This window comes from Flavobacterium amylolyticum (genome assembly GCF_048284335.1).
GTDB lineage: Bacteria > Bacteroidota > Bacteroidia > Flavobacteriales > Flavobacteriaceae > Flavobacterium.
On the sequence record NZ_JBLVPG010000004.1, the window covers coordinates 57,672 to 115,342 of the forward strand.

Here is a 57,671-nt window from a genome sequence, read left to right on the forward strand (position 1 = left end):
AAATTGAAAATACTTTTGGTTCACCAACAGGCAATTGCTCCATCATTTTAATTGGAAAATTATCAAAGTAATGATCAGGGGTCTTGAATCCTGTTTCAATTTTACGTTCTTTTTCTAGTTTAAATGTTTTCATATTGTATTTAGACAGCGTTAGGACTAAAAGGTTTAATTTGTCGAAACAAAAGCTTCAATTTTTTTTACTGCTATATGATAGGATGCTTTTAGACCTCCAACCGAAGTACCTAAAATTTCTGAAATTTCTTCGTACTTGAGTTCTTCAAAATATTTCATTTTAAAAATCAATTGCTGTTTTTCAGGTAATAATGCAATCGCTTTTTGTAATTTTATTTGAATATCATTGCCATCAAAAAACACATCGGCTTCTAAATTATCTATCACTTTGTTCTGTAAGATTTCAGATGAAATACCGCTTATTCTTGATTTTTGTTTTAAAAATGTTAAGGCTTCATTTGTAGCAATGCGATACATCCATGAAAAGAGTTTACTTTCCCCTTTAAAATTTTTTAAATGTTGAAATATTTTAATAAAAGTATTTTGCAGTACATCGTCAGTATCATCATGATTTAAAACGATATTACGAATGTGATTGTAAAGAGGCCTTTGATACTCTAATATCAACTTTTGAAACGCTTGGTTTTGCGTTTTTGGATTTAATAATTGGGTTATAAATTCCTGTTCTTCTTGCAAAATTATTATTTAGGAGTTAGAATGGAATGTATTAAAAAGGTTTAATCAGATAAACAATTTTTAAAACTCAGATTGCTCATCTTCTTTATTGATAATAGGTTCAGCTGTTTTTATCGTTTCAACTTTTTTGATAACAGCCGGAGCATATACTTTTACGGGGATTACTTTTGGTAGTATAGGAAAATAAATTTCAGTCACCCATTTTGAAGGATTCTTGATTTCAGCTCTGCTAATAGTGAAACTTTCCAAATGTAAAAAAGCTGGATCTAAAACAATTTTATTAGCGGTAATGTAGTTGGATGTTTTATCCAATGCCTTTTTAATATGCGAATAATCTCCCCTCAAAGTTGTTTTTACAGCATCAAACGGTTCCAGCTTACCAGGTAAGATATCACTTCCTGAACTGGTTGAAATTTGATTTTTTATTGGTACACAAAACGACAATCTTGCCAATCCGTTTACAAAATCATACGTATGGTATAATAAAAATGGTTTCCCATTTAATTCAATATTATTTTCATTACAGAAAGTAATAATCTTATAAAATACAATTTTAGAATTTTTAGTGACGTTAGAAATTTTACTGGTAAAAGTTTGTTTAAGATAAAAGGTACCCGTTTTTTTTGCCAGTCCATCCACTTTTACGGTATAGGTATTGATCTCAAAATCTAGCGTTTTATCTAAATTAGTCAAGCTTTTTTCATACATTTTTCCAATTATTTTATCAATACCTCCATTGAATGCAGTGTATACTTTCATAGAAAAACTCATTTTTCCTATGGTTTTCCAAGTAACTTTTGTCCCTCCTATTGTGTCTTTGAAACTCCAAAAAACGGAAGATTCAGTGCCATTATAATTCATTATTTGAGAAATACTATCGTTTTCTTTTACAAATAGGGTTTTCATATCACCCGTTCCGTCTTTACCCTCCCAAGAATACGAAGCTCCAGGTCCAATTGTTTTTTTGGGATAACTAATTTTCATTTCTGGATCTTCAACAATCCAAGAACCAAAGTCTTCCCAATTCCTGTAATCATTCACAAAATTAAATACATGCGATTTTGGAGAATTTATAATTTGACTCCGCTCTACAATAAAAGCACCTTTTTGAGTGGCTACAAAAATCGATAATGCGACAACGCTTAGCAGAAGTAAAAGAAATAAATATTTTAAAATCCTCATAATATACAAGTTTATTAATTTCTGTAAAGTTAAAGATTTAATTTACAAGTCATAGAAAGTGTAAAAAAATATGGTTCTATTTTTTATTTACGAAAAACTTAAAATTTATATTAGAATACTTTATAATTTAGGGCAATTCCATTTTAAACTTGTCTAGAATCAATTTTATAAATTGAATTAATTGTTAGAACTATCTTTATTTATAACAAATTAATTAATAGCGTTTTACATTTTCAATCCTAAAATAATAAAAACAAAAAAGTCCACGTAATAAGTGGACATTATTTCTTCAATTACAGAAAGCTAGCGCTTAAAAAATATTTTTATTAAAAATAAGATTCCAATAAAAACTCCAAACCCTATCAAAATTTTATAATTTCCTTTATAAAACATTCTGTGTAACGCTAAATCCTTTCGGTAAGCGTATATCATTGCTATTACAAACGCAATAAAAAAAAGGCCCGCAAACACTAATTGTCCTTGACTAAACATAATTAAAATATTTTTTGACAAATTTAGTTATTTGTTTAATAATAGTTTCCTAAATTGTATTTTCATTTGACAAATAAAAAAAGATGCAAAAACAAATAAACGCAGTAAAAGATTTTCACATTACTTTCAAAATTGATTACAATGAAAAGCCTATTGCTAATTTAGGGACCCAAAAACATGAACTTCGTTATAATTTAATGAAAGAAGAAAACGAAGAATACTTAGAAGCAGTCAAAAATAATGATTTAACCGAAATTGCAGACGCCTTGGGAGATATGATGTATATCCTTTGCGGAACCATTATTGAGCATGGTTTACAGGATAAAATGGAAGCCGTTTTTGATGAAATTCAGCGCAGTAATATGAGTAAATTGGATCAAGATGGAAATCCTATTTATCGTGAAGACGGAAAAGTGATGAAGGGTCCAAATTATTCCAGACCTGATATTTCTAAAATTCTTGAATAATAATTATACTCCCTTAAACAAAATCTACAAAAGCATTATTTAAATAAAAAAGCGATTTTCATGTCGAAAATCGCTTTTTATAATTAAACTTTGATAACTTATACTTTAACTGTCCATCCAAATGTATCTTCAGAGAGTTTATGTTGCATGCTTGTCAATTGCTCTTTTAGGTCTAATGCCATTGAATCTTCTATTTTTGGTAATTCATAGTAAAGATCTTGGTAAGAAAATCCAATAATAGGATTAACTACCGCCGCTGTCCCTGCACCAAAAATTTCTTTCAAGGTTCCATTTTTAGAAGCTTCAACCAATTCTGACACTAAAACAGGACGCACCTGAACATCGATCCCTCCTTTTTTAGCCATATCAATAAGACTCTTTCTAGTAATCCCGTCAAGAATTCTTTCGCTAACTGGAGCAGTTAATAACGTATCGTTTATTCTAAAGAACACGTTCATAGTTCCAGCTTCTTCTAGTTTTGTATGGGTAGCATCATCCGTCCAAATAACTTGCTGGAAACCTTCTTTGTTTGCTAAGCTAGTAGGATAAAACTGTGCAGCATAGTTTCCGGCAGCTTTAGCAGCTCCAATCCCTCCATTTGCTGCTCTACTAAAATGTTCTGCTATAAGTACTTTTACTTCCCCTGAATAGTAAGACTTTGCAGGAGACAGAATAATCATAAATTTATAATCATTAGATGGATTTGCAATAACTCCTAAACCCGTTGCAATCATAAATGGTCTAATGTATAACGTATTCCCTTTTCCTTTTTTTATCCAAGCTTCATCTAATTGTAATAATTGATTCAAACCTTCCATAAAAACTTCCTCTGGAACTTCCGGCATCGCCATTCTTATCGCAGAACTGTTGAACCTTTTATAATTTTCATCAGGTCTAAAAAGCCAAACGTCATCATCTTCATCCTTATAGGCTTTCATTCCTTCAAAAATAGCTTGACCGTAATGAAAAACTCTTGCGGAAGGATCTAATAAAAAAGGCGCATACGGTTTGATAATCGGTTTTTGCCATTCTCCATTTGTGTAATCACATTCTAATAAATGATCGGTAAAAACGGAACCAAAGTTTAAGTTTTCAAAATCAACTTCATTTATTTTTGAAGCTGCTGCTTTTATTATTTCAATTTTGTTAGTTTGAGTTGTACTCATAGTATGTATTATTTTTATTTTATAAGTGATAAGCGAATGCATAAAAAAAACTGAATTCAATGAATTGCTGTTTAATATTTGCAAAAATAAAAAAAAATCAACAAATTTCTTATGAAAACAACATTAAATATAGCTATTGACTACGATTTATTTACGTTTTAGAAAATCAAAAAAAAATAGCCTTTATGCTATGGATTATATAATAAATAGCATTTTTCAGTACCAAAAGGATTAGTTTTGATTAAATTTGACAATTGTATATTTTTGAAAATCAGTTTAACTTTAGCATAAAATTTTGAAAAGAGAAATAATCCAGACACTTGATGGTTCTACAACCATCCAAATAACGGAATGGGATGAATGTTATCATTCTAAGCATGGGGCAATTCAGGAAGCGCAACATGTTTTTATCAAAAATGGACTTTCGCTATTTCAAAACCAAAAAATTTCTATCTTAGAAATAGGATTTGGAACGGGTTTGAATACTTTTATTACCGTTCTGGAAGCAAAGAAAATGCATCAAATCATCGATTATGTTGGCGTTGAAGCCTACCCGATCTCAATAGATGAAGTATTACAAATGAATTATGTTGCCGAATTAAATGCGACATTAGAAAGCGGAATTTTTGATACAATACATGAAAGTAAATGGGAAGAAAAAATTGTTTTAAATAATGATTTTACACTTACTAAAAGGAAACAGTTTTTTCAAGAAATTGATGACGAAAACAAATTTGATCTAATTTATTTTGATGCTTTCGGGTATAGGGTACAACCTGAATTGTGGAGTACCGAAATTTTTGAAAAAATGTATAAAGCGCTTAAAACAAATGGAATATTAGTTACCTATGCCGCAAGAGGAGTCGTAAAAAGAAGTATGATTGAAGTAGGCTTTACTGTTGAAAAACTAGAAGGACCACCTGGAAAAAGAGAAATGTTTCGTGCTAAAAAGCAATAAAATTAAGTATTGCTTCCTATTAGAAAAACCGTTAATTCTAATAAAATAAAAAACCAAAAACTTCGTTAAATAATTACATTCTACCTTCAAAAAATGTATTTTTACATCACTTTAGAATTAGAATCTAACCAAAATCTTCATTTATTATGTCGAAAATTATGTACGATTATACAAAATCAGTTTTAGAAAGAGTAAGTTTTGATCCAATGCTTTTTTGCAAGGAGCTAGAAAAGGCAATCAAAATGCTATTACCTTACGAAATGGAACAGTTGCGTGAATGGTTAGTAAACTTTACGATAGGAAAACCAGAGTTAAAGCAATATTTATTAATTGTGAATTCATAAAAAAAAGGAACCGTAAAACGGTTCCTTTTTTTATTTCTTATGTACTGAACTAATAATTTGTACGTTTTGAAAAACAATTGCTCCTTTTATTACTCCCGCAATTGTACTTCTAAGAGCTTCGATTATTTGAATTTTCAATTCACTTTTCGGAAAAATTAAGCTCACTTCTCTTGCAGGTTTGGGCTCTTTAAAATGGCGTAATTTCAATTTATCCTTGTCTTTTAAATCTAAAGTATGCAAATAAGGTAGTAAAGTAGTACCTAAGCCCTCATCGGCTAGTTTTATTAAGGTTTCAAAACTGCCACTTTCAATTTGAAAATGTCCAATTTCACTTTTACTGTGGTTTTTACATAAATTTAAAATTCCGTCTCGAAAACAATGACCATCCTGCAAAAGTAAAATTTCATCTAAATTTAGGTCTGAAATTTCTATTTCTTTTTTTTGAAAATTCTGATGACTTTCTGGAATGTAAGCCACAAAAGGTTCAAAATACAATACAAATTCCTTGATGTTTTCGTCCATCAAAGGAGTTGCTGCAATCGCTGCATCAAGATGTCCATTTTTGAGTTTTATAATGATTTCCTCCGTATTTAACTCTTCAATTATGAGTTTTACTTTTGGATACTTTTTAATAAAATTATTCAAAAACATTGGCAATAAGGTAGGCATAATCGTGGGTATAATACCGAGTCTGAATTCACCACCTATAAAACCTTTTTGTTGCTCTACGATATCTTGAATACGATCTGCTTCATTGACGATATTTTTGGCTTGAGTAACTATTTTTTGACCAATATCAGTAAGTTGAATTGGTTTTTTAGTACGATCAAATATCTGAATACTTAATTCCTCTTCTATTTTTTGAATTTGCATACTCAATGTAGGCTGAGTTACAAAACATTTTTCGGCAGCAAGAGTGAAATTTTTATGCTCCGCTACAGCAAGAACATATTTTAGTTGAGTTATTGTCATAATAATAATAATAATATCTAATGCAAATTTAATGAAACAATAACTTTTTATTATAGTGTTTTCTATTTATCTTGCACTAAATTTACATTTGAATGAAATTATATAATAAAAAATAGTAAACATGAAAACAAATATTTTAGGATTACCCGTTAAAGAATCCGAATTAATCGTGAATGAATTGAATATCTTATTATCAAACTTTCAAGTATATTATCAAAATTTAAGAGGAATTCATTGGAACATCAGGGGGAAACGTTTTTTTGATTTACATGTAAAGTTTGAAGAGCTTTATACGGACGCTCAAATAAAAATTGATTTAATTGCCGAAAGAGTACTTACCGTGGGTGGAACTCCTCTTCATACATTTGAGGATTATATTAAAAATAATCAGTTGATAGTAGGTAAGAATATTTCAAATGATGAAAAAGCCGTTCATTTGATTGTGACTTCATTGTCTCATTTACTAAAAATTGAAAGAGAGATTCTCAACAAATCAGGAGAGATTAATGATGAAGGAACTAATTCTATGATGAGCGATTTTATTTCAGAGCAAGAAAAAACGATATGGATGATGCAAGCTTGGCTAGAAGAAAGCTTGTAGTTTTTTAATAAAAAAAGCAATAAAACGAAATTTTAAATTTCGTTTTATTGCTTTTTTTTGAATGTTAATTTTTTTTTAAATTTTAGAATAACTACTGTTTTTTTAATAAACTTAATTCTATTTTTGCGACAATGAAAATGATCTCTAAAATATTCTTAATTATATTTATTACATTTCTTGTCACACCTACAATAGTTACTGTGATTGAGAAAAGTGCTGACATTTCTATTTTCTACAGTATGTCTGAAGAGGAACATGTACACAAAGAGATTAAAACTTTTTTTTATTTAGAGTATACTCCTGATCTCATAAATCCAATAAAATTGTCGTCTAATGTTATTTTATCCGAGAATTTATCAAAACATGACAATATTACGTCCTCTATTTTTATTCCTCCTCCCAACGAAGTTTAATATATTTCTGATTTTAATATTTTTTTTTAAAATCTATTCTCTCAATTATTCAAGAGAAAAATCATTTATATTCCATTTTAGTTAGGTATTATGACAAAAAAAAATAGTCTTTTTGCTAACCTCAAATCCGATTTCGCTTCTGGTTTGGTGGTTTTTTTGGTAGCGCTACCCTTGTGTTTAGGTATTGCGATGGCTTCAGGTGCGCCATTGTTTTCAGGAATTATCTCTGGTGTTGTTGGAGGTATTATAGTTGGTTATTTAAGTACATCCAATATTAGTGTTTCTGGACCAGCTGCTGGCCTAACTGCTATTGTACTTACCGCTATAACAGATTTAGGTGCATTTGATGTTTTTTTAACTGCAGTTTTCATTGCAGGTCTATTACAACTAATATTAGGATTTTTAAAGGCTGGAAGTATTTCTAATTATTTTCCAACAAATGTTATTGAGGGGATGTTAGCAGGAATTGGAATCATTATAATTCTGAAACAACTACCACATGCTTTTGGCTATGACAATGACTTCGAAGGAGACCAATCGTTTTCACAAATGGATGGGAGTAATACGTTTTCTTCGCTGTTTAGTATTTTTGATTATATTCAGATAGGTTCAATTACTGTCACATTAGTATCGATGCTAATTTTGATTTCATGGGATAAAGTCCCTTTTTTGAAAAAATTAAAATTAGTTCCTGGAGCCTTAATTGCAGTTGCAATTGGAGTTATTTTAAATGAGATTTTTAAAAGTACTGGCAGTGTACTAGTTATTGAAAAAGAACATTTAGTCTCTTTACCGGTACCCTCTTCCTTTGAAGAATTTAAATCAATAATCGTCACACCCAACATCTCTGGAGTTATGAATCCTAAAGTTTGGATAATTGCCTTTACAATCGCAATTGTGGCCTCGATTGAAACCCTTCTAAGTATTGAGGCATCAGATAGAATGGATGTTCAAAAAAGATATACAAACACAGATATGGAATTAAAAGCACAAGGAATAGGTAATATGATAAGTTCTCTTTTAGGAGGTTTACCATTAACCTCTGTAATTGTGCGTTCTTCCGCAAACAGTAATTCGGGAGCCAAATCTAAAATGTCAACGATTATTCATGGCGTTTTATTATTGGTGAGTGTACTTTCAATTCCAGTTATCCTCAATAAGATCCCTTTAGCTACTTTAGCCGCTATATTAATTCTAATAGGATATAAATTAGCTAAACCAGCAACATTCAAACATTTTTGGGAAAAAGGAAAATATCAATTTGTGCCTTTTATTGCAACATTATTAGCCGTTGTCTTTTTAGATTTATTAAAAGGAGTAGCATTAGGTATTGTTATTAGTATTATTTTTGTTTTAAAAGGAAATCTGAAAAGAGCGTATAGCTTCAGAAAAGAAGAATACGCGGATGGAGATGTGATTCATATTGATTTGGCACAAGAGGTTTCTTTCTTAAATAAAGCAGCAATAAAATCTACTTTGAATGATATTCCAGAAAATTCAAAAGTAATCATTGATGCTAAAGATACCGTCTATATAGCACATGATATTTTAGATTTAATACATGAGTTTAAAACAACAAGAGCCGTAGATAATAACATTAAAGTCAAACTTAAAGGCTTTAAAAAAGCATATCAATTAGAGAATAGTGAGGGAACTCAAAACCATGTTACGATAGAGCATTATTATGATGCTGCCAAAAGAGTTATGGTCAAAAAAGAAACAATTAAAGAAGAGTTTCTTAACTTATAAGAAACTACAATACAATAGAAAATAAAGTAAAAAAAAGAAGTCCCATAGGATTTTATAAATAGGAAACGAAGCATTTTTATAAATAAAATAATTACTACACGATTATGAGCGATTTTTATGAAAAAATATTAGAAAATAATAAAAAATGGGTTGAAACATCATTAGCAAGCGACCCTAATTATTTTGAAGATCTAGCCAAAGGGCAAACTCCACCATTATTATGGATCGGTTGTTCTGACAGTAGGGTACCTGCAAATGAAATAGTAGGAGCAAAACCCGGTGAAGTTTTTGTACACAGGAACATTGCCAATATGGTGGTCCATTCCGATATGAATATGTTAAGTGTTTTGGATTATGCTGTAAATGTTCTAAAAGTAAAGCACGTATTGGTTTGTGGCCACTACGGATGCGGAGGAGTGAAAGCTGCAATGGGAAATGACTCTATTGGGATTATAGATAACTGGATTCGACATATAAAAGATGTATATCGCTTGCACAGTACCTATTTAGATTCTATTGAGGATGAAACAGAGCGTTTTAATACTTTTGTAGAATTAAATGTAAAAGAACAAGTTTTCGATTTAGCCAAAACATCAATTGTACAAGCGGCTTGGAAAAACGGTCAGGACTTAACCTTACATGGTTGGGCTTATGGGCTCAATTCCGGTTTTGTCACGGATTTAGATGTGAATATCAGCTCCGAAAAAGATTTAGACGAAGTATATCAATTGAAGTTCTAAAAAAAAAAAATCCGCTCTAGCGGATTTTTTTATTCTTTGTCTAAATTTTCATTAAAAGCAGACGGCAAAAGTGTTGGAATAAACTTTATTAAAATAGGCAATAATAAACTACCGCCGGGAAGTAAAAATATCGCCAAAGAGGGGATGGTTTTACAAATTTCTAACAATTGCTTTTTAACCTTTCTTTTTTCTTTTTCGTCTAAATCTCTACGAGTAGAATACGCTAGTAATACCATCAACTCTTTACTTTGAACAATTTCCTTTATCAATCGATTTTTATTCCGAGTAATTAGTGTAACCACGCTTTGAGTCGTTTGATCATAAAAATGTTTAACGGGATTTGAATAATTGAAATAAGGTATTTCCTTTTTATACTTTGATATGAATTCATGAGTACTAAATATGCTTTGGTTAACAAAATCATCCGGAACAGAAAGAATTTCAGCTAATGAATGCAAAAAATACATTTCGTCATTTTCTATTTCTCCATCGCTCCACAAGGCCATACCTGCAATGTCTATCAAATAATATTTTTCTAATTCGCTAGTGTAATAATCCAGTTGTAATGTTTCTAAACTATGAACATAAATTTTAGAAAATTTGCTGTACCGTATAGAAGCTTCAAAAAGTTTGATCAACAAGTCATCGTATTGTGTTTTCTTAGACTTAATTTTTAACGCAAGTGTTACAATATTAACAATGGTTTCTTCTATTTTTTTTAAGTATTTATCTGGGATTGCTCCATGTATTAAATATTGTCGAAAAGCAAGTACATCAATAAACAGCAAAGCATTGGTCACAAGATGAGAAAAATTCTTACTAATTATACTATCATTAGTTTGAACACGTTCATCAATAATTTTTTCTAAAGTTAAAGCTGGAGTATTTTTTGGTAATATTTTTTTAAATAAATTAAATCCCTGAGGATGCATTTGATTATAAAAAGTTAGGACTTTATTAATGAAATTCTCAGAACTTATATCGGCATTTGTTAAACAAAAAACATCATATAATATGTTTAAAAGAGCAACTTTAGAAATCTCATCTTTGAACCAATCTTTGGTATCAATTCTTGCTACAGTATCAAAGGTGATGATATGACCGTAAATAAAACCTGTATTTCTAACTTTCTGATAAAATAGATCAGTCGTTTTAGAAACAGTTTCTTGAGAAAATTTTTGTTCAATAAAAAATTTGTCTATCCAACCAGATGCCGAAGGGTTAATCATTGTATTAATTTAAAGTTACAAAGCTATACTTTTTTGCGATAGTTTTTGCTTGTACTTTTTAGTTTAACACAGATATTATATTTAATAATTGATTCTTTTCAAAATGGTAACAAGACTATACATTTACTGTAATAGTTAAAAAAACGGATGGAGTAACAAAATTTAATTTAAAGATAAAACCCTGATTAATAAATAGTAATCAGGGCTTCATATGAGTTTTTTTATTACGAAATAAATAATTTTTCTGCGGTATCCCAATTAACCACATTCCAGAAAGAAGCTACATATTCAGCTCTTCGGTTTTGATTTTTTAAATAATAAGCATGTTCCCATACATCCAATGCTAAAACGGGTTTGCCCTTAAGCCCTTTGCCGCGTAATCGCATCAAAGGATTATCTTGGTTTGCGGTAGAACCAATTACTAATTTTCCGTCTTGGACTACTAACCAAGCCCAACCAGAACCAAAACGCTTCATAGATGCATCGCTAAATTGTTTTTTGAATTCATCAAAAGAACCGAATGTACTAGTTATGGCCAAGGCTAATTTGCCTTTTGGAAGACCACCGCCATTAGGTTTCATTAAATCCCAAAACAAACTATGATTATAATGCCCACCCGCGTTGTTTCTGATGGCTTCTGGAAACTTAGACATTTTTTCGAAGATATTTTCCAGAGATTTTGAATGATCTAGGAGGTTTTTATCTACTATTTCGATGGCCTTATTCAAGTTTGTCACATAGGCCTGATGATGTTTGCTATGATGAATTTGCATCGTAGTTTTGTCAATATGAGGTTCTAAAGCGTCATATGTGTAATCTAATTTAGGAAGAGTATACAATCCCTGAACATCTAGAGTATCTAATCCCAAAGTTGGATTTTCAATAGTTAAAGTAGTCTCTGAAGCAAAAGCAGAATTAAATAAACTGGTACCAATAATTGTTCCTGTAGAAAGTATGGCTGTTTGTTTTAAAAAATTTCTTCGTGTATTATTATTTTCCATAGTTAAAAATTTATCCTAAAAAAGATATTAAATAGTATATAAATTTAAACATTTACAGATAAGAATGGGTTAATAAAGACTTAAAATTTGATTTCTCCATTATCAATATAAATATTTAAACGTTATTTTCAAGGAATTATATAAATTTCATTTCCAATTGCTAAACAATATCTTTGTAATTTTGATAGGGAATAGTAACTATATAAAGTATAATGTAAACAGCATTATAGGGTAACAAGAAGCCAATCTCGTTTCCATTATCTCTAAAGTAATTTAAAAACATGAAACATAAACAAATAGCTATTATAAGTTGGGATTTATTAAAAAAAACATACCAAGAATTTGATGATGATAATGCCATAAAACTAAGTGCATCATTATCATATTACACCATTTTTTCACTTCCACCATTGTTAATTATTATTTTATCTATTTTTAGTTTTTTCTTTGGAAGAGAAGCAGTTACCGGTCGTTTTTTTGGTCAAATAAATGGAATGGTTGGTAATGAGGCTGCGATTCAAATTCAGGAAACCATTAAAAATATTGAATTGTCAGAGAGCAATACTTTTGCCGCACTATTTGGTGGAATTATGTTGCTCATAGGGGCTTCAGGTGTATTTGCTGAAATACAAAGCTCAATAAATTTTATTTGGGGTTTAAAAGCAAAACCAAATAAAGGCATTGTGAAGTTCCTTAAAAACAGACTGATGTCGTTTTCAATGATTGCTTCAGTTGGTTTTTTGCTAATGGTTAGTTTGATGGTTAATACAGTTATGGATGTTATAAATGAACGGTTATTGGTATATTTTCCTGATGGAACTGTTTACCTATTTTATATTTTTAATATTTTGATCTTATTTGCAACTACTACGGTATTGTTTTCAATCATTTTTAAGACTTTGCCAGATGGAAACATTGATTGGAAAGATGCTTTTATTGGTTCCAGTTTCACTTCATTTTTCTTTATGTTTGGTAAGTTTGCAATTGGTTTTTACTTAGGAAGCTCAACTGTAGCTACTGTTTATGGAGCTGCGGGTTCAATTATTATTATATTAATCTGGGTGTATTATTCCGCAATAATCTTATATTTTGGAGCGGAATTCACAAAAGTTTATGCGAATGCTCATGGTAATAAAATTATTCCAAATGCATATGCAGTAGGAATAAAAATAGAAGTTACTGAAGTGAAAAAAAAGTAAACATTGCATCAGAATGTTTAAGTTGAAGAGATTTTACCTATTTGCTCTTTTAATAAACATTAATGAAACTTCATAATTGGCAATGTTTTTGTTTTGGATTAGCCTAGAAATTAAAAGCCTAATGAAAAAAATAATTATATCCTTGACCACTTTATGTTTGGTATTGTTGTCTTGTACTACTGAAAAAAAAGCAACTTATCAAACAATCAAATTAGAAGGATCATGGGAATTAAATTACATTTCAGGATCCAAAATAGATTTCGATAAATTAGATCCAAATAAAAAGCCAATTATTACTTTTGACTCAAAGGATAGCATATTCTCGGGTAATGCAGGTTGTAATAATTACAATGGAAAACTAAGCGTTTGGGAAAATAAAATTAGTTTCAAAAAACCTATTGCAGTAACAAGAATGATGTGTTCTGATGTTTCGTCAGAAAATATTTATCTGAGTACGTTAGAAAAAATTGATTCTTTTTCAATTTCAAAAGATGGAAAAACATTGAATTTAATTTCTGGAGAAATCAAAAGAATGCGTTTAGTTAAAAAATAAATTAAGAAGTTAATATTCTTGAATCTTAGTATTTTACAATGTTTTTTGCTATGAGATTACACTACTAATATTATTAAAATTATAGGTTATGAAAATAAAAAAAATGTTTATTCTACTTTTTCTTTCATCGACAACAGTTTCAACGGTTGCTCAAGTAAAAAGTAGGGTAGAATTAAGAGAAGAACGTAAATTAGCGAATCAGCAACAAATTGATGTATTGGTTAATTCAAAAATGTTCGTTTTCGTAGCAAGAATGGCTTTACCCCAAGGGTTTAGAAATATGGATTTAACTTCGAATCCAAATTATATTCAATTTCATCCTCAAACAATCAAAAGTGAAATGCCTTTTTTTGGCAGAGCATTTAGTGCAATAGGTTATGGTTTGGACGGAGGATTAAATTTTGAGGGAACCCCTGAAGAATTTACTATCGAAAAGGCAAAAAAATCGTATTTGATTAAAGCAGTTGTAAAGGGCGAAAAAGATACCTACAGAATGAATCTTTCGGTTTTCCGAAACGGAAGTGCGACACTTTCTATTAGTTCTAATAATCGGAGTACCATTTCTTACAATGGCGAAATTAAGCCATTAGAGGCAAAAGAAAGTAAATTATAATAACAGCCAATAACAGTTTGCTGAAATTATTTTAAAATTTTGAATGAAGTAGAGATACCAAAAACATACTTCTTAATTGTACGTATTTTATATAATTAAAAAACAAGTCGTCATTTTTACAATTACATAATTTCAACAATTGAAAACATTTTTCAAATAATTGCCAAAGACTACTTCTATTCCAATAAACCTATAATTAAAACCCAACTAACCCCTTAATCTGTATTATTCCCTTTTAATCATCCTATTAACACTTACGGTTAGTTTATTTTTTGTTTAATTAATTGTTAAAAAAGATAAACAATTAATTATTATGTGTATATTTGATTAATAACTTTTTTTAAACTTAAAACATTAACTATGAAATTAGTAAAAACAATTAGCGCATTTGTATTAGTAGGAGTAATTACAACTTCTTGTGGAGAAAAAAAACAAGCTGAATCAACAGACATGGCTGACTCTACTGCGGTCGTAATGGACACTACAATAGTAGTTGAAACACCAAATATAGTAGGTGTGGCTTCTGGAAATGCAGATTTCACAACCCTTGTTACTGCAGTTAAAGCAGCAGGACTAGTTGAAACGTTAAGTGGAGATGGTCCATTTACTGTATTTGCACCAACAAACGAAGCATTTGCAAAACTTCCAGCAGGGACAGTAGATAATTTATTGAAACCCGAAAGTTTAGATAAACTTAAATCCGTATTAACTTATCATGTTGTTTCTGGAAAATTTGAGGCCGCTGCAGTAATTGAAGCAATAAACAAAAATAATGGAAAATTTACTGTAAAGACAGTTCAAGGTGGTAGCATTGTTTTGAGCTTAAAAGACGGAAAAGTAATGTTGACAGATGCTAATGGTGCTACTTCAACAGTAGTTTTGGCTGATGTTGCCGCATCAAACGGTGTGATACATGCAATTGATACAGTGGTTATGCCTAAATAAGGTTTTAAAAAACATCTTTCAAAAACCGTTGCAAAAATGCAACGGTTTTTTTTTGACAATTGATTACCTTTAAAATAATTTTTTGTTAATCCCTTGTTTTATTCAATTATAAATTGATTCGTGAATTGTTAGATATTAAAAATAAGGTAGCCTAAACATTAACCAAATATTAGTCTGAAATACAGCTTAGACCATTATACAAATTTTGATCTATATTATAAGAATCTATCCTTATAAATAGCTTTATTGTGAAGTGATTTTTGGTGGCATTGATAGGTATTAAAAATGCACAAAGAAAAAGGAAAAAACTTAGATGAAATTTCAGAAATATTAGGGGTCATCCAACCTAATTATTAAATCAAAAAAACAGACTCGTTTAAAATAATGATTTTAGAAAATGTATAATCGGTTTTATTCAGAATTAGAAACTTATTCTTTGAATGAAAAATATTCTCCCTAAAACAAAACCTACAATCTATTTTTGTGAATTTTTAATTAAATTTAGAATTTAAATTCAATAACAACCATTTATTACCATCTAAAAAGTATTATTATGAAATGGAAATTATCCTTTTATCTTTTTTTAAGTGTTGTCACATTAACATACAGCCAGCAAACTACTGAATCAACAAGTATCAAAAAATTATTGGAAAAAGAATCCGCAACATGGAGAGCGGGAGATGGTAAAGGACATGCTGATTGCTGGTATATTCAGCCCTACAGTAGGATTTTAATTTCGACTCCTGAAGGTGTAACAATGGATATCCCTCCCATTGCGATGACCAATACTAACCCCTTATCTATGGGCAATGGCGGTTTTTCAGTAAATACAAATTATAAGATGAGTATCAATCAAAACACCGCCTGGGTAAGCCATGATGAAGAATCAACCACAAAAGATGGTAAAAAAAATTATTCTCATGAAATAAGAATGTTAGAAAAAATTGAAGGTCAATGGAAATTAGTGGGCCAATCTATTCATATCTATAAATCAGAACAGTAGCTATAAATCGATAGTGTCACAGATAAATTTTATTTTATTTTAACGAATATTTATCTCTGCTACAGCGTAATTTTATGTAATTATGCATAATGTTTAAATTGACACAAAATAGTTTATTAATTCGATTTTTTTGGGGTTTCATGTCCTTGTATCTTCTGAACTGTTTTGTTGATTCTCCTGATTTACAACCTAATTATTTCCCTGAAGATCTAACTTATAATGATCCGGAAAGTATTATTGAAATAGTGGTAGAAAAGGTATTAGGGTTTGAAAATGCAATCGCTGAATATGATGATAATGACAGTAACCAAAACTTCTTTGGCAAAAACACTTTTTCTTTGGATTTATTTGTCTTACCAATAATAGCCATTCCCATAAACCATGAATATTTGCTTTTAAAAAACCAAAATTTAGAGGTGCAAAATTCAGCCCTCTTACTCCCTTATTTTGAAATACACACCCCACCGCCAGAAGTTTAATTTTTATTTATAGCGTTACTCCCTTTATTTTAAATACAAAATAATGACTTCACTTAAAAAAAATTAAAAATGACTACCCAATATTTCAAGACTAAGGTATGTGCCTTCCTATTAACTGTAATTTCAGTTACGAATTCTCTAGCACAAATAGAGAATGATCAAAAAAAAAGTATTAAAGACAGTCTGTACATTCAAGAAGTTGAAGGCAAAAAAGAAAGACCGAAAGTACTCCATGCAGAACCTCTATATATTGACTTAATTAGAGATCTTGGTGCTCGAAAAGGAGAAAGGGAATGGAATTTAGGGCTTGGATTAACCGACAATACTACTCATGATGAATATACTGCACTCATAGAATATGAATGGGCACCAATTGATAGATTAGGGCTTGAAGTTGAACTACCCTTTTCTATATATTATCCTACTAACGGGAATGGAAGCACCCCTGGAAGCAGTCTTAACAGTATAAAATTAGCGGCTCAATATACCTTTTTTGTATCTGAAAAAAGGAAGACCTCAATGGCTGTGGGCTATATTCAAGAATTCCAATTAACTGATTTTAAAAATTATCGCAATGATACTTTTTTTACAGGAAATGTATACAATCCTTTCTTAGTAATGGCAAAACGATGGGGGCAGAATTTCCATACTCTTTTATACACTGGCCCTCAATTTTCAACTCGTTTTTTAGATAATGCAAAACAAACGGATTGGCAAATAAATTCCAATTTTCATTACATGATTCCGGGAACCAGAAATTTTATTGGAATTGAATTTAATAAAGAAATCAAAAAAAACGATTTTGATATGACTATTCGGCCACAAATGCGAGTTGAAGTGACCAAAAGTTTACTTATAGGAATCGTAACCGGTATTCCAATAAAAAGAGAAAACCAACGATTTAGTACCTTTTTACGCCTCATCTATGAACCTTCACATTAACGAAAAAATTTTTTTTTCTTTAAGTTACGATTTACAGACAAAAAAACCTCGCCAAAATATTTTTGAGCGAGGTTTTTAAAATCTATAAAATTGTATGATATTGGCAATAAATCCCTCTCTACAAATTTGATCCCTGGGAGATAATATACAGCCTCAAAAACATTGTGAATTAATTTTTCTTTAACAAAAGTCTTTTTACCCGAACTGACAATTCATTGGGACTAAATGGCTTTGTTATAAAATCATCTGCTCCAAGTTCAAATGCTTCGAGAACTGTTTTTTCTAATCCCACTGCCGACAGTATAATGATTGGTATGTTTAGTTTCAACTCAATTTTTACTTTACTTACAATGTCCAATCCTGTTACAAAAGGCATCATAATATCTGAAATTATTAAATCCGGATTTTCTGAAACTATTTTTTCTAATGCTATCTGACCGTTTGGACATAATATCACTTGATACCCTTCTTTTTTTAATTTAAATTCCATGGTCTTCAACATCATTTCATCATCCTCAGCAATTAAAATCTTCTTCATACAAATTGGTTATATAGGTCTTAAAAAACGGGATTATTAATCATTTATACTTTAATAGTAAATACGTTAAAATTACTTTTCAAAGTATAAATTTTTTTTTTGATTCAAAATAATCTTTACTAAAATTTAATATTCTTCAATCGACTGCAATTCAATGATCGCCTGTTGACAAATTGCACTCAAATAAACTACTTCCTCTTTCCTTTTTTGACTATAAGGATTTTCTTCTATTTCCTTTTCAATAATAGCAACACTATCCGAAGCTTTGACTATCCCTAATAAACTAATAGATGATTTTAATTTGTGAATTTCTTCTTTCAGTATCTTGATATCGTCATTTCTGTTAGATTCAATAATTGTTTCAATTGTTTCAGGTGTATTTTCTAAAAAAATAGCAATCATGCTTTTTATAAAAGCATCATCTCCTTCTGATAAATCTTTTAAATATTCAAAATTAACTAGTTTTTCCGTTGTTATCTCTTTACTTAGTGATTCATATTTTAGCATGTTATTTACTGTTTTTTTTTTTAGATTTTTATATAACTTTTCCAATAACACATTAAAATCATAGGGCTTAGACAAATAATCATTCATTCCATTCTTCAGACATCTCTTTTCTTCATCCAAAGTAGCATGGGCAGTCAAGGCAATAATTGGAATATCAGATTTCTCTTGCATATTGTTCCGAATGTAATGCGTTAGCTCATTTCCATCCATTTCAGGCATTTGAATATCCATCAAAATAATATCATATTCGTTGTTCTCTAATTTATCAATTGCTATTTTTCCGTTTTCAGCAATATCAATTTCTTTATTCCATTTTTCAAAAACTTTGATGGCTAGGAGCTGGTTCAGCTCGTTATCTTCAACTAAAAGTATTCTCGTATCTTTCAAAAAATCCGGGTCAATTGTTACATTTTTTGATTTAACGGGGCTTAATATTCCTTTTTCATCTTTTTTATACTCTAAAGAAAATGAAAATTCACTCCCTTTAGAAACTTCACTTTCTACAGTGATTTTCCCACCTTGTAACTCCACCAGTTTACGGGTAATTGTAAGTCCAAGTCCGGTTCCACCATATTTTCTTGTTGTTTCGTTTGAAGCCTGGTTGAAACTTTCAAATATTGAATCTATTTTATCTTTTGGTATGCCTATTCCGGTATCCACTACCGAAAACTTAACTAGAGAATGAGATTTAGATTCCTGCTCTTCAGTAATTATTAATTCTACAAATCCTTTTTCAGTAAATTTCAAAGCATTACCAATCAAGTTGACTAAAATTTGAGATAATTTTGTAGGATCTCCAATTAGATTATCACTTATATTTGGGTTGATATCGTATAATAATTTTATCTTTTTCTCTCTAGCATTTGGCGCCAGTAATTCAATTACGTAATTAACTGTTTTTGATAAAGAAAAATTCACTTCTTCAAAAGTCATTTTATTGGCTTCAATTTTAGAAAAGTCAAGTATATCATTAATAATATGCATCAGATTATGACTTGCTTTTTTAATGGCTTCCACACTCTGCTTTTGGTCATTATCCAATTTCGTACTTTCAAGAATTCTGGCAAATCCAATAATCCCATTCATTGGAGTTCGAATTTCGTGACTCATATTCGTAAGAAATTGCTCTTTAATAACAACTGCTTTCTCCGCTAATTCTTTGGCTTTTATCAATTCCGCCTCCGTGCGTTTTTGTTCACTTATGTCCTGAATGGTCCCTAGAATTTTATACGGCTTTTCGTTTTCATCATTTAGACATTTTATAAACTCATTAATATACTTTACTGTTCCCTTTTTACTAGTTATACTGTGATGGAATTGCACTTCTACGTTAGTCGTTTTAACACGGTTGAGATTCTTTTCAAAAAGAGCTAAATCCTCGGCATCAATAAAACAGGACTTAAAAAAATCAACAGTAGGTACTGGTACATTTTCAACTTCAAAAATTGTAAAAAATTCATCGGAGAGATACACTTCATTATTGTTTAAATTGATTTCCCAGCTCCCTATTTTAGATAGTTTTTGAGCTTCCTGAAGCCGGTTGGCGTTTACCTTCAAGGCTAATTCCGTCACTCTTCTCAGTTTTAAACTTTCGTGCAATTTAATTGCATTTCTAATACTCTGGGAAACTCCATCAGGAGTCAACAACGTTTTAGGAATATAATCCGAAGCTCCGCTTAAAATCGCCTGACTTGCAATTTTCTCGTCTCCTTGAGAGGTTACAAAAATTATTGGGGTTTCTATTCCTGACTCTCGTATCTTTTTTAAGAAAGAGATTCCATCAGTGTCTGGCATCATGTAATCTAAAAAGATTAAATCATAATACAATGTTTTAATCTTTTCAATTCCTTCTTCTGCAGAAAAAACGCTGTCAACTTCTGCAATTATACCAGATTGAGAAATGGAACGACTGATGGTGATTGAATCAATCTTATCATCATCAATAATTAATATTTTTAAAACAAGGGCCATACATTTTTTTATTTTTGACTTGAAAATTCAATGATGTTCCAATAATCATTCAATATCGAAAGAAAATCATTTACTTTTTGGCTTTCAAATGACACAGGAATGTAACCGGCAATATTCAAGTTCAAAGCTGCTGCTTTATTTAAATTTTTAACAGAATCAGTAATTACAAACACTAAAATTGATTTTAAATCTGGATGATTTCGTATCGCATTTAATAAATCAATTCCTTTATTTTCTGTACGATTTACATCAATCAAAATAATTTTAGGAATTGGATTCAACTTATGAGAACCATTCAGCATTAACCATGCCTCATTTTCATTTTCTGCTGAAAATAAAGTATGTTTAATATTAATTTCTAAAAAAGACTTTTTGATATTTTCAATAATAGTCTTCCTGTCATCAACGAGTAAGATGTTTGTATTTCCCATAACAAAAATGAATTACAGTTCACATAATTGCCAAAAGTTTTTTAGAGTAGCAACTGAAGTTAGAAACTTTTCAAAAGAAAGTGGTTTAAGTATGTATCCTGCAACATTTAGATTATAAGCATTAATCTTATCTGTATCCTCGTTTGATGTAGTCATAACAAAAACAGAAATGTTTTTAAGTTTTTCATTTTCTCGAATAATTTTAAGAAACTCAATCCCATTCATTTTTGGCATGTTTATATCCAAAATAATGATTTTAGGCAACGGAATTATTTTATCATCCAGCATTTCAAGTGCCTCTACACCATTACCGGCAACAAAAAGCGGATTCATAATATTATTTTTAGCAAATGCTCTTTTTACATTCATTACATCTACTTCATCGTCTTCAACCAATAAAATATTTACCAATTTTTGGGTCATAATTTTAATTTTTTAATGTTATTATTTTTGGCCAATTAAATGTAAAAATTGAACCGTTATTTATGCCGGGAGAATATTCGATTCTACCTCCCACTAACTTCATAATTTTACAACTTATAGCTAATCCTGCTCCAGTAGTATCGAAAATATCTTTAGAATTAACGGTATAAAAAATAGAGAAAATTTTATTTATGGCCTGTTCCGGTATACCAGGCCCATTATCGCTTACTTTTATTTCATAATCATTTAGACCTTCTGTAACATCAATTGCTACCTTTATACACTCTTTATCATGGAATCGAATGGCATTATCGATTAAACTCATAATTACTTTCTGCATCTTTACGCCTAATGTAACACAGTTTTCATTTTTGAGATTGTTTGTAAAATGAAACTCCACATTTGATTTTGCATCAACTAAAGCAATGCAACTTGCAATCATTTTTGGAATATTTACTTCGTAAAACTCTAATTCTGTACGATCAACGCGAGAAAGTTCTAACAATGCATTCATCATCTTCTCCAAACGATTTACCCTATTTTTCAGTAACCCTAAATTATTTAAAACATCCGGATTTATAGCGCTTCCTAAATCCTCTTCAATCCATGTTGTTATATTAGAAATCGCACGCATTGGTGATTTTATATCATGTGAAACTATATAAACGAAATCTTCAAATTCTTTTTTTAGTGCAACAAGTTCCTCCTGACACTTTTTCTCAGACTCCTCCATTATTTGTTATTTAGGGAATGTAAAAATAAAACTACATCCTTGATTTTCTGTAGATTCGATATGAATATCCCCTCCTTTTTCTTCAATTATTTTTTTGACAATCGATAACCCAATACCGGTACTTTCTTTTACATCACGCGCTTCAATAGTTTGAAAAACCTTAAAAACTTTTTTATGATATTCCTTAGCAATACCAGGACCATTATCTTTTATACTAAATTGATGGAAATCAGGTAATGACTTGTAATGACACTCTATTTTCCCTATCAGCTTATCATTGTATTTTACTGAATTACTAATCAGGTTGCTGAACACCTGCTGCAAAAGTATTAGCTCTGCATCAATAACTGGAAAATTATCTCCTATAATGACTTCAAAACCTTCTGTTGGAACTATTGAATCTATGATCTGATTTAGCATTATTTTTAAATCAACTTGCTCTTTTTCGATTTTCGTTCGACCAATACGGGAGTAATCTAAAACTCCATTGATTAAATTTTCCATTCGCAACACTCTTCCTCGCAGTAAATCAAAATTAGCACTAACGTCTTTTGGCATCTCCGGCATATCTTCAACAATCCACTCTGAAAGGTTATTGATGGCGCGGAGTGGAGCTTTTAAATCATGAGAAACAACATACGCAAATTGGTCGAGTTCTTGATTCTTTTTTTCAAGATTCAGTAATGCATCATTTAGATTTTCTTCGGCTATTTTTTGATCGGTAATGTCCGTACTAATTGATATGTATTGATACGGTCTCTTTTTTTCGTCCAAAAAAGGTACAATCGTGGCTTTTTCCCAATAATACGAACCATCTTTGGCTAAATTACGCATTTCCCCTTTCCAAATGTTCCCATTAACAATTGTTTTCAAAATTTGTTTCGCAAATTCTTTAGGGAAATGCCCCGTAATACTGCGCTGATCCTTTCCTATCAGTTCGGATTTGGGGTATTTTGAAATTTTACAAAAATTATTATTAACATATGTCAATAATCCTTTTTGATCAGAAATAGAAACAATTGCGGATTCATCTAACGCTGATCTTATATCAGTTATTTCCTTTGATTTTTGAGCAATTTTTTCCTCTGCAAGAGTTATATCGGTTATGTCCTCAACAATCCCTTTCAATTCAGTCACTTCCCCCTTTTCATTTTTAAAGGGCTGTCCTATCTCTAGAATATGTTTTACTCTGTGATCCGGAAATACAATTCTATAGTTAATCTTAAAATCTTTTCCCGTTTTAATAACATTTTCACTTACCTCATCGAGCTTTGCTAAATCATCTTTATGTACTCTACTTCTATATGCTTCATACAATTGATCTGTAGGTAAATTATCTAACTCAAAAATACGATAATGGCCTTTTGACCAAACAAGATCATTATTGATTAGGTCAAATTTCCAACTTCCAATTTTTGCTATATTCTGTGATTCATCTAATAATTTATTCCCTTCAATTAATTTTTGTGCTACCTCTTTCTCTAAAGTCACATTACGCGCAATACTATAAAGATTTCCCGTATCAGGATCTGGAGATGCATTCCAGCTTAATATAATATAATCGCCGTTTTTACTGCGGTATCTGTTTTCAAAACTGATAGTCAATTCTCCTTTGGAAAGTTTTTCTACTTCAAGATAGGTAGAAGCCAAATCATCCGGATGAATAAAATTAGTAAAAGGAACTCCTTCTAATTCTTCCTTAGAGTATCCTAATACTTTTGTAAAGGCAGGATTTACTTTATAAAATAAACCGTTTACATTTGCTATGCATACCAAATCTTTTGAAAGGTTTATAAAATTCTGAAATTCTCTTTGTGCTATATTAAGCTCTAAGTTTTTCTTACGGGCTTCCAATAACAAAACCACTTGTTGCGCCAGTAACTTTAGAGCATTTTTCTGTTCTTTAGTAAGTGTTTTTGGCTTTGTATCAATAACGCAGAGTGCCCCTAAATTAAAGCCATTCGCATCCTGAAGTGGTGCCCCGGCATAAAATCGTATGTTGGGATCTCCAGTTACAAAGGGATTGTCAGAAAAAATATCATTCTCTAAAGCATTATTAACTTCATACACATCATCACCCATAAGGGCATATTGGCAAAAAGAAAGATTTCTAGACGCTTCTGTAATATCTAATCCAATGCTTGATTTAAGCCATTGTCTGTGATCATCAATTAAACTTACTAAAGCAATAGGAGTTCCACAAATATAAGAAGCAAGCTGTGTAATGGAATCATATTCTTTTTCTGGTAAGGAATCCAATATCGAATATTCTTTTAAGGCCTTGACTCTTTCTATTTCATTCTCCGGTTTCGGATGTGTTTTCATCAACATGAGGAATTTTCTTCACTTGAATTGGTAAAGAATTAAAATAATTTATGGTGGTTACTCAATTATTAATTCAAATTTTATAGTAAACTTGTAGAACTGCTATTAAAAATACAAATATGTTTCTTTACAAAAATAAAATTAATTTTGAATTAAACGGAAATTTCACAACTTAAAATTACATGAACCTCCAATGATTATACTCGTTTTTGATGTTTTTGCTTTAAAAAAATAAAAAAATGGCTGTAGCTTTTTCTACAAACTTTATAATTTTAAAAAAAACAATAATTATAGCGTTTTGATTTCTAAATAAATAGAACCTGCAACCTAAGATGTGCTCCAATAAGTTATAGTTAGTTGATTTTTCTACTATACAACTTACAGATTGCCGTTTTGAATTTAAATTCGCTTTAAATAAATAAAACTACCACTTAAATATTTGAATTATTACTTAGTAACCTTCAAGAACTCCTTTTTTTTTAGGCAAAAATATAAAATTATAAAAAACATTCGACTAAATACATATTACACTGATAAACAACGATATGCGAAACTAAATTTAATTTATTTTTTAAAATTTGAAAAAAAAATTATTAAATTTACACTATAAATTTAATCTAGCACGAAGTTTTTCTTCTATCTCTTTTGAAACTAAAAAAGCAACATGTGAATTTAAAACCTACAATTAAAATTTAAAGTTAACAATCGGATTAGTTCAAAAGCCCCCTCTATATTTTTTCTAGTATTATTGTTTTAACAGACTAAAAAATAGTCTGTTTCTATTTAAAAAAGATACGAAATGGCAAAGTTCAATTACATACTATTTTTTAATCAAATTGGTATTGAAACCATTGCCAAAGTTGGAGGTAAAAATGCCTCCCTTGGCGAAATGTACAATCAGCTTACGCCAATAGGAATTTCTATTCCCAACGGATTCGCTGTGACTGCTGAAGCATATAGACTCTTTCGATCAAAAAATAATCTGGAGCAATCGCTTCATGACTTATTAGTTTCATTGGATACTAAAGAATATTCGAATCTTTCTGCTATTGGAGAGAAAGCTAGAAATCAGATTTTATCCGCACATATTCCACAGGAACTATGCAACGAAATAAAAGTAGCCTACCAATTGCTAAGTAAACAAAGTGGTATCAATAATCTCAATGTAGCAGTACGCAGTAGTGCTACCTCGGAAGATTTACCAACTGCAAGTTTTGCGGGCCAGATGCAATCTTTTTTGAATATTACAGGTGCAAACCAGTTATTGGATGCCGTACACCTATGTTTTGTTTCCTTATTTACAGATCGAGCCATTAAGTATCGACACGATATGGGTTTTGCTAAATTAGATATTGCAATATCCGTTGGGATACAACAAATGGTCCGAAGTGATAAAGCATCCTCTGGAGTGGCCTTTACCATTGATCCGGACAGCGGTTTCGAGAACACTATTATTATTAATGGCTGTTGGGGATTGGGCGAAAATATTGTTCAGGGAACTGTAACCCCAGATGAGTGGATGGTTTTCAAACCTACCTTAGAAAATTCGGATCTATATCCCATTCTTAAAAAACAATGCGGAAGAAAAGAGTTTACGATGATTTATGCAAAAAAATCAGCCAGTTCATCTCCAGCCAATACAATTGTAAATACTGATACAACTTTGGAAAAACAAAATATGTTCTCCTTAACCGATGAAGAAGTTATTCAACTGTCCCAATGGTGTTATAAAATTGAAAAACATTATCAGAAAGCAATGGATATAGAGTGGGCAAAAGATGGACAGAACAACCAATTATTTATTGTTCAGGCACGTCCGGAAACTATTCACAGAAAGGAGAACAAACAACTACATAAAAGCTACAAACTGAAAGAGAAAAGTACGGTTTTGACCAAAGGCATTGGTCTTGGCTATAAAATTGCTTCCGGTAGAGCCCGAATTATACACAGTCCGCAAGAAGGGGATGTATTGCAAAACAGAGAAATTATAGTCACTGATTTAACCAACCCAGATTGGGATCCCATCATGAAAAGAGCGTCTGCAATCATTACCAACAAAGGAGGACGCACCAGTCATGCTGCTATTGTAGCCCGTGAACTTGGAACTGTTGCCGTTGTTGGCTGTGGAGATGCAACTGTTACTATAGAAAACGGACAGCAAATCACAGTGTCCTGTGCCCAGGGGAAAGAAGGATATATTTATGATGGAAAGCTGAAATGGGACATAATAGAACAGGATTTCAGTACACTTGACATGCCAAAAACAGATCCCATGCTTATTCTAGCTGATCCGGAAAGAGCCTTTGAGCTAAGTCATTATCCTAATAAGGGTGTGGGTTTGATGCGGATAGAATTTGCGATTTCAAACACCATCAAAATCCATCCTTTGGCATTGTGTGTACCTGAAAAAATAACCGATACGAAAATTAAATCTGAGATAGCTTTATTAACGAAAGGCTATGCTGATCCTAAAAATTATTTTATCGATAAACTCGCCGAAGCAGTAGCTATCGTGGCAGCGGCATTTTATCCTAAAGAAGTGATTGTGCGCATGAGTGATTTTAAAAGTAATGAATACTGCAACCTTATTGGTGGAAAATATTATGAGCCTCATGAGGAAAACCCAATGATTGGCTTTCGTGGAGCTTCCCGTTATTATAGCGATTTTTATCGGAAAGGTTTTGCCTTAGAGTGCGAAGCAATTAAAAAAGTTCGCAGCGTGATGGGACTTCACAATGTAAAATTGATGATTCCGTTTTGCAGAACATGTGAAGAAGGAGAAAAGGTTCTTGCTGAAATGGCAAAAAATGGTTTAGTACAAGGCATGAACGGATTGCAGGTATATGTGATGATTGAAATACCAAGTAATGTATTAATGGCCGATGATTTTGCAAAACTTTTTGATGGTTTTTCTATTGGTTCTAATGATTTAACTCAACTTACGCCGGGACTGGATCGCGATTCAACATTGATTAGTTACTTGTTCAACGAGGAAAATCCAGCAGTTAAAGCGCTGATAAAAGAAACCATACGAGCAGCGAAACGCAATGAAATAAAGGTAGGGCTATGCGGACAAGCGCCCAGTGACATCCCTGAATTCACAAGTTTTTTAGTAAATGAAGGCATTGACAGTATCTCATTTAGTCCCGATGCTTTAATAAAAGGAATTGAGAATATTCTGACGGTCGAAAATAAAATAACAGGAAAATTATAGCCATCGAAAACCAATCAAATGAACAATATAAAAAAAGCAAGCTAACTATTTAAATCTAATTACATGGAGAACATTAATTTTTGTCAAAGTTGCGGAATGCCACTGACTACAGAAGAAGCCAAAGGAACAGAAAATAATGGCCAAAGAACTAATGATTATTGCAGGTACTGCTATGAAGACAGTCATTTTAAAAAACCCGATATGAACTTGGAGGAAATGAAAAATACCGTAAAAATACACATGGAAAACAAAAAGCTCCCTAGTTACATGGTTCAAAAAGCCTTGAATATTTTACCGGCACTAAAACGTTGGAATAGCAAAGAATATATCACCTCTTCTTCCAATTATGAAAAAAAGTGATTGTAAAATAACGTTGATGTATGGCTAAGCTTTAAAAAAATGCGAAACATTACATTAAAAAAAAATATTTTATAAATAAAAAATTCTAAACATAATTTAGGAGCGTACTATTTGCTTAATAGAAAACTATAGGATCGCTATATTACTGAATTAATTCTATTTTGATGAAAGCACAAAATGAATTAATAAAATTAAATTTTTCCTATTCAACTATTGTACAATTACTAATTTGGAATTGGACAAAAATTTAGGAACGGACGGTAATAGCAATTTAAAAAGAAGAACTCAAAAAACACAAAAGGTGAATCTTAATGACCAATTCCGCCATTATTATCTACACAAAAATGGATAAAAGAACAATAGAAAAGCATTTAGTCAAATACAAACCTAAATTACTCTAAATAGTTAATACAAAAATTAGATTGAAGCACGACAACTTACATTAAAAAGCAAAAAAATGAAAGTATTGGTCTATAGTATATTTGGTTTTGATAAGCCTTTTATGGAAAAAGCGGCCCATAGCAATCACGAATTGATTTTTACAGAGCAGCATTTGAATCTAAATACGGCCTACTTAGCCCAAGGATTTGATGCGGTTTCAATTTTCATTTGTGATGATGCCACTGAACCCGTATTACAAAAACTCTATGCCTGTGGTGTTAAATATATTGCGCTCCGGGCTTTAAGATCAGACCTTATTGATATTACAAGAGCTAAGTCCTTAGCGATTAAAGTGGCAAATGTCCCAATGAGTTCTCCTTATTCCGTTGCAGAACATGCCGTAGCATTAATATTAGCATTAAACAGAAAACTCGTTTTGGGGCAATCCCTGATGGATCTGGGAGATTATCGTATGGATCATTTGATCGGTTTTGATTTACATGGAAAAACAATTGGCGTTATAGGAACCGGAAAAACAGGCGCTACCTTTGCTAGGATTATGCATGCGTTTGGTTGTCAAATTTTAGCTTTTGACACCGAAGAAAATAAAGAGCTGATGAGTGAAATTAATATTTCTTACAGGTCTTTAGAGGACGTATGTGCCAACTCAGAGGTATTATCTGTTCATTCTGTTTGGAATAAATCATCCAAACATATGTTTAATAAAACTACTTTTTCTATGTTCAAAAAAGGAATGATTTTCATTAATACAGCACACGAAGGATATATAAATACCGAGGATTTAATAGAAGCAATAGCTAATAAAACCCTTGGTGCTGTTGGTTTAGACGTATATGAAAATGGACATTCGGTGTTTTTTCAGGATCATAAAGAATCCCCTATTACAGACCGTTTGTTTTTAAAACTTCGCTCCTATCCCAATGTCATGATTACCGGACATCAGGGAATTATGACAAATGAAACCTTGGAGGATGTTGCAAATACAACGATTGCTAATTTAAATGCTTGGGCATACAATGGTATTTCTGAAAATGAAATAAATGGATAAAAACTAATGTTTATTATGAAAGTGAGCATTAGAATACTTGCAATCAGTACTTGACTGATTCACAAAACACGCTCTTATTGAAGGTAATAAAAAATTAAAAAATGAAAGGTTCCTTTAAAATCGGAAAAATTGCTGGTATCGGAATTTTCATTCATTGGACATTCTCTTTATTAATCCTATTTATCATTTTTATCAATTACCGGTCAGGTCACAATGCTACTCAAATAATTTGGTCTGTTATATTTATTTTGAGTGTTTTTATTACAGTTGTATTACATGAACTAGGCCATGCCTTGGCAGCAAAACGATATCATATCGTAACCAAAGACATCACCCTTTTACCTATAGGTGGTTTAGCAAGACTCGAAAAAATTCCTGAAAAACCAATTCAAGAATTAATTGTGGCTTTTGCAGGGCCTATGGTAAATATTACATTGAGTTTTATCACTGGCTTTTTCATTACTATTCCTGCTACTTCAGAACAATTAATGGTCGAATTAGCTGATGGCATAAATAAAAATAATTTCTTACTAAATTTTTTTTTAATCAATTTGTGGCTAGCCATATTTAATTTGATTCCTGCTTTCCCAATGGATGGCGGCCGAATTTTACGCGCTATACTATCCTTTAAATTGCACCGACATATAGCTACCCGTATTTCGGCACGAGTAGGCCAATTTATAGCTATGGGATTTATTATTTTTGGCTTTTTCAGCTCTCCGTTTTTAATTTTTATTGGTATTTTTGTAATTATTGGCGCGCAAGTCGAAGCTGATTATACGGAGTCGAAATTTATCTTGAAAGGACTAAAAGTTCATGATGTTGTGATGAAACAATTCCCAAAAATAGAGTTCGATGAAACTGTAAAAACTGCCGTTGCATTAGTTTTGGATAGTCAAAATAAGAATTTTTTAATTACTGAAAAAGGGGTTCCCGTAGGAACGCTGAACCGAGACCAAATTATATTGGCATTATCTAAAAAAGGGGAAGATGAATTTATTTATAATATTATGGACCGAAATTTAATTTTTCTCGATGGTAATTCTCTCTTAGAAAACGTTTTTGAATTGATCCAACTCAATAAATCAAGGTTAATGCTCGTTATGGAAAACAATAAAGTGTCAGGAACATTAGACCTCGAAAATCTTATGGAATTGATTTTGATTAATGAAATTAAATTAAATAAGGCGCATGATAGAAAGTAACACTAGCTCTATTACTACTAAAAATCTAGAACTGGTCCATAGTGGTGCCGATTATTTTTCTCGTTTAGAAGCGATTATCCTAGGAGCACAATTTCAAATCCACATGCAAATGTATCTTTTTGAAAATGACACTACTGGCAGAAGAATCGTAACTGCATTAAAAGAAGCAGCATCTAGAAAAGTAGACATTTATATACTACTGGATGGCTTAGGTTCTTTATCCTTTGCTTCTGAAGTGCTAAAAGAACTGAAATATAGTGGTATTAATATTCGCTTTTTTGCTCCTTTATTTTCAACCTATACCTTTTATCTTGGCAGAAGACTGCACCGAAAAGTTATTGTCGCTGATGCAAGAATTGCACTTGTAGGCGGCATAAATATAGCTGATAAATACCACGGATCAGCAACTGAAAAACCCTGGTTAGATTATGCAATTCAGTTAAACGGAGAAATTGCAAAACCCCTACAACAACTTTGTCATGATATTTACTTTAAGAAGAGACGCCTACGAAATAAAAAAATAAAATCCGTATTTCAAATTCAGGAAGATATTTCCGTCCGTATCCTTCAGAATGACTGGTTGAAAGGAAAAAATGAAATTTGTGATGCCTACATCCAATCAATAAGACATGCAAAAAAAGAGATCATTATTGTGGGTAGTTATTTTCTTCCGGGTATTCGAATTATTCGAGCATTGAAAAAAGCATCTAAAAACAAAGTGGTCATTAAATTAATTCTCTCGGGAAAATCAGATCTTCCTTTAACTAGACGGGCGACTTGCTTTCTGTACGATAAACTCCTCCATTATAAAATTGAATTGTACGAATGGGAAAATTCTGTTTTACATGGAAAAGCAGCTGTTATTGATGGCAATTGGGCTACAATCGGTTCTTTTAACCTCAATAATTTGAGTTCATACGGAAGCTTAGAAATGAATATTGAAATACATTCTGATTCCTTTTCTGCAATGTTTCAAGAGCACCTCAACGGAATCATTGCACAATGTCAAAGCATAACCCCAGAATCATTAAAAACCAAAACCAATATAATTACCAAACTCATTAATCTGGTTTCGTATGGTCTCACCAGAATAATTGAAGTGTTAGTGACCTATACCCCTTACAAACGATTTTATAATTAATTGAACAAAATTAATTTAGTCCAAAACAAAGATAAAAATCATTAAATTTTAAAGCCGCAAAATGGTACGGAAAATTAGAACTATACCGTATTTATTATCAATCGCTCCTTTTACAAAAACTCACAATATACCAGTAAAATTATTTGTAAAAAAGATATTTAACACCCGAAATTGATGCCTTTAATCCTTTATTTAAAAATTAATTTCCTCCTAAAACATTTAAAACAGCCGTGTTAAACAGCCGTTATGATTATTTTTAGGTAATTATGATCCAACTTAATTCCTGCAGAAAATAATCGAAACAGATGCAATACTTAACCATCTAATCCATAAAAGAAAACTGAACTGATACCGTCAAATATCCGCTAAACAAGTACTGGTTTCTAGTCCATAAGAAACCGCAAGTAATTTTGTTTGAATGCATGTATTAAGAAAATCCTTGTATTACGTACAGAAATTTTGTTCTGTAAAATAAATTTTAAAAAGCTCCGTCTGGAGCTTTTTAAAATTTGTAACTAACTCTAATAAAACATTTTATTCCTATTTTAAGATCTAAAAATTGATTAAATTTGATAGATCTAATTTTGTGAAATGAGATTTACAACTACTTAATATAGTATCAATAGTAAGAAATAATTTGATTTCAAGCTTCTCCACCTCTTCATCGTATATTTAATTAAAAACAATGAGCCATGAAAAAAGTAACAACCATTATTATAACATTATTTCTTTCTGCTTTTTTGTTTGCACAAACAACATGGAAAGCCGATCCGATGCATTCAAAATTAACTTTTAGCACAGTCCATAATGGAATTTCCGATATTACAGGGTTATTTAAAACATTTGAAATTAACACCATTACTACCAAAACTGATTTTAGTGATGCTGTTTTTGAACTTTCAACAGAAGTTGCATCTATCAATACCGAAGTAGAAATGCGTGATAGACATTTACGAAGTAATGAATTCTTTGACGTGGAAAAATATCCAAAAACGACCTTCAAAAGTACTTCAATACAAAAAATAGAAAAAAACAAATACAGACTATCAGGCCAACTAACGTTACACGGGATAACAAAACAAGTCATTATAATTATGTGGTATAGAGGAACCATTAACAATCCAGAATCTAAAATACCAACAGCAGGTTTCAAATTTAGTGGTGTCATAAAACGTTCCGATTTTAATATCGGAGCTAAATTTCCTTCACCAATGATTAGTGATGCAGTAAAAATTAAGGCAGACACTGAGTTTATAAAGCAATAATCATCTATAGAAAACGAATTTTAAAATCTTGTAAATTATCTAATCCATAAAAATATTGAAAAAAATACTAGACAAATTCTGTTTTCAAACAATTCCTATTCGTAACTAACTGAAAAAATTGCTACTAAATTTGAGAAACATCAAAAATGGATTGAATCTTAAATTAAAAAAATTGTATTTGAAGAACGGATTTCTAGATGGTACAAGCCTATCCGAGCATACGTAACTTAAAAATAATAGCAATGGCATTTATAGACTATTACAAGATTCTTGAGGTGGACAAAAAAGCAACCGAAACCGAAATTAAAAAGGCGTATCGCAAACTCGCTCGTAAATACCATCCAGACTTAAACCCAAACGATAAAGAAGCTGAAAAAAAATTCAAGGAAATCAATGAAGCGAATGAAGTATTGAGCCATGCTGAGAATCGCAAAAAATACGATGACTATGGCGAAAACTGGCAACATGCGGATGAATTTGAAAAATCTAAACAACAGCGACATTACCAAGAAAATGGACAACGAAGCGGTTTTAGAGGATCTGATAGTGGCGGATTCAGTGGCGGAGGGGATTTCTCTGATTTTTTCGAATCAATGTTTGGTGGAGCCGCCTCAAGTGGTGGTCGCAGGAGTACACAGTTCAAAGGACAGGATTTTAATGCTGAATTACATCTTGACCTAAAAGAGGTATACAGCACTCACAAACGTACACTAACTATTAATGGCAAAAACATTCGTATTACCATTCCTGCCGGAGTAGAAAATGGCCAACAAATAAAAATTAGCGGTATGGGTGGCGAAGGTTCCAGTAGTGGTCAAAAAGGCGATCTATACATTACTTTCACCGTAGAAAATCATACAAATTTTAAACTTGACAAACACAACCTTTATGCAACTGTGAATCTAGATTTATATACTGCACTATTGGGTGGCGAGATTACAGCAGACACCTTTGACGGAAAGGTAAAACTTACGATAAAGCCGGGGACTCAAAACGGGACTAAAGTCAAGCTGAAAGGAAAAGGATTTCCTGTATATAAAAAGGAAGGAGAATTTGGTGATTTATACCTGACTTATCAAATACAAATTCCAACAAATCTTTCTGATAAAGAAACAGAATTATTTAAAGAACTTGCTAAGCTAAGAACCTTATGAACATGGAAAACTTAATCCCAATACCATTATTATGTACCCATTATCAAGTGGAAATGTCTTTTTTTGCAACTCTCAGCGAAATGGGTTTACTCCAAATAAAAACAATCGAAGCCAATCAGTATATCGAATTTAATTCGATATATGAAATTGAAAAAATAATACGCATGCGCCAAGAATTAGACCTTAATATCGAAGGAATTGATGTTGTCTTTAATCTGTTACAAAAAATAGAGTCGTTGCAGAATGAATTAACCGCTTTAAAAAATAGATTGCGGTTGTATGAAAGTTGAGATTTGATACCCCAAATATTTTTATTGTATTTTAAAAGTAAGAACCATGAACTGGCATTTACTCCCGCTATCCGAAATAATCCAGTTGTTAAATACAACACCAAGTGGTCTTGATGAGGAAACGGCATCAAAACGTATGCGTGAACATGGGAAAAATCAAATTGACGATACAAAAAAAAAGAGTGTTTTTCAGATGATTTTATGCCAATTATCTGATTTTATGATTCTTATTCTCATTGCAGCAGCAATTATTTCGGGCATAATAGGCGACATTACTGATACTATCATTATTCTTGCTATCATTATAATTAATGCTGCGGTGGGATTCTTTCAAGAATATCGAGCAGAAAAAGCAATGGAAGCCCTGAAAAATATGGTAGCAAACCACACTTATATTTTACGGGAAGGAAAAACGATACGCATTCCCGCTTCGGATATTGTACCTGGTGATGTTGTGGTAATCGAAGCAGGCAATGTTATACCGGCAGATATTCGTTTTTTTGAAACTCATCAAATAAAAGTTGATGAATCAGCCCTAACGGGTGAATCAAACAATGTAGAGAAATGTACGGAAGAACTCCCTAAAGGGAAATACGTACTTGGTGACCAGGTGAATATGGGATTCAAAGGAACTTCAATTACTAATGGCCGTGGCCTTGGTTATGTCGTGGCAACAGGAATGAAAACAGAATTGGGCCATATTGCTAAAATGATCCAAATTGATGAAAACACGACGCCTTTACAAAAAAGATTAACCGCCTTCGGCAAACGATTGTCAGTAATCATTCTTATTATCTGCACTGTCATTTTCTGTATCGGATGGCTGCGGGGAGAATCAATCCTAACGATGCTGATTACTTCTATTTCGCTTGCAGTTGCTGCCATCCCAGAAGCTTTACCAGCATTAGTAACTATCGCCTTAGCCTTTGGCGCTAAGAAATTAGCAAAAAACAAGGCACTTATTCGTAAATTACCAGCAGTGGAAACACTTGGCTCCGTTACCTACATTTGTTCTGACAAAACAGGCACACTGACGGTAAATAAAATGGCTGTCCAAGAAATTTTTGAAGCGTCAGAGATAAAATACAACGCTGTTTTTGAAAAAAATAACAGACTGCTGCTTCTAATAGCTTTAAATAATGATGTCTCAAAAGGAGATAACGGAAAATGGCTTGGCGATTCTACCGAAGTTGCCTTGGTACAATATGCTTCCGATAAAAATTTAAACCGTCCTGATTTAGAAATTACCTTTCCACGAATAGCAGAACTCCCCTTTGATTCCAAGAGAAAGTGCATGACTACAATGCATCAGATCCAAAATTCTGATAATCAAATTTTGGTAATCACAAAAGGAGCTGTAGAAGTACTGCTTGGTAAACTGAATGCCGATCAAAAATCACTTATTCCTGAATTTGAACGTAAAGCCAATGAAATGGCAGAGAAAGGCTATCGGGTTTTGGGATATGCCATGAAAACGCTTTCCTCCTTACCGGAAAATTTGGATTCAAACGAAATAGAAACAAATTTAACCCTTGTAGGTTTCGTTGGAATGATTGACCCACCTCGTGAGGAAGCAAGACATGCAGTTTCGGAATGTAAAGAAGCGGGTATCATTCCGGTGATGATCACGGGCGATCATAAACTTACTGCAAAGGCTATTGCCCAAAAACTGGGAATTATTTCTTCCGAGGAAGATCTAGTCCTGACGGGTTCTGAATTATCAGAATTAACTCAAATTGAATTTATAGAAATAGTAGAGAAAGTTCGGGTCTATGCCCGCGTTAACCCAGAACAAAAATTAAGAATTATTAATGCCTTACAATCTAAAAATCATTTTGTCGCCATGACAGGGGATGGCGTAAATGATGCGCCTGCGCTTAAAAATGCTGATATCGGTATTGCAATGGGAATTAATGGTACAGAAGTTTCTAAAGAAGCCTCACACATGATTTTACTTGATGATAATTTTGCTACTATTATAATTGCAGTCAAACATGGCAGGAAAATATTTGATAATATCCTAAAATTCATAAAATACATCATGACAGGAAATTCAGGCGAAATATGGGCGATATTCTTAGCCCCTCTCTTTGGATTACCCATTCCTTTATTAGCCATTCACATTCTATGGATCAATTTAGTCACTGATGGTTTACCGGGACTAGCACTAGCATCGGAACCGTCTGAAGAGAATATAATGAAAAGAAAACCCCGAAATCCAGCAGAGAATATTTTTTCTAATGGTATGGGGCTGCATATTCTGTGGGTCGGGTTTTTAATGGGTGTTGTCACCATTGGAATGCAGGCTTATGCCATACAATTAACAAACACCCATTGGCAAACTATGGCTTTTACAGTGCTTTGTTTTAGTCAGTTGGGGCATGTAATGGTAATTCGTTCCAGACGCGATTCTATTTTTAAAATTGGCTTTTTCTCCAACAAACCCATGGTTGGAGCTTTAGTAATCACTGTTTCGCTGCAGTTTATGATTATTTACATCCCTTTCTTCAATGAGATTTTCAAAACACAGCCCCTAACTTTATATGAACTGTTGTTAACGTTAGCGGTATCGAGTATTGTATTCTGGGCAGGAGAAATAGAAAAATGGATCAAAAAGAAAGAATAGGATGAAACACATTTAAAAAAAACTTAATATCATCACTTTAATTTTATTATCTATTCTAACAAAAAAAGATATTAAAAATAGTAAGCTCTTGTATGGTGAAACTAAAAAACGATTCAAAAAGCAGTTCTGTTTTTCTAAATCGATTTTTTATCGACAAAACTATAAAAAAAATAGCCAAACAACAGCTTTAACTACTGACAATCAGACAAATAATTATGTATATTTGAGTGGCTATTTTCTGTTAAATCTAATTCATTTTTTTATGAATACAATTTCTAAAATAACTACATTATTCAAGGTTTTTTTGCTTGAAATTGGTGAACTTTCCTATTTTACGGGTCGTTTTTTTAAAGAAACTTTTAAACATCCTACAGAGTTCAAAGAGTTTTTAAGACAATGTTTTAATATGGGAAATCGTTCTTTGCTTCTTGTTGCAGTAACTGGATTTATAATTGGATTAGTGTTTACACTTCAATCGCGTCCCACGTTGCAAGAATTTGGTGCTGTTTCTTGGATGCCATCTATGGTAAGTATTTCACTGATTCGAGAAATTGGACCTATTATTACTGCTTTAATTTGTGCGGGACGTATTGGTTCCGGAATTGGTGCTGAATTAGGGTCAATGCGGGTTACGGAACAAATTGATGCAATGGAAGTTTCTGGTACCAATCCTTTTAAATATTTAGTGGTAACACGTGTACTGGCTACTACTTTTATGTTGCCTATTTTGGTTTTTTTTGGAGATGCAATTGCAATTTTTGGTTCTTTTCTAGTAGAAAATGTTAAAGGAAGGGTATCCTTTTTACTGTATTACAATCAAGTTTTTGAAGCACTGGAATTTGGTGATTTGATACCTGCTACAATTAAAACATTCTTTTTTGGTTTTGCCATCGGGATTGTGGGTTGTTACAAAGGATATTATTGCAAAAAAGGGACTGCAGGTGTGGGTTTAGCGGCTAACTCAGCAGTTGTTTTTACCTCAATGCTACTTTTTATTATTGACTTTGTTGCTGTTTTTGTTACCGATATATTTTATGATCTATAAGGCTTATGAGTACCACTACACCATATGAAAACCGAATTATTGAAATCAGAGACTTACGAAAAAGCTATGGTGACACTTCTGTTTTAGATGGTTTTAATATGGTGCTGAACGAAGGAGAAAATCTGGTTATTATGGGCAAATCCGGTTCTGGAAAATCAGTGATGATAAAATGCTTGATTGGGTTGGAACAACCAGACAGCGGCTCTATCCTTGTAATGGGAAAAGACATAAGGGAACTGGATAGAGAAGAACTTGACGATTTACGGACTGAAGTTGGGTTTCTTTTTCAGGGAAGCGCCCTTTATGATTCGATGACGGTCCGAGAAAATCTGGAATTTCCATTGCGGCGTCACAAAAAAAAGTTTGGAGTTATTAAAGATACCACACCACTGGTGATGGAAGCATTAGAAAACGTAGGACTGGCACATACCATTAATTTAATGCCCGAAGAATTGTCCGGTGGAATGAAAAGGCGAATTGCTTTAGCAAGAACATTAATACTGCAACCAAAAATAATTCTTTATGACGAACCTACCACTGGGCTAGACCCCATTACTGCAAAAGAAATCTTGTTGTTAATGATGTCTATTCAGCAAAAATATAATACCTCAGCCATAATTATCACCCATGATGTGGACTGCGCAAGAATGATATCGAACCGAATGATTCTATTAGTTGATGGCTTCAATTATATCGAAGGCACTTTTGAAGAGTTGTATGTCTCAACCGATCCAAAAGTACAAGCTTTCTTTAAATGAAAATAAAAAATGGAAAAAACGACATCACAAAAATTACGTCTCGGACTTTTTGTCATAATCGGGTTAACGCTATTTGTGCTAGCAGTATATTTTATTGGAGATAAGCAACAAATGTTTGGGAAAACAAGTCATTTATCAGCGGTTTTTAATAATGTGAGCGGTTTACAACTTGGTAATAATGTGCGCTATTCGGGAATAAATGTTGGAACAGTACGAGCTATAGAAATGGTTAATGATACTGCTATTAAAGTAGATATGCTGATTGACAACACTATTTTTCCTCACATCCGAAAAAATGCAATTGCCACTATAGGTTCCGATGGTCTGGTAGGAAATATGATTATCAATATTATTCCTGGAAAAGAAGTGGCTCCATCAGTAATGGAGGGAGACGAAATCGAGTCATTGAACCGCATTCGTACTGATGATATGCTGAATACACTGGGCAAGACCAATAAAAATGCAGCACTACTGACAGAGGATTTACTAAAAATAACAAATGAAATAACACAAGGCAAAGGGACCGTGGGTTTATTAATTAAAGATTCTTCTTTGGCCAAGGATTTGAAACAAACTATTCAGTATTTAAAAATTACTGGAAAAGGGAGTTCTGAATCAGTAATTAAATTAAATAGAATTATTTCTTCCTTAGAAAATAAAGATAATGTAATTGGTGTTTTGAAAGATACAAGTGTAGCCAATAATATTAGAACATTAGTCAAAAACTTAGACAAAACTAGTTTCGAAATAGATAAAGTAGTCCGAAATCTCAACTCAACAATTGTAAACATCAAAGAAGGAAAAGGGGCTATCAATTACCTGTCGAATGATCCAAAATTGGTTCGAAAAATTGATTCGACAATAATTAATATTAACCAAGCAAGTTTTAGATTGAATGAAAATTTAGAAGCTTTGAAACACAATTTTTTATTCAGGGGCTACTTTAAAAAACAAAAAAAAGAAGAATTAAAAGAACAACAAAAAGAAGAACGAAAAAAATAAGTTTCAGCAATAAACGTGCATATATAACCACCTAAAAGACATTAAAACAATGATTTCAATTGAAAAATTAGGAGTATTAATGGGTCCTACTGACAAGCAATTTGAAAATAATGGTGTATTTAATCCCGGAATTTATCAAGAAGGAGATACCATTCATATTTTATACCGCGCGGTAGAACAGGGTAATTTCTCCACGATAGGCTATGCTAAAACTGAAGGTCCAATGAAGGTTATTGAACGCAACGAAAAACCCTTGATCACCAGAGATTTTGACTATGAGAAACATGGAGTGGAAGATGCACGTATTGTAAAAATTGAAGATACCTATTATATAACTTACACTGCCTATGATGGAGTTAATGCAATGGGTGCTCTAGCAACATCAAAGGATTTAATTCATTTTGAAAAGCATGGTATTATTACTCCTCAAGTTAATTACCAAGAATATGAAAATTTTGTAAACTGTTGTGACAGGAATAAACTAAATCCAAAATACCATCAATATTACAATCTTTTTGCTCAAATAGGTTTAGTAGCTGATGAATTCAGATTGCTCAGAGACAAAGATGTAGTTCTATTCCCAAGAAAGATAAATGGAAAATTTGTGATGCTGCATCGAATTTGGCCCGGAATTCAAATTGTAGAATTTGAGAATTGGAGTGATTTAACAGAATCCTTTTGGAAAGAATATCTCACTAATTTGGTGGATCATATTGTACTAGATCCGAAGGATATTTTTGAAGTAAAATATATTGGCGCTGGTGGACCGCCTATAGAAACTGAATATGGATGGCTGCTCATTTATCATGGAGTACAAGAAACAATAAAAGGAAAAGTATATCATGCTAAAGCTGCTTTGTTGCAATTGGATAATCCGAAAATTGAAATTACACGATTACCCGTTCCATTATTTTCTCCCACAAAACAATGGGAAATAGAAGGTGAAGTAAGTACTATTGTTTTCCCAACTGGTCATGCATTATTTGGGAATGACCTTTACATTTATTACGGTGTGGCTGATAAGCAAATTGCTGTTGCAAAAGTAGATCTCAATGAATTACTTCTTGAATTAAGAAAACAACCTTAAAAAAGTAACGATATGAAATTCGAGAAAGGAATAAAAATGCTAATTGTAAGCTCCTATCCGCCGAGAGAATGTGGAATAGCAACTTTTACTAATGATATTGTCAATGCAATAGCTGTTGTATTTGGCGACACACTTCCTGTTGAAGTATGCGCTTTGCAAAACAAGAATCAAGAATTCAAATTTAATGAAGAAGTCAGCTATATTTTACCTGTAGACTCTTTAGTACATTACAGGTTGGTTGCCGAAAAAATAAATGAAAGAAACGATATTGGATTGGTTTGTATTCAGCATGAATTTGGACTTTTTAAAGGAGAATATGGTGATTACATACTCTCGTTTATATTAGCTCTGAACAAACCCATTGTAACTGTTTTTCATACCGTGTTGCCTAATCCCGATGATAAAAGAAAAAAAGTTGTTTTTGCCATTGCTGATTTATCCGATAAAGTTGTTGTATTGACTAAAAAATCAAAAGAAATTTTGACAGACCATTATAAATGTGTTGAGGCTAAAACCATGGTTATTCCTCATGGGAATCATACGGTGCTCTGGGAGCAAAAAAAAGTATTAAAACACAGATATGGATTTAAAAATAAAATAGTGCTTTCAACTTTTGGACTGATCAGCGAAAACAAAGGTATAGAAACCGTATTGCGCGCACTACCAAACATTGTAGCACAATACCCCGAAGTACTTTATCTGGTTATTGGCAAAACACATCCTGAAGTTATAAAAAATGAGGGAGAAAAATACCGTAATACCCTTACCTCTATTGTCAAAGAACTCCATCTCGAAAACAATGTTGTTTTTATTAATGAGTATCTGCACTTAGTCCAATTATTAGAATTTTTGACACTTTCCGAAATTTATTTATTCTCATCCAAAGACCCTAATCAAGCAGTCAGCGGAACCTTCGCATATGCTATGAGTAGTGGTTGTACAGTAATTTCTACCCCTATTCCTCATGCAGTAGAATCACTGATAGATGGTAATGGAATTCTGTTAAAAAGTTTCGATAATCCAAAAGAATTTGAAAAAGCGATTCTTTACCTTATTGAAAATAAAGAACAACGAATAGCGATGGGCAAAAATGCTTTTTCTATGGCTCGTGCCACAAACTGGGAGAATATTGCCATACAATACCGTCTACTATTTGATCAATTAACTAATAGAGAAGATGATTTGAGATTTAATTTTCCGCCCATAAAGTTAGATCATATTAAAAAAATGACCACAAATTTTGGTATTTTACAGTTTTCAAAATTCAGTCAGCCAGACCCTGAATCTGGATATACTCTGGACGATAATGCAAGAGCATTAATCAATATGGTTATGTATAACAAAGCCTTTCCAGATAAAGAGACCTTAAAATTAGCCAATACCTACCTTAGTTTTGTTGAAGGAATACAACAACAAGATGGCTGGTTTGACAATTATAAAGATTTTGACAATCAACTAACCAAACAAAATGGTGAAGTAAATCTTGAAGATGCCAATGGAAGAGCATTATGGAGTTTAGGAACTGTTATTTCTCATAGACAAAATTTACCGTTAGACATGATCCATAAAGCTGTAAAATGCTGGGATAAAGCAATACAAAAAATTGATAATTTTAAATCTCCAAGAGCAATAGCCTATGCTTTAAAAGGGCTTTACCTATATCATGAAACCTACAAAGATGTAGTAGCAAAAAGTCATATTGAAAAACTTGCTGACGAACTTTTACGTCACTATAAAATCAATTCAGCCGAGAATTGGTGTTGGTATGAAGATTATATGACGTATGCCAATAATGTCTTGCCAGAAGCTATGATGTATAGTTATTTAGTAACAAAAAACCCGAAATATAAAAAAATTGCGCTCATTACATTTGATTTTCTGCTTTCCCATTATTTTATGAAAGGGCAATTAAAAGTAATTTCGAACCGAGGTTGGTTCAAGAAACAAAATGAAAGAGTATTTTATGGGGAACAACCTATTGAAGTAGCAACAACCATAATAGCATTGGATCTATTTTATGAATTAACATTAAATCAAAAATATAAAGACCAATTGAAGCTGGCTTTTATATGGTTTTTAGGTAACAACCACTTGAAACAAATCATGTATAATCCTGAAAACGGAGCTTCTTACGATGGATTAGAAGACAAACACATTAACATCAATCAAGGGGCGGAATCTACCTTGTGTTTTTTTAAAGCACGCTTAATTATGGAAAAATATGCCTAAAAAAATTCAATAAAACGTCCAAAACAAAATGAATGAGAATTTAAATACCACAAAAAATCTGCCTTACAGCAGATTTTTTTATATTGCTTTCAAGGCAGCAATAAGTACGTCAATTTCTTCTTTTGTATTATAGTGACTAAAAGAAATGCGTAAACTGGGCTTCTTTAAATCTTCATTCGAAAGCATTTCGGCTAAAACATGCGAAGGCTTTATACTCCCAGATTGACAAGCGCTTCCTCGGGAAACTGCAATTCCTTTCATATCTAAATGAAATAGAATCATAGCCGTTTTATCTTCTGAAAAAGGCAATAAAACATTTAATACGGTGTAGAATCCATCGCTACTCCCATTAATTTCAAAACCTGGAAATTCAATTTCTAGTTGCGTAATTAAATAGCTGCGCAAGTTGGAAATATGGCTGCGCTCCGTTTCTAAATTGCTGTACGAAAGTTCCAGTGCTTTTGCCATGCCTGCTATTTGATGCAATGCCTCGGTTCCTGCACGCAATCCCTTTTCTTGTTCTCCACCAAAGAATAAAGGTTGTAATCCTGAATTCTTTCGAATAAATGCAAACCCAACTCCTTTTGGTCCGTGAAATTTATGAGCACTGGCAACTATAAAATCAACTGTTAAATGCTGCAAATCGATGGCTGTTTTACCAATAGACTGTACCGTATCTGAATGGAATAAAACATTGTGTTCTTCACAAATACGCGCAATTCGTTGCAAATCTAAAATGGTACCTATCTCATTATTTACATGCATCAAGCTAACTAATGTTTTCTTTTCCTGCGAAAGTAATTCCACTAAATCAGTGATATCAATTTCACCATTAGATTTTACTGCCACATAATCAACCTGAATACCGTACTCTTTTTCTAATACTAAAACGGTGTGTAAAACCGCATGATGCTCAATTTTACTGGTTATAATCCGTTTTACTTGCAAGTCTTTTACAGCAGACCGAAGAATCCAATTATTAGCTTCGGTACCACAAGAAGTAAAAATAATTTCCTGTGCAGTTGTATTCAAATGTTTTGCAATTGATTTTCTGGAAAGCTCCAAAATATTTTTAGCACCACGGCCTAAACTGTGGGTAGACGACGGATTTCCATAATCTTCAGTCAATACTTTGGTCATTTCTTGAATCACTTCGGCTCGAAGCGTAGTTGTAGAAGCGTTATCTAGATATACTTTTTTCATTGTTTTTTAAATTATAAAATTATTATAACCCTTCTATTTCTGCTGTGGCAACTTTTGATTTTCTGGAAAAGACTATTTTTTCGTTAAAAACGACTATTGAAACCAAAATTAGGAAATAAGAAAGCAATTGAAGGGAACTTACTTGCTCATTGTAATAAAATATGGCAAGTACAAAATTAATAATAGGGTTAATGTAAATCATAATTCCTACCGCTGAAGAATTGATTCCTTTAAGCGCATAGAGATTTAAAAACAATGGTATAATGGTAAAAAAGACAACAATCATAAACATACAGCTATAAAAAAGGGGCTCGACGGGCATTACTCCGCTGTATTTTGGATAAAAAGGGAGCAGTACAACTGCTGTAAAAATTAATTGAATCGTAAGGCTCAGGAATTTATCCAATTCATTGTTTTTTCGTTGACTTACTAAATACAATGCATAAGTTGCTGCCGTAATAAGACTATAAAATATATCTTGAAAATGATTTAATGACAACAAAATACAACTAAAAATACTGATTGCAACAGCAATCCATTGCCATTTGCTCAGTGTTTCTTTTAACATGAAAAAGGCAAAAACAGTTGTGACAATTGGACAAATTAAGTAGGCCAACGAAGCCGCATTTACACTAACATGATTCATCACATAAATGTAAACAAACCAATTTGAGGAAAGGAATACACCACCTCCAAGTGTCAGTAAAGCAACATTTTTTTGCTGCTTAGGAGAGCTCTTTTTAAAATGATTCCAATTTTGTCTCATCACTTTTCTTCGAAAAATAACATTGATCAATACCATTGTAATTACACTAAAAAACACACGGTAAAATAAAATATCTAACGAAGGATAATTATGCAACGGTTTTAAAGCAAAACTAAAAAAACCCCAGACAAAGAAAGCTAGAAAAGCAGCTGAATAATATTTGTTAAGTCTCATGAACAGTATTAAATTGATACAAATATACAGATTTCTATTTGCTTTAAAATACCTTGATTTCAAAGTATCTTCATTATTTTTTTGATGTTTTAACGAAATTCAAAAAAACAATATCTTGTTAAATAATCTATTTTTAAACGGTAATGTATTTGGAACAAATTAAAAATTCTATTTTTGTTATAAATTTTATAAAATGAAAAAAATCTTAGGCCTGTTGTTTTTTACTTTGTTCCTAAATGGTTGTGATGATGGAGATTTAATTCAGGAAGACATCAATTTTGAAAATGTTAGTACCCAAAATTGCAATACAAACAATATCATCTATAAATTGAAAGATAGTGAAGCACTTATTTTTGAAGCAAATGGAGTCGTTTTACCAACAGAAACAATTGCGCAAGAAATCAACATAAGCAGTTCAAATCGTGTTATTTATCGCTTTTACAATGGTCCTGTAACTACCGCTACTATTTGTGAATCCATCCCTCCGGCTACACCTATTGTTACTGGACAATGGAGTGCTACAGGTGGAAAAATCATAATAAATACAACCGCTGTAAAAACTACAAATGAAACGGACAACAGTACCAAAATTACGGGCTATAATCATAACATAACCTTTAAAAATATAACATTTGATAAAGGAAATGGGACTCAAGTGTATGAGACATTCCCTTTTGGAGACTATTTAATCCCAGCTACGCCATTACCATTTTCTTTTAACAAAACGCTGGAACAATGCAATGGTTCTAAACAATTGTATGATTATAACAGTAGCGAAGCACTCATTCTGGATGTTGATGCAACGCTGATAGTGAATCAAGCAACACCATTAAATACTCCTCGAACAGGATTGATAAGTGATACAAAAAACAAGCTTACGTATCGATTATTTTCTGGTTTACTAACTGATGCTTATTTTTGCAATACTACTTTTCCAACGACACCAGTAATAACTGAAGAATGGATTGGAGTGGCTGGCGTAGCAAATAGTAGTGGCCTAATTGAAGTTACAACTACTGCTTTTGGAAACGGATTTAAACATACCGTAGTACTCAAAAAAGTAAAAATGAGGAAAGGAAACAGCGATTTTAACTTAGGCGATAATTACATTTATGGGGACTTATTAACCACAAATTAACACCAAAAAAAGATATAAAATTTGAGATAAATAAATATTTTTTTAATCTAAAAAAGGTCTAATTTTAAATAAAAATCATTTAAAATTAAACCTTTTTAGAGAATTTTAAAACATTAATAAAGGACTTACATGGCACTTTGCTTGATAAATACTTCTGTCGCCCCTTGACCATATTTTTGATAATTACCTTCTTGAAAAGCGATGTTATCGTACCTGCCTAATAAAAAATCAAGCTCCGCTTTTAGGATTCCTTCCCCCACACCGTGAATAAAAACAATTTTAGGAATGCGATTGCGAATGGCAAATTCAATGTGCCGTTTTGCCGTCTCGGTTTGTAAAGTCAGGATATCATAATTTGACATGCCACGTTTATTCGGTACCAATTTTTCGATGTGCAAATCAAACTCTGGAGCCGCAACTTCGTGTTTATCCTTGCGTTCTTTGACAAAACTTCTGGGTTTTGGCATCTCTTTCTCCTTTGAGATTTCATCTACATTAATTCTTCTAATAGAATCCATTAAATTACTGGAATCGTTAATCTTAACCAACTCGTTGACTAAAAATGTCATCATAAAACCATCCTCCGTTTCTATCGTAATTTGTTTATCCTTGACTGATAACACTATCCCATTCATAGCTTCGTCAAGTACAGAAACCTTATCTCCTTTGTTAAACATTTTCTTCTTCTTTATCTTGATTTTTACTTGGTATCTTAGCACTCAACTGCATCATTCCAATCATAAAAACTACAATTGCAACAATCATTATATACACGTTTTTTTTCGCGCTCACCTGCTCATACAAAGCAACAGTGATAGCAACAATCATTATGGGAATAATAAACTTTTTCATCTTTTAAAATATCAGAGGACAAAAGTAATGAATTTAAAATTGCTCTAATTTATTATAAAACTGTTTGTTATTTTTTCGTAAAATTGTAAAAAGAAAAACCATTGGATTTAAAAAAATACATGCTCCCTTGTCTAAGCAAGACGCTCTTCGGATTAGAGTGTTTGGGCTGTGGTTTTCAAAGAGGTCTTTTACTACTTTTACAAGGTGATTTTTCTGGAGCTTTTAAAATGTATCCGGCTATATTTACCACATTAATTTTTCTTGGAATACTAGGTTTGAATTTCTTAGATTCAACTAGGAATTATAAAAAAATCCTTCTTAGTTCCGCTATCATTAATGGTGTTTTTATGATCGCAGGTTATTTTTTCAAACATTACTAAACAGTCCGTTTACAGTTATAAAACTAAAATATTATTTAATTCTTGATAGAATATCGCCCATCATCTCAATTTGAACTTTCTGAATTTCTATTAATTCTTCTTGTTGATGCATTATGAGATGATCTAGTTTTTCATGTAGCATTCTAATCTCAAGTTCGGATTTAAGATTGATCATATAATCCTTTTTGGCTCTTTCCCTATCTTTTTCTTCTTGGCGATTTTGACTCATCATAATTACCGGCGCTTGAAGAGCAGCAAGACAAGACAGTATTAAATTCAATAAAATAAATGGATAAGGATCAAAACCTTTATCCATCAGAATATAAATATTAGCTAAAATCCACAACAAAATAAATACTCCAAAGAGAATTATAAATTTCCAGCTTCCGCCAAAAGCAGCAACGTTATCCGCTACTTTCTGACCTACGGTTCGAGTACCAATTTCATCTTCTACATCACTAACTAACGACTTATCTTTGGTTAAAGATCCAATTACTTTTGTTTCCAAATTTGACAATTCTCCTATTTCGACTAATAAATAATTAGATATGTATTTTTCACGATACAGGTTCAATTCCCCAATCGCTAAAAACCTAGACTCATCAAAATCAGGAACGTCATTTTGCATGAGTGCCAAAAGAGGATTTCTAATTGATTTAGCCGATATTTTATCCGCAATGGGGAATTCTTTTTTAGAAATATCACTTATAAAAGTAGTTTTGGACTTCATAGTTTGTTTTTTGTGCGCTAATTTAAAAAAACACTTTCATCAAAACTAATTATAGGTCCCTATACATTGAAAATAAAATAGTTATGGAGTACCTTTTTTATCTTAAAAAGATAAATGACAATAACCATTTCATTTTATAACAATTTATTTAAAAAAGTGTCTAAATAAACAAGCTAGCTTTGTATTTATGAAAGAATTAATTCAAAATAGTTCAATATCTTTGTTGCCTGTTTTAAAATTGATAAAAATGGCACTGAATCACAAAAACATTCCTTTACACTACTCTTGTTGCTGTTTTAAAATACTCGCTTTAAAATAGTTTTTACAAATGGATCCCAATTGTAATTTTATCTAACATAAGATTATTACAATAATAAAATTTAGACACTAAACTGCATGAAACCACAAAAATTAGTAGATCTCATAGGAAACACTCCATTGGTAGAATCTACAAATCTGATAAAAAATAAAAACGTAAAACTTTTACTAAAACTCGAAGGAAATAATCCGGGCGGGAGTGTCAAAGATCGAGCAGCGTATAATATGATCAAATCTGCACTGGAAAGAGGAGAGATTAAAAGAGGAGACAAACTTATTGAAGCAACAAGTGGCAACACCGGTATCGCTTTGGCGATGATTGCTCAACTATTCAATATAGAAATCGAGTTGGTACTTCCAGAGGATTCCACTAAAGAACGAACCCAAACCATGCGGGCTTACGGAGCTACTGTAATTTTAACATCCGCTGAAACGGGAATTATAGGTTCCAGAGACTATGCGGATAAAAAAGTAGCAGAAGGTGGTTATATCATGCTCAACCAGTTTGCCAATGAGGACAACTGGAAAGCACATTACAAAACTACTGGCCCTGAAATATGGAAAGATACAGACGGTACTGTTACTCATTTTGTTTCAGCTATGGGAACTACAGGTACCATTATGGGAACTTCAACCTACTTAAAAGAAATGAATCCGGAGATTCAAATTATAGGCGCCCAACCCAGCGACGGGTCTCAAATTCCTGGAATCCGTAAATGGCCTCAGGAATATTTGCCTAAAATTTTTAATGCTTCAAAAGTAGATACAATAATTGAAGTTTCAGAACAAGAAGCGCGTGAGATGACCAAACGTTTGGCTCTTGAAGAAGGAGTTTTTGCAGGAATGAGTAGTGGTGGCTCAGTAGCTGCAGCAATAAAAATTGCAAATACAATAGAGTCTGGTGTAATAGTCGCTATTATTTGTGACCGTGGTGATCGGTATTTGTCCTCTGATTTGTTTGATTGAATTACTTTTAACTAATAAAGCAATCTTCCTTTTTGGTATCTTTAGCTTACACAAAAAAGGTTGTTCATCTTTTGTCTAAAAACCTATTTTATTTTAATGGAAAGAAACTTTTTTTAATTTCTAATCTGGTTAGCAATGAAAAAAACACAATTAGTTTACTGCATTCTATTTATATCAATTGTTATGGGAGGAAAAGTACTGGCCCAAGACTGGCCAAATTTAAATAAATACCAAGATCAAAATGCAAATCTGAAACCAGTACCACCTGGGCAAAAAAGAGTTGTATTTATGGGAGATTCCATAACCGAATTTTGGAGTACAATAAATGCTGACTATTTTACAGACAACCAATATGTAAACCGTGGCATTAGTGGTCAGACTACTCCTCAAATGTTACTTCGTTTTAGAGCGGATGTGATTGCCTTAAAAGCAACTGTTGTGGTAATTTTGGCAGGAATTAATGATATCGCGGGTAATACAGGTCCTTCAACTCTGGATATGATTACAAATAATATTTATTCAATGGCTGAATTAGCAAAAGCTAATAAGATTAAAGTAATTCTTTGTTCTGTTTTACCAGCTAATGATTTCCCTTGGAAACCCTATCAAGATCCAATTACAAAGATCGCAGCACTAAACACTCAATTAAAACGGTATGCAGCCGCAAATCAAATTCTATACCTGGATTATTATTCAACTATGGTAGACGAAAGGAAAGGATTAAAAAAAGCCTACTCTGCGGATGGTGTGCATCCTAATAAAACTGGATATCAGGTTATGGCTCCACTAGTTGAAAAAGCAATACTGCTGGCATTATCAACCAAATAATTGCAAAAGGAATAACTAGGTTAAACATCCACAAATTAAATAGGCTCGACTTATAATTGAGTCGAGCCTATTTTATACATGTGTGTTTTTAAATCAATGTAGCACTCGAGGAAATTGCTGCATTCAACACTTTAGAAATCGGACAGTTTTTTTCAGCTTTGGTAACTAATTCTTGAAAAACATCTTCGGTTATTTCGCTAATTTTTGCTTGTACTGTTAAGTGAGATGTAAGTATTGTTCCATCTACTAAATCAATGGCACATTTGGTTTCAATACTTTCAATTTCAAATCCAGCTTCTCCTATAAATGCTGAAAGTTGCATGGTAAAACAGCCTGCATGAGCTGCCGCAACAAGTTCCTCCGGATTTGTTCCCACACCCTCCTCAAAACGGGATTTAAACGAATATTGAGTTTCGTTTAGTGTTGTACTTTGTGTAGTTAGTTTCCCAGCTCCTTCTTTTAGTGAACCGTTCCATACTGCAGTTGCATTTCTTTTCATAATTATAGAATTTGTGTTTCTCAAATTTAGTTCATTTGTAAAAAAAACACTTTCAGCTATAGAAAAATTTAACAAAATTTTAAAGTTCGTTTTACTACAAAAACTGCTATTCCGCACTTCTTATTAAATAATAAAAGTATCCCAAAGAATTTTCCCAGTAAAGAACTACCAATATCATTTATAATTAAATAAACGTACTCCTTTTCGTATTTATTTGACTATGTTTGTTTGTAATAGAAATACTATTCCCAAAATTTTAATCCGATTCTAGTAAAAAAACTTCCCCCATTGTAAATAGATTAAAAAATCAAAGACTTAGACCATCTCTATGCAGGAAACAATAAAAGAAACGTATGCTGATTTTATCACTTTTTTAAGAAATCCCAAAGATCAAGCGGCTAATCAACTCAATAGAGTTGAACAACTAAAAAAACTCTTCTCAATATTAATAATTGAAATACCCATAATGGGGATTTTAATCCTTCTAATAAGCAGTTTAGAATCGTTGGGACTTCTTGATCCGGACAACCATAAGATTCTGGAGATGATTAAAACTACTCCTGTTATATTGTTGTTAGTCTTAACAGTTTTAATTGGACCTTTTTTTGAAGAACTAATTTTCAGGATGCATCTGCGATATAAAAATAATTATGCAGTGCATTTTATCACTTCATTAGTTTCGCTTTCTGGCGTTAGGAATAAACAAAAAGTAGACGCTTACTTCACAGCTCTTTGGAAAAAAAGATACAAATTTATCTTTTATTGCTCTGCTGCTCTTTTCGGGATTGTTCACATTACTAATTATGAGTTATCCTATAACATCTTACTTTTATCACCAATATTAGTGGCGCCACAAATAATTTCAGGACTTTTCATTGGTTTCCTGAGAGTTCGACATGGATTTGTTCTAGGTTTTCTGATGCACGCCCTTCATAATGCTTTTTTTATAGGGATTCCATTAATTTTTATGTTAAGTACTCCGGAAAAAATCAATATTAAAAACAGCATTTATACAATCGACATAGAGGAAACTAATAATCTTTACGGCTCTAGCTCGCAACAAAATTACCCTGACAGCATGGCCTATAAAAGCGTAAGCCTGAAAACAACATTGTCTTATTTATTGGATATAAATGAAATCGCGCTAAAAACGAATAAAAAAGAAGTATTAAACAAAACAATTAACCTAAACTTTAAAAACAAATCGAAAGACAGTTCCTTAACAAAAAAAATAGTTTTAAATCAATTAGCTAAAAGTTATAATTTTAAAATTCATAAACGCTCAATACTAACTGAGGTCTGGAATTTAAGGGTTGTTAATCCAGAAATATTAGCGAAATACAAAACCACAAATGACTATCCCGAAAACATAATACGCACAAGCACAGAGAAAATTGTGATAAAAAAAGCTAAAATCAAAACACTAGTTAATGCTTTAATCAAAGAAACCAATAAAATTATTTTGGATAAAACAGACCTAAAAACTAATTATAACTTTACGCTTCAAATCAAAAATTTTGAAAATTTAAAAAATCAGTTAAAGAATGAATATGGACTTTCCTTAATCAAACAAAAAATCTATGTAGAATATATCATGATTCTGTTTCCTCAACAAGAATAAATTAAAATCCGATAACTTATATTAAATTATTACAATAATAAGAAGGAATCTATAATAATTACTCCTTATAGGATCCTATTTTATGGTGTTTACTTTATATAATCAAAAAAAACAGAAAATACTGCGCCTTTGTTTACTCCTTCACTATCCACCAAAAGCTTTCCTTGGTATTTTTCAACTATTTTTTTACAAAGATACAATCCAATCCCTGTAGAAGCCTCATTGGCAGTTCCCAATCGACTTCTATTAGTGAATTTTTCAAACAGTTCTTCTTTGTATTTAGGATCAAAACCTATTCCCGAATCTGAAACCAAAAAGGCTATTTTATTATCAATAACACACACCCGAACTTGAATTTCACTCTCAGCAAATGAAAATTTAATCGCATTATCAATTAAGTTTACTAAAACGCGTACTAATAAATCTTCTTCAATTTTTAAAGAGGCTTGATTAAGTTCAATAACCGTATTTAATTTAATTTTTTTAGAAGCTAATTTTTGAGCCACTTGATTGGTCACCAAAATCATAATCTCTTGCAACTGAATTTTATTTGTCTGTAGAATTTTCTTCGAAATTTCTTCTTCATCTTTTATCAACTTAATAAACGTTTCTATAAAGATATACTGCTGATTTGTGGATTGCTTGATCAACTCCGCGTATTCCTGAACTGTTGCCGTTGGATTTTCTTCTAAAATAAGCTCTGCTAATCCTTGAGAATTTCCGGCAAAAGATCTAAAATCATGCGAAAGCAAATAAATCAGATCCTGTTTGTCACTGATGTATTTTTCATTTATCATAATCGATTCCTGAATATTTGACATTAACAAACCTGCTTCATCAGTAAATTCTGTTGGTAACTTCGAAATAACTCTATTATTTCTATAATTATCTAGGGCTTTAGAGGCTACTTCTATGGGTTTGATTAATTTTCTAAGTACCCATAATGTTATACCTGTAGCTATTAATGTCATTATCAATGTAAAAACTACAATTGAATCAGGCGAAGCTGACTGTTTGACATAAACAATAAAAAACAGCAATCCAATCAATGGAATATGAATCCCTATGAAGGTAACAAATAGAAATTTATATGCATAACTGTTTTTGAGAAAACTTATTTTTGATAAACTACGGTACAATTCCATTTAAGATGGTATTTATTAAAGCGGCAAATATACGTTAAAATTGACAGTATAAAATCACACCCTTAATTCTATCCGCCTATTTAAACACAAACAGATTTGATACTTTTTCATTTATATCCCAAAAAACAATGAATCAATAAGTCATTAACTTACATATATTTAAATTATTTTTTATACAACTTTTCTTATTTAATAAATTCCTTTTATTATAAAGCGCTTCACGATAATAACTAAACCTATTTCTTAAATTTAATGACCTTGACATAGATACTATCCGACAGAAAACTTAACTCCGAACAAAAAAACACTTCTTATCGAAAATATTTTGCGATTTGAATTTGTAAAACCATCCAAACGCTTATTTTTGCGCTATGGCAAAGAAAAATACAGACAAAGTTGTCTTTCATCAAATAAAAGTCCTTGATGCTGGAGCAAAAGGCGTTTCGGTAGCAAAAGCTCCCGACGGAAAAGTAGTTTTTATTCCCAATGTGGTTCCTGGTGACGTAGTGGATGTACAGACTTTCAAGAAACGCAAAGCGTATTACGAAGGGAAAGCAGTTCATTTTCATGAATATTCAGAGCATCGCGTAACACCTGTTTGTGAACACTTTGGTGTTTGTGGTGGTTGCAAATGGCAAAATATGAAATACAGCCAACAGTTATTCTACAAGCAAAATGAAGTAAAAAACCATTTGCAACGCATTGGAAAAATAGAACTTCCAGAATTTGAACCGATCCTTGGTTCGGAAAAACAGTTTTTTTACAGGAACAAAATGGAATTTTCATTTTCGAACAGCCGTTGGTTAACCGAAAAGGAAATTGACAGCACGGAAGATTTAGGAAATAGAAACGCCCTTGGTTTTCATATTCCGAAAATGTGGGACAAAATCCTGGACATCAACAAATGTCATCTTCAGGAAGATCCATCAAATGCGATTAGAAATGAAGTGAGAGATTTTGCCAATGCGCATGGCTTGACTTTCTTCAACCCAAGAGACCACGAGGGATTGCTAAGAACTTTGATGTTGCGTACGGCTTCGACTGGTGAAATCATGGTTTTAATTCAGTTTTTTGAAAACGATAAAGCCAACAGAGAATTACTTTTGGATCATCTTTACGAGAAATTCCGTCACATCACTTCTTTGCAATACGTTATCAACAACAAAGCCAACGATACTTTATATGATACTGACATTAAATTATACAAAGGAAGAGATTACATTCTAGAAGAAATGGAAGGACTGAAATTCAGCATTAATGCGAAATCTTTTTATCAAACCAACTCCGATCAAGCGTATGAATTATATAAAATAACGCGCGACTTTGCTGGACTTACCGGAAATGAAATCGTTTATGATCTATACACTGGCACAGGAACTATTGCACAATTTGTTTCAAAAGAAGCAAAAAAAGTTATTGGAGTAGAAAGTGTCCCGGAAGCTATTAAAGATGCTAAATTGAATGCCGAACGGAATGAAATAACCAATTGCGAATTCTATGTAGGAGACATGAAAGTCGTTTTTAACGATAGTTTCATTGCTCAACACGGGCATCCAGATGTAATTATAACGGACCCTCCAAGAGACGGAATGCACAAGGATGTAATTGAACAAATCATGAAAATTGCGCCTGAAAAAGTGGTCTATGTAAGTTGTAATTCAGCTACTCAAGCACGCGATTTAGCTTTGATGGACGAGAAGTACAAAGTAACTCGGGTGCGCCCTGTGGATATGTTTCCACAAACGCATCATGTAGAAAATGTTGTACTTTTGGAAAGAAGATAACGATTGTAGAGATACAATTAACCTTTTTTGATTGCAGATTTACATAAACTGCAATCAAAAAATTTTCAATAAAAAACATGAAAAAAATAATTTTATTCGTTTTTACTGTTGCGTTCTTATTGTCCAGTTGTGAGAAAGATGATATTTGCGATGCAAATACTCCTACAACACCACGTTTGGTGATTGGCTTTTATGATTTTTCGAATCCTTTTGTTTTAAAAAACGTATCAAATCTAAAGGTTGTGGGCGAAGGAATGACCGATGGAATTCTTTTTAACGGCAGCCAGACAACTAGCGGAAACACCATATCTATTCCTTTAAAAACTGTTGGAACGACCACAACTTATAGTTTCATATTAAATTCAGGAAATACAAACCCTGCATTGGTTGATGAAGACATTATAAAATTTGATTACACCACTCAGGAACTTTTTGTATCGAGAGCATGCGGTTACAAAACAATTTTTACACTAAACCCAACAAATCCATATACACATACTGATGCAACAGCTGCTAATCAAAAATGGATGAAATTTATATCGGTTGAAAAAAGTAACATCGAAAACGAAAATGAAATACACATTAAGATCTTTTTTTAGTTTCTGTATCCTATTGTCTTTGACAATAACACATGCTCAGGAACCGAGCCCAAAAAGTGAACCGGTAAAGCAAACTAATCCCGTAAAAAATACCCCAACAAATAGCAAAACGGACCAGATCATTCCTGAAGCTCCTTTATCATTGGTAGATATTAGCTCCGAAGAAAAAAAGAACGATACGATTCCCGTAAAAACTGATCGCTATGGAGTACGCATCGGTGTGGATTTATACAAAGTGACCCGAGCATTATATGACAAGGATTATAAAGGAATTGAATTTGTAGGAGATTATCGATTGACAAAAAAATATTTTTTGGCTGCTGAAATTGGTAACGAAAATAAAACTACGGATGATGACCGTGTTAATTTCACCACGAAAGGGTCCTATATAAAGGCGGGTTTTGATTATAATGCTTATGAAAATTGGCTTGATATGGAAAATATTATTTCTATAGGAATGCGCTATGGTTTTAGTACTTTTAATCAGCAATTAAACAGTTATAGAATTTACAATGCCAACCCCTATTTTGGAGAAGTCCCTGTAATTCCTTCTGGTAAAAAGTTTGATGGTTTATCCGCAAGTTGGATTGAAGTTGTGGCTGGAGTAAAAGCCAAAGTATTTAATAATGTGTTTGTGGGTTTCAGTCTTCGCTTGAACCGATTGGTAACCAACAAAGAACCTGACAATTTTTCTAATTTATATATCCCCGGATTCAACAGAACCTATGACGGGAGTTTTGGAGTAGGTTTCAACTATACTGTTACTTACTTTGTTCCCATTTACAAGAAGAAAGTAAAACCTGCAGTGGTTCCCAAAAAAATTGAAAAGAAAAAATAAATAATTACGAATAGCAGATAAAAAAAATATCGCAACGAAATAAGTTTTCTTTGCGATATTTTTTTTGTAGAATATTATAAAACTATCCTACTTCCTTAATTCCTTTCATGAAAATACATTTCATGAATAATTTTTCCCCGTCCTTGGTTTTTACCGCTTGGAATTTTGGTGATAAAAGTGTTCCTATCACAAATGCGGTTAACGGAATCCAAAAACCTATTAAATTAGTGTAATGCGCTACTATATATCTAGCGGAGATAAATAATATTGCAAAACATCCTAATTGGTATATAAATGCTCGTATTTGTAATTTGGTCATT

General features: G+C 32.1%; 57 protein-coding genes (1 of these 57 only partly in view). 36 read left to right on the forward strand and 21 right to left on the reverse strand.

What is annotated here, in order from left to right; genetic code table 11:
- The 3 genes in view from ACNQF9_RS13320 to ACNQF9_RS13330 are tightly spaced (at most 60 nt apart) and all read right to left on the reverse strand, a layout consistent with a single transcriptional unit that may run on beyond the window.
- Positions 1-133: the start of a hypothetical protein gene (locus ACNQF9_RS13320; RefSeq protein ID WP_417990382.1), read on the reverse strand. It extends 281 nt beyond the left edge of the window; the window shows 133 of its 414 coding nt (coding positions 1-133); its start codon is at positions 131-133; its stop codon lies off the left edge, out of view.
- Between the two features lie 32 nt (positions 134-165).
- Entirely contained in the window at positions 166-708 is a 543-nt protein-coding gene (locus ACNQF9_RS13325) for an RNA polymerase sigma factor (RefSeq protein ID WP_417961333.1), read from the reverse strand.
- 60 nt (positions 709-768) lie between these two features.
- Entirely contained in the window at positions 769-1,890 is a 1,122-nt protein-coding gene (locus tag ACNQF9_RS13330; protein ID WP_417990383.1) for an SRPBCC family protein, read from the reverse strand.
- A 575-nt stretch (positions 1,891-2,465) separates the two neighbouring features.
- Between ACNQF9_RS13330 and ACNQF9_RS13335 the strand changes: the two genes are divergently transcribed.
- Complete coding sequence (locus tag ACNQF9_RS13335) at positions 2,466-2,849, forward strand: pyrophosphohydrolase domain-containing protein (protein ID WP_417961337.1); 384 nt, start codon at positions 2,466-2,468, stop codon at positions 2,847-2,849.
- Between the two features lie 98 nt (positions 2,850-2,947).
- On the opposite strand, the gene ACNQF9_RS13340 is transcribed toward ACNQF9_RS13335, so the two are convergent.
- The gene (locus ACNQF9_RS13340; protein WP_417961339.1) at positions 2,948-4,015 is read right to left on the reverse strand and encodes a branched-chain amino acid aminotransferase; all 1,068 of its coding nucleotides are present in this window, start codon (positions 4,013-4,015) and stop codon (positions 2,948-2,950) included.
- Between the two features lie 295 nt (positions 4,016-4,310).
- On the opposite strand from ACNQF9_RS13340, the gene mnmC2 reads away from it, so the two are divergent.
- Positions 4,311-4,973, forward strand: a complete 663-nt coding sequence (mnmC2, locus tag ACNQF9_RS13345) for a tRNA (5-methylaminomethyl-2-thiouridine)(34)-methyltransferase MnmC2 (protein ID WP_417961341.1) — start codon at positions 4,311-4,313, stop codon at positions 4,971-4,973.
- A 146-nt stretch (positions 4,974-5,119) separates the two neighbouring features.
- Positions 5,120-5,317, forward strand: a complete 198-nt coding sequence (locus ACNQF9_RS13350) for a hypothetical protein (protein WP_417961343.1) — start codon at positions 5,120-5,122, stop codon at positions 5,315-5,317.
- Positions 5,318-5,347: 30 nt separating this feature from the next.
- On the opposite strand, the gene ACNQF9_RS13355 is transcribed toward ACNQF9_RS13350, so the two are convergent.
- Positions 5,348-6,289, reverse strand: coding sequence for a LysR substrate-binding domain-containing protein (locus ACNQF9_RS13355; protein ID WP_417961345.1), 942 nt, complete (start codon positions 6,287-6,289; stop codon positions 5,348-5,350).
- A gap of 121 nt (positions 6,290-6,410) precedes the next feature.
- On the opposite strand from ACNQF9_RS13355, the gene ACNQF9_RS13360 reads away from it, so the two are divergent.
- The 4 genes from ACNQF9_RS13360 (at position 6,411) to can (ending at position 9,792) form a co-directional block, all read left to right on the forward strand.
- Positions 6,411-6,890 (forward strand): Dps family protein, encoded by a 480-nt coding sequence (locus ACNQF9_RS13360; RefSeq protein ID WP_417961347.1) that lies wholly within the window; start codon positions 6,411-6,413, stop codon positions 6,888-6,890.
- 131 nt (positions 6,891-7,021) lie between these two features.
- Positions 7,022-7,303, forward strand: a complete 282-nt coding sequence (locus tag ACNQF9_RS13365) for a hypothetical protein (RefSeq protein WP_417990384.1) — start codon at positions 7,022-7,024, stop codon at positions 7,301-7,303.
- A gap of 90 nt (positions 7,304-7,393) precedes the next feature.
- Positions 7,394-9,052: a SulP family inorganic anion transporter gene (locus ACNQF9_RS13370; protein WP_417990385.1), complete on the forward strand. Its 1,659-nt coding sequence runs from the start codon at positions 7,394-7,396 to the stop codon at positions 9,050-9,052.
- A gap of 104 nt (positions 9,053-9,156) precedes the next feature.
- Positions 9,157-9,792 carry a carbonate dehydratase gene (can, locus tag ACNQF9_RS13375; RefSeq protein ID WP_417961353.1) on the forward strand — a complete coding sequence of 212 codons (636 nt, stop codon included), beginning with the start codon at positions 9,157-9,159 and terminating at the stop codon, positions 9,790-9,792.
- 29 nt (positions 9,793-9,821) lie between these two features.
- On the opposite strand, the gene ACNQF9_RS13380 is transcribed toward can, so the two are convergent.
- Both ACNQF9_RS13380 and ACNQF9_RS13385 read right to left on the reverse strand, forming a co-directional pair.
- On the reverse strand, positions 9,822-11,021 hold the full coding sequence (locus tag ACNQF9_RS13380) for an LETM1-related biofilm-associated protein (RefSeq protein ID WP_417990386.1): 1,200 nt from the start codon (positions 11,019-11,021) through the stop codon (positions 9,822-9,824).
- Between the two features lie 224 nt (positions 11,022-11,245).
- The gene (locus tag ACNQF9_RS13385; RefSeq protein ID WP_470303287.1) at positions 11,246-12,022 is read right to left on the reverse strand and encodes a superoxide dismutase; all 777 of its coding nucleotides are present in this window, start codon (positions 12,020-12,022) and stop codon (positions 11,246-11,248) included.
- A 281-nt stretch (positions 12,023-12,303) separates the two neighbouring features.
- Between ACNQF9_RS13385 and ACNQF9_RS13390 the strand changes: the two genes are divergently transcribed.
- From ACNQF9_RS13390 to ACNQF9_RS13420, 7 genes are all read left to right on the forward strand, one after another.
- Positions 12,304-13,221, forward strand: a complete 918-nt coding sequence (locus ACNQF9_RS13390) for a YihY/virulence factor BrkB family protein (protein ID WP_417990387.1) — start codon at positions 12,304-12,306, stop codon at positions 13,219-13,221.
- A gap of 121 nt (positions 13,222-13,342) precedes the next feature.
- Positions 13,343-13,774, forward strand: a complete 432-nt coding sequence (locus ACNQF9_RS13395) for an META domain-containing protein (protein ID WP_417990388.1) — start codon at positions 13,343-13,345, stop codon at positions 13,772-13,774.
- 88 nt (positions 13,775-13,862) lie between these two features.
- Complete coding sequence (locus ACNQF9_RS13400; protein WP_417961361.1) at positions 13,863-14,387, forward strand: DUF4251 domain-containing protein; 525 nt, start codon at positions 13,863-13,865, stop codon at positions 14,385-14,387.
- A gap of 360 nt (positions 14,388-14,747) precedes the next feature.
- On the forward strand, positions 14,748-15,332 hold the full coding sequence (locus ACNQF9_RS13405; protein WP_417990389.1) for a fasciclin domain-containing protein: 585 nt from the start codon (positions 14,748-14,750) through the stop codon (positions 15,330-15,332).
- A gap of 553 nt (positions 15,333-15,885) precedes the next feature.
- Complete coding sequence (locus ACNQF9_RS13410; RefSeq protein ID WP_417990390.1) at positions 15,886-16,335, forward strand: endo-arabinase; 450 nt, start codon at positions 15,886-15,888, stop codon at positions 16,333-16,335.
- Positions 16,336-16,424: 89 nt separating this feature from the next.
- The gene (locus ACNQF9_RS13415; protein ID WP_417990391.1) at positions 16,425-16,814 is read left to right on the forward strand and encodes a hypothetical protein; all 390 of its coding nucleotides are present in this window, start codon (positions 16,425-16,427) and stop codon (positions 16,812-16,814) included.
- Between the two features lie 69 nt (positions 16,815-16,883).
- Complete coding sequence (locus ACNQF9_RS13420; protein ID WP_417990392.1) at positions 16,884-17,756, forward strand: HAEPLYID family protein; 873 nt, start codon at positions 16,884-16,886, stop codon at positions 17,754-17,756.
- 169 nt (positions 17,757-17,925) lie between these two features.
- Here the strand turns inward: ACNQF9_RS13420 and ACNQF9_RS13425 are convergent, their stop codons facing one another.
- The 6 genes from ACNQF9_RS13425 to ACNQF9_RS13450 form a co-directional block, all read right to left on the reverse strand.
- A complete protein-coding gene (locus tag ACNQF9_RS13425) occupies positions 17,926-18,294 on the reverse strand; it encodes a response regulator transcription factor (protein WP_417961371.1) in 369 nt (122 codons plus the stop codon).
- 126 nt (positions 18,295-18,420) lie between these two features.
- On the reverse strand, positions 18,421-20,772 hold the full coding sequence (locus tag ACNQF9_RS13430; protein ID WP_417990393.1) for a hybrid sensor histidine kinase/response regulator: 2,352 nt from the start codon (positions 20,770-20,772) through the stop codon (positions 18,421-18,423).
- Between the two features lie 8 nt (positions 20,773-20,780).
- The gene (locus tag ACNQF9_RS13435; protein ID WP_417990394.1) at positions 20,781-21,203 is read right to left on the reverse strand and encodes a response regulator; all 423 of its coding nucleotides are present in this window, start codon (positions 21,201-21,203) and stop codon (positions 20,781-20,783) included.
- 12 nt (positions 21,204-21,215) lie between these two features.
- A complete protein-coding gene (locus ACNQF9_RS13440; RefSeq protein ID WP_417961377.1) occupies positions 21,216-21,626 on the reverse strand; it encodes a response regulator in 411 nt (136 codons plus the stop codon).
- Positions 21,627-21,630: 4 nt separating this feature from the next.
- Positions 21,631-22,359 carry a sensor histidine kinase gene (locus ACNQF9_RS13445; protein ID WP_417990395.1) on the reverse strand — a complete coding sequence of 243 codons (729 nt, stop codon included), beginning with the start codon at positions 22,357-22,359 and terminating at the stop codon, positions 21,631-21,633.
- A 6-nt stretch (positions 22,360-22,365) separates the two neighbouring features.
- Positions 22,366-24,684 carry a PAS domain-containing protein gene (locus tag ACNQF9_RS13450; RefSeq protein ID WP_417990396.1) on the reverse strand — a complete coding sequence of 773 codons (2,319 nt, stop codon included), beginning with the start codon at positions 24,682-24,684 and terminating at the stop codon, positions 22,366-22,368.
- Between the two features lie 799 nt (positions 24,685-25,483).
- Between ACNQF9_RS13450 and ppsA the strand changes: the two genes are divergently transcribed.
- From ppsA to ACNQF9_RS13520, 14 genes are all read left to right on the forward strand, one after another.
- Positions 25,484-27,898, forward strand: coding sequence for a phosphoenolpyruvate synthase (gene ppsA, locus ACNQF9_RS13455; protein ID WP_417990397.1), 2,415 nt, complete (start codon positions 25,484-25,486; stop codon positions 27,896-27,898).
- A gap of 63 nt (positions 27,899-27,961) precedes the next feature.
- Positions 27,962-28,258 (forward strand): zinc ribbon domain-containing protein, encoded by a 297-nt coding sequence (locus tag ACNQF9_RS13460; protein ID WP_417990398.1) that lies wholly within the window; start codon positions 27,962-27,964, stop codon positions 28,256-28,258.
- Positions 28,259-28,715: 457 nt separating this feature from the next.
- The gene (locus ACNQF9_RS13465) at positions 28,716-29,708 is read left to right on the forward strand and encodes an NAD(P)-dependent oxidoreductase (protein WP_417961387.1); all 993 of its coding nucleotides are present in this window, start codon (positions 28,716-28,718) and stop codon (positions 29,706-29,708) included.
- A 101-nt stretch (positions 29,709-29,809) separates the two neighbouring features.
- On the forward strand, positions 29,810-30,913 hold the full coding sequence (locus tag ACNQF9_RS13470) for a site-2 protease family protein (protein WP_417990399.1): 1,104 nt from the start codon (positions 29,810-29,812) through the stop codon (positions 30,911-30,913).
- Entirely contained in the window at positions 30,900-32,054 is a 1,155-nt protein-coding gene (locus ACNQF9_RS13475; RefSeq protein ID WP_417990400.1) for a phospholipase D-like domain-containing protein, read from the forward strand. Before ACNQF9_RS13470 ends, ACNQF9_RS13475 begins: the two co-directional genes overlap by 14 nt.
- Before the next feature lie 692 nt (positions 32,055-32,746).
- Positions 32,747-33,319 carry a YceI family protein gene (locus ACNQF9_RS13480; RefSeq protein ID WP_417990401.1) on the forward strand — a complete coding sequence of 191 codons (573 nt, stop codon included), beginning with the start codon at positions 32,747-32,749 and terminating at the stop codon, positions 33,317-33,319.
- Positions 33,320-33,561: 242 nt separating this feature from the next.
- On the forward strand, positions 33,562-34,473 hold the full coding sequence (locus ACNQF9_RS13485; protein WP_417961395.1) for a DnaJ C-terminal domain-containing protein: 912 nt from the start codon (positions 33,562-33,564) through the stop codon (positions 34,471-34,473).
- Positions 34,474-34,475: 2 nt separating this feature from the next.
- Entirely contained in the window at positions 34,476-34,763 is a 288-nt protein-coding gene (locus ACNQF9_RS13490) for a chaperone modulator CbpM (protein ID WP_417990402.1), read from the forward strand.
- A 46-nt stretch (positions 34,764-34,809) separates the two neighbouring features.
- A complete protein-coding gene (locus ACNQF9_RS13495) occupies positions 34,810-37,389 on the forward strand; it encodes a cation-translocating P-type ATPase (protein ID WP_417990403.1) in 2,580 nt (859 codons plus the stop codon).
- A gap of 262 nt (positions 37,390-37,651) precedes the next feature.
- On the forward strand, positions 37,652-38,434 hold the full coding sequence (locus tag ACNQF9_RS13500) for an MlaE family ABC transporter permease (protein WP_417961401.1): 783 nt from the start codon (positions 37,652-37,654) through the stop codon (positions 38,432-38,434).
- Positions 38,435-38,439: 5 nt separating this feature from the next.
- The gene (locus tag ACNQF9_RS13505) at positions 38,440-39,192 is read left to right on the forward strand and encodes an ABC transporter ATP-binding protein (protein ID WP_417961404.1); all 753 of its coding nucleotides are present in this window, start codon (positions 38,440-38,442) and stop codon (positions 39,190-39,192) included.
- A gap of 9 nt (positions 39,193-39,201) precedes the next feature.
- Positions 39,202-40,194 carry an MlaD family protein gene (locus tag ACNQF9_RS13510; RefSeq protein ID WP_417961406.1) on the forward strand — a complete coding sequence of 331 codons (993 nt, stop codon included), beginning with the start codon at positions 39,202-39,204 and terminating at the stop codon, positions 40,192-40,194.
- Between the two features lie 49 nt (positions 40,195-40,243).
- Positions 40,244-41,281: a glycoside hydrolase family 130 protein gene (locus ACNQF9_RS13515; protein ID WP_417961408.1), complete on the forward strand. Its 1,038-nt coding sequence runs from the start codon at positions 40,244-40,246 to the stop codon at positions 41,279-41,281.
- Between the two features lie 12 nt (positions 41,282-41,293).
- On the forward strand, positions 41,294-43,510 hold the full coding sequence (locus ACNQF9_RS13520; protein WP_417961410.1) for a glycosyltransferase: 2,217 nt from the start codon (positions 41,294-41,296) through the stop codon (positions 43,508-43,510).
- A gap of 78 nt (positions 43,511-43,588) precedes the next feature.
- On the opposite strand, the gene ACNQF9_RS13525 is transcribed toward ACNQF9_RS13520, so the two are convergent.
- A complete protein-coding gene (locus ACNQF9_RS13525) occupies positions 43,589-44,713 on the reverse strand; it encodes a cysteine desulfurase family protein (RefSeq protein ID WP_417961411.1) in 1,125 nt (374 codons plus the stop codon).
- 22 nt (positions 44,714-44,735) lie between these two features.
- Positions 44,736-45,653 carry an EamA family transporter gene (locus ACNQF9_RS13530; RefSeq protein ID WP_417961413.1) on the reverse strand — a complete coding sequence of 306 codons (918 nt, stop codon included), beginning with the start codon at positions 45,651-45,653 and terminating at the stop codon, positions 44,736-44,738.
- A gap of 193 nt (positions 45,654-45,846) precedes the next feature.
- Between ACNQF9_RS13530 and ACNQF9_RS13535 the strand changes: the two genes are divergently transcribed.
- Positions 45,847-46,791 (forward strand): hypothetical protein, encoded by a 945-nt coding sequence (locus ACNQF9_RS13535; RefSeq protein WP_417990404.1) that lies wholly within the window; start codon positions 45,847-45,849, stop codon positions 46,789-46,791.
- A gap of 125 nt (positions 46,792-46,916) precedes the next feature.
- Here the strand turns inward: ACNQF9_RS13535 and ACNQF9_RS13540 are convergent, their stop codons facing one another.
- Positions 46,917-47,468, reverse strand: coding sequence for a Smr/MutS family protein (locus tag ACNQF9_RS13540; protein WP_417990405.1), 552 nt, complete (start codon positions 47,466-47,468; stop codon positions 46,917-46,919).
- Positions 47,461-47,643 (reverse strand): hypothetical protein, encoded by a 183-nt coding sequence (locus tag ACNQF9_RS13545; protein ID WP_417961419.1) that lies wholly within the window; start codon positions 47,641-47,643, stop codon positions 47,461-47,463. The genes ACNQF9_RS13540 and ACNQF9_RS13545 overlap by 8 nt, the downstream gene beginning before the upstream one ends.
- Before the next feature lie 119 nt (positions 47,644-47,762).
- Between ACNQF9_RS13545 and ACNQF9_RS13550 the strand changes: the two genes are divergently transcribed.
- The gene (locus ACNQF9_RS13550) at positions 47,763-48,023 is read left to right on the forward strand and encodes a DUF2752 domain-containing protein (protein ID WP_417961421.1); all 261 of its coding nucleotides are present in this window, start codon (positions 47,763-47,765) and stop codon (positions 48,021-48,023) included.
- 31 nt (positions 48,024-48,054) lie between these two features.
- On the opposite strand, the gene ACNQF9_RS13555 is transcribed toward ACNQF9_RS13550, so the two are convergent.
- Positions 48,055-48,753 carry a DUF1003 domain-containing protein gene (locus ACNQF9_RS13555; RefSeq protein WP_417990406.1) on the reverse strand — a complete coding sequence of 233 codons (699 nt, stop codon included), beginning with the start codon at positions 48,751-48,753 and terminating at the stop codon, positions 48,055-48,057.
- 396 nt (positions 48,754-49,149) lie between these two features.
- Between ACNQF9_RS13555 and cysM the strand changes: the two genes are divergently transcribed.
- Positions 49,150-50,037: a cysteine synthase CysM gene (gene cysM / locus ACNQF9_RS13560; protein WP_417990407.1), complete on the forward strand. Its 888-nt coding sequence runs from the start codon at positions 49,150-49,152 to the stop codon at positions 50,035-50,037.
- Between the two features lie 135 nt (positions 50,038-50,172).
- Complete coding sequence (locus tag ACNQF9_RS13565) at positions 50,173-50,865, forward strand: SGNH/GDSL hydrolase family protein (RefSeq protein WP_417990408.1); 693 nt, start codon at positions 50,173-50,175, stop codon at positions 50,863-50,865.
- A gap of 88 nt (positions 50,866-50,953) precedes the next feature.
- Here ACNQF9_RS13565 and ACNQF9_RS13570 read toward each other — a convergent pair whose 3' ends face one another.
- On the reverse strand, positions 50,954-51,364 hold the full coding sequence (locus ACNQF9_RS13570) for an OsmC family peroxiredoxin (RefSeq protein ID WP_417961429.1): 411 nt from the start codon (positions 51,362-51,364) through the stop codon (positions 50,954-50,956).
- 328 nt (positions 51,365-51,692) lie between these two features.
- On the opposite strand from ACNQF9_RS13570, the gene ACNQF9_RS13575 reads away from it, so the two are divergent.
- Positions 51,693-52,985, forward strand: a complete 1,293-nt coding sequence (locus ACNQF9_RS13575; protein WP_417990409.1) for a CPBP family intramembrane glutamic endopeptidase — start codon at positions 51,693-51,695, stop codon at positions 52,983-52,985.
- Between the two features lie 89 nt (positions 52,986-53,074).
- Here ACNQF9_RS13575 and ACNQF9_RS13580 read toward each other — a convergent pair whose 3' ends face one another.
- Complete coding sequence (locus ACNQF9_RS13580) at positions 53,075-54,130, reverse strand: sensor histidine kinase (RefSeq protein ID WP_417990410.1); 1,056 nt, start codon at positions 54,128-54,130, stop codon at positions 53,075-53,077.
- Between the two features lie 371 nt (positions 54,131-54,501).
- Between ACNQF9_RS13580 and rlmD the strand changes: the two genes are divergently transcribed.
- From rlmD to ACNQF9_RS13595, 3 genes are all read left to right on the forward strand, one after another.
- Positions 54,502-55,914, forward strand: coding sequence for a 23S rRNA (uracil(1939)-C(5))-methyltransferase RlmD (rlmD, locus tag ACNQF9_RS13585; protein WP_417990411.1), 1,413 nt, complete (start codon positions 54,502-54,504; stop codon positions 55,912-55,914).
- A 77-nt stretch (positions 55,915-55,991) separates the two neighbouring features.
- The gene (locus tag ACNQF9_RS13590) at positions 55,992-56,513 is read left to right on the forward strand and encodes a DUF6452 family protein (RefSeq protein ID WP_417990412.1); all 522 of its coding nucleotides are present in this window, start codon (positions 55,992-55,994) and stop codon (positions 56,511-56,513) included.
- Positions 56,485-57,351 (forward strand): DUF6048 family protein, encoded by an 867-nt coding sequence (locus ACNQF9_RS13595; RefSeq protein ID WP_417990413.1) that lies wholly within the window; start codon positions 56,485-56,487, stop codon positions 57,349-57,351. The genes ACNQF9_RS13590 and ACNQF9_RS13595 overlap by 29 nt, the downstream gene beginning before the upstream one ends.
- 82 nt (positions 57,352-57,433) lie before the next feature.
- On the opposite strand, the gene ACNQF9_RS13600 is transcribed toward ACNQF9_RS13595, so the two are convergent.
- The gene (locus ACNQF9_RS13600) at positions 57,434-57,670 is read right to left on the reverse strand and encodes a hypothetical protein (protein ID WP_417990414.1); all 237 of its coding nucleotides are present in this window, start codon (positions 57,668-57,670) and stop codon (positions 57,434-57,436) included.
- Between the last annotated feature and the right edge of the window lies 1 nt (position 57,671).

What these genes read in the sequence shown, in the direction of transcription:
- ACNQF9_RS13330 (WP_417990383.1), bottom strand. Translation starts at nt 1,890, where the DNA reads ATGAGGATTTTAAAATATTTATTTCTTTTACTTCTGCTAAGCGTTGTC.
- ACNQF9_RS13335 (WP_417961337.1), top strand. Translation starts at nt 2,466, where the DNA reads ATGCAAAAACAAATAAACGCAGTAAAAGATTTTCACATTACTTTCAAA.
- ACNQF9_RS13340 (WP_417961339.1), bottom strand. Translation starts at nt 4,015, where the DNA reads ATGAGTACAACTCAAACTAACAAAATTGAAATAATAAAAGCAGCAGCT.
- ACNQF9_RS13350 (WP_417961343.1), top strand. Translation starts at nt 5,120, where the DNA reads ATGTCGAAAATTATGTACGATTATACAAAATCAGTTTTAGAAAGAGTA.
- ACNQF9_RS13355 (WP_417961345.1), bottom strand. Translation starts at nt 6,289, where the DNA reads ATGACAATAACTCAACTAAAATATGTTCTTGCTGTAGCGGAGCATAAA.
- ACNQF9_RS13360 (WP_417961347.1), top strand. Translation starts at nt 6,411, where the DNA reads ATGAAAACAAATATTTTAGGATTACCCGTTAAAGAATCCGAATTAATC.
- ACNQF9_RS13365 (WP_417990384.1), top strand. Translation starts at nt 7,022, where the DNA reads ATGAAAATGATCTCTAAAATATTCTTAATTATATTTATTACATTTCTT.
- ACNQF9_RS13370 (WP_417990385.1), top strand. Translation starts at nt 7,394, where the DNA reads ATGACAAAAAAAAATAGTCTTTTTGCTAACCTCAAATCCGATTTCGCT.
- can (WP_417961353.1), top strand. Translation starts at nt 9,157, where the DNA reads ATGAGCGATTTTTATGAAAAAATATTAGAAAATAATAAAAAATGGGTT.
- ACNQF9_RS13380 (WP_417990386.1), bottom strand. Translation starts at nt 11,021, where the DNA reads ATGATTAACCCTTCGGCATCTGGTTGGATAGACAAATTTTTTATTGAA.
- ACNQF9_RS13385 (WP_470303287.1), bottom strand. Translation starts at nt 12,022, where the DNA reads ATGGAAAATAATAATACACGAAGAAATTTTTTAAAACAAACAGCCATA.
- ACNQF9_RS13390 (WP_417990387.1), top strand. Translation starts at nt 12,304, where the DNA reads ATGAAACATAAACAAATAGCTATTATAAGTTGGGATTTATTAAAAAAA.
- ACNQF9_RS13395 (WP_417990388.1), top strand. Translation starts at nt 13,343, where the DNA reads ATGAAAAAAATAATTATATCCTTGACCACTTTATGTTTGGTATTGTTG.
- ACNQF9_RS13400 (WP_417961361.1), top strand. Translation starts at nt 13,863, where the DNA reads ATGAAAATAAAAAAAATGTTTATTCTACTTTTTCTTTCATCGACAACA.
- ACNQF9_RS13405 (WP_417990389.1), top strand. Translation starts at nt 14,748, where the DNA reads ATGAAATTAGTAAAAACAATTAGCGCATTTGTATTAGTAGGAGTAATT.
- ACNQF9_RS13410 (WP_417990390.1), top strand. Translation starts at nt 15,886, where the DNA reads ATGAAATGGAAATTATCCTTTTATCTTTTTTTAAGTGTTGTCACATTA.
- ACNQF9_RS13415 (WP_417990391.1), top strand. Translation starts at nt 16,425, where the DNA reads ATGTTTAAATTGACACAAAATAGTTTATTAATTCGATTTTTTTGGGGT.
- ACNQF9_RS13420 (WP_417990392.1), top strand. Translation starts at nt 16,884, where the DNA reads ATGACTACCCAATATTTCAAGACTAAGGTATGTGCCTTCCTATTAACT.
- ACNQF9_RS13425 (WP_417961371.1), bottom strand. Translation starts at nt 18,294, where the DNA reads ATGAAGAAGATTTTAATTGCTGAGGATGATGAAATGATGTTGAAGACC.
- ACNQF9_RS13430 (WP_417990393.1), bottom strand. Translation starts at nt 20,772, where the DNA reads ATGGCCCTTGTTTTAAAAATATTAATTATTGATGATGATAAGATTGAT.
- ACNQF9_RS13435 (WP_417990394.1), bottom strand. Translation starts at nt 21,203, where the DNA reads ATGGGAAATACAAACATCTTACTCGTTGATGACAGGAAGACTATTATT.
- ACNQF9_RS13440 (WP_417961377.1), bottom strand. Translation starts at nt 21,626, where the DNA reads ATGACCCAAAAATTGGTAAATATTTTATTGGTTGAAGACGATGAAGTA.
- ACNQF9_RS13445 (WP_417990395.1), bottom strand. Translation starts at nt 22,359, where the DNA reads ATGGAGGAGTCTGAGAAAAAGTGTCAGGAGGAACTTGTTGCACTAAAA.
- ACNQF9_RS13450 (WP_417990396.1), bottom strand. Translation starts at nt 24,684, where the DNA reads ATGAAAACACATCCGAAACCGGAGAATGAAATAGAAAGAGTCAAGGCC.
- ppsA (WP_417990397.1), top strand. Translation starts at nt 25,484, where the DNA reads ATGGCAAAGTTCAATTACATACTATTTTTTAATCAAATTGGTATTGAA.
- ACNQF9_RS13460 (WP_417990398.1), top strand. Translation starts at nt 27,962, where the DNA reads ATGGAGAACATTAATTTTTGTCAAAGTTGCGGAATGCCACTGACTACA.
- ACNQF9_RS13465 (WP_417961387.1), top strand. Translation starts at nt 28,716, where the DNA reads ATGAAAGTATTGGTCTATAGTATATTTGGTTTTGATAAGCCTTTTATG.
- ACNQF9_RS13470 (WP_417990399.1), top strand. Translation starts at nt 29,810, where the DNA reads ATGAAAGGTTCCTTTAAAATCGGAAAAATTGCTGGTATCGGAATTTTC.
- ACNQF9_RS13475 (WP_417990400.1), top strand. Translation starts at nt 30,900, where the DNA reads ATGATAGAAAGTAACACTAGCTCTATTACTACTAAAAATCTAGAACTG.
- ACNQF9_RS13480 (WP_417990401.1), top strand. Translation starts at nt 32,747, where the DNA reads ATGAAAAAAGTAACAACCATTATTATAACATTATTTCTTTCTGCTTTT.
- ACNQF9_RS13485 (WP_417961395.1), top strand. Translation starts at nt 33,562, where the DNA reads ATGGCATTTATAGACTATTACAAGATTCTTGAGGTGGACAAAAAAGCA.
- ACNQF9_RS13490 (WP_417990402.1), top strand. Translation starts at nt 34,476, where the DNA reads ATGGAAAACTTAATCCCAATACCATTATTATGTACCCATTATCAAGTG.
- ACNQF9_RS13495 (WP_417990403.1), top strand. Translation starts at nt 34,810, where the DNA reads ATGAACTGGCATTTACTCCCGCTATCCGAAATAATCCAGTTGTTAAAT.
- ACNQF9_RS13500 (WP_417961401.1), top strand. Translation starts at nt 37,652, where the DNA reads ATGAATACAATTTCTAAAATAACTACATTATTCAAGGTTTTTTTGCTT.
- ACNQF9_RS13505 (WP_417961404.1), top strand. Translation starts at nt 38,440, where the DNA reads ATGAGTACCACTACACCATATGAAAACCGAATTATTGAAATCAGAGAC.
- ACNQF9_RS13510 (WP_417961406.1), top strand. Translation starts at nt 39,202, where the DNA reads ATGGAAAAAACGACATCACAAAAATTACGTCTCGGACTTTTTGTCATA.
- ACNQF9_RS13515 (WP_417961408.1), top strand. Translation starts at nt 40,244, where the DNA reads ATGATTTCAATTGAAAAATTAGGAGTATTAATGGGTCCTACTGACAAG.
- ACNQF9_RS13520 (WP_417961410.1), top strand. Translation starts at nt 41,294, where the DNA reads ATGAAATTCGAGAAAGGAATAAAAATGCTAATTGTAAGCTCCTATCCG.
- ACNQF9_RS13525 (WP_417961411.1), bottom strand. Translation starts at nt 44,713, where the DNA reads ATGAAAAAAGTATATCTAGATAACGCTTCTACAACTACGCTTCGAGCC.
- ACNQF9_RS13530 (WP_417961413.1), bottom strand. Translation starts at nt 45,653, where the DNA reads ATGAGACTTAACAAATATTATTCAGCTGCTTTTCTAGCTTTCTTTGTC.
- ACNQF9_RS13535 (WP_417990404.1), top strand. Translation starts at nt 45,847, where the DNA reads ATGAAAAAAATCTTAGGCCTGTTGTTTTTTACTTTGTTCCTAAATGGT.
- ACNQF9_RS13540 (WP_417990405.1), bottom strand. Translation starts at nt 47,468, where the DNA reads ATGTTTAACAAAGGAGATAAGGTTTCTGTACTTGACGAAGCTATGAAT.
- ACNQF9_RS13545 (WP_417961419.1), bottom strand. Translation starts at nt 47,643, where the DNA reads ATGAAAAAGTTTATTATTCCCATAATGATTGTTGCTATCACTGTTGCT.
- ACNQF9_RS13550 (WP_417961421.1), top strand. Translation starts at nt 47,763, where the DNA reads ATGCTCCCTTGTCTAAGCAAGACGCTCTTCGGATTAGAGTGTTTGGGC.
- ACNQF9_RS13555 (WP_417990406.1), bottom strand. Translation starts at nt 48,753, where the DNA reads ATGAAGTCCAAAACTACTTTTATAAGTGATATTTCTAAAAAAGAATTC.
- cysM (WP_417990407.1), top strand. Translation starts at nt 49,150, where the DNA reads ATGAAACCACAAAAATTAGTAGATCTCATAGGAAACACTCCATTGGTA.
- ACNQF9_RS13565 (WP_417990408.1), top strand. Translation starts at nt 50,173, where the DNA reads ATGAAAAAAACACAATTAGTTTACTGCATTCTATTTATATCAATTGTT.
- ACNQF9_RS13570 (WP_417961429.1), bottom strand. Translation starts at nt 51,364, where the DNA reads ATGAAAAGAAATGCAACTGCAGTATGGAACGGTTCACTAAAAGAAGGA.
- ACNQF9_RS13575 (WP_417990409.1), top strand. Translation starts at nt 51,693, where the DNA reads ATGCAGGAAACAATAAAAGAAACGTATGCTGATTTTATCACTTTTTTA.
- ACNQF9_RS13580 (WP_417990410.1), bottom strand. Translation starts at nt 54,130, where the DNA reads ATGGAATTGTACCGTAGTTTATCAAAAATAAGTTTTCTCAAAAACAGT.
- rlmD (WP_417990411.1), top strand. Translation starts at nt 54,502, where the DNA reads ATGGCAAAGAAAAATACAGACAAAGTTGTCTTTCATCAAATAAAAGTC.
- ACNQF9_RS13590 (WP_417990412.1), top strand. Translation starts at nt 55,992, where the DNA reads ATGAAAAAAATAATTTTATTCGTTTTTACTGTTGCGTTCTTATTGTCC.
- ACNQF9_RS13595 (WP_417990413.1), top strand. Translation starts at nt 56,485, where the DNA reads ATGAAATACACATTAAGATCTTTTTTTAGTTTCTGTATCCTATTGTCT.
- ACNQF9_RS13600 (WP_417990414.1), bottom strand. Translation starts at nt 57,670, where the DNA reads ATGACCAAATTACAAATACGAGCATTTATATACCAATTAGGATGTTTT.